Source organism: Psychrobacter sp. 2Y5, from assembly GCF_051847375.1.
Lineage (GTDB): Bacteria > Pseudomonadota > Gammaproteobacteria > Pseudomonadales > Moraxellaceae > Psychrobacter.
This window is the reverse complement of record NZ_JBPYDA010000010.1, coordinates 55,545-103,099: the sequence shown is the minus strand read 5'-3', so window position 1 is coordinate 103,099 and position 47,555 is coordinate 55,545. Positions and strand designations below refer to the sequence as shown.

General features: G+C 43.7%; 43 protein-coding genes. 14 read left to right on the top strand and 29 right to left on the bottom strand.

The genetic code is table 11. The annotated features are described in order from the left end of the window. Positions 1-351: 351 nt before the first annotated feature. A complete protein-coding gene (locus ACS8E3_RS11050) occupies positions 352-429 on the bottom strand; it encodes an ESPR domain-containing protein (RefSeq protein ID WP_439244177.1) in 78 nt (25 codons plus the stop codon). A gap of 246 nt (positions 430-675) precedes the next feature. Between ACS8E3_RS11050 and ACS8E3_RS11045 the strand changes: the two genes are divergently transcribed. Both ACS8E3_RS11045 and ACS8E3_RS11040 read left to right on the top strand, forming a co-directional pair. Beyond that, on the top strand, positions 676-1,311 hold the full coding sequence (locus ACS8E3_RS11045; RefSeq protein ID WP_439244163.1) for a response regulator: 636 nt from the start codon (positions 676-678) through the stop codon (positions 1,309-1,311). Positions 1,312-1,376: 65 nt separating this feature from the next. Next, positions 1,377-3,569, top strand: a complete 2,193-nt coding sequence (locus tag ACS8E3_RS11040) for an ATP-binding response regulator (RefSeq protein WP_439244161.1) — start codon at positions 1,377-1,379, stop codon at positions 3,567-3,569. 98 nt (positions 3,570-3,667) lie between these two features. On the opposite strand, the gene pssA is transcribed toward ACS8E3_RS11040, so the two are convergent. Both pssA and ACS8E3_RS11030 read right to left on the bottom strand, forming a co-directional pair. Next, on the bottom strand, positions 3,668-4,624 hold the full coding sequence (gene pssA, locus ACS8E3_RS11035; protein WP_439244159.1) for a CDP-diacylglycerol--serine O-phosphatidyltransferase: 957 nt from the start codon (positions 4,622-4,624) through the stop codon (positions 3,668-3,670). A 9-nt stretch (positions 4,625-4,633) separates the two neighbouring features. Beyond that, positions 4,634-5,530, bottom strand: coding sequence for a 23S rRNA (adenine(2030)-N(6))-methyltransferase RlmJ (locus ACS8E3_RS11030; protein WP_439244157.1), 897 nt, complete (start codon positions 5,528-5,530; stop codon positions 4,634-4,636). Positions 5,531-5,685: 155 nt separating this feature from the next. Here ACS8E3_RS11030 and ACS8E3_RS11025 point away from each other — a divergent pair, with 155 nt between their 5' ends. Beyond that, positions 5,686-6,441, top strand: a complete 756-nt coding sequence (locus ACS8E3_RS11025; RefSeq protein ID WP_439244156.1) for a 2OG-Fe(II) oxygenase — start codon at positions 5,686-5,688, stop codon at positions 6,439-6,441. A 71-nt stretch (positions 6,442-6,512) separates the two neighbouring features. Next, positions 6,513-7,721: a succinyl-diaminopimelate desuccinylase gene (gene dapE / locus ACS8E3_RS11020; RefSeq protein ID WP_439244155.1), complete on the top strand. Its 1,209-nt coding sequence runs from the start codon at positions 6,513-6,515 to the stop codon at positions 7,719-7,721. A 113-nt stretch (positions 7,722-7,834) separates the two neighbouring features. On the opposite strand, the gene ACS8E3_RS11015 is transcribed toward dapE, so the two are convergent. The 7 genes from ACS8E3_RS11015 to ACS8E3_RS10985 all read right to left on the bottom strand — a co-directional run bounded on the left by ACS8E3_RS11015 (position 7,835) and on the right by ACS8E3_RS10985 (position 12,956). Next, positions 7,835-8,296 carry a GNAT family N-acetyltransferase gene (locus ACS8E3_RS11015; RefSeq protein WP_439244153.1) on the bottom strand — a complete coding sequence of 154 codons (462 nt, stop codon included), beginning with the start codon at positions 8,294-8,296 and terminating at the stop codon, positions 7,835-7,837. Between the two features lie 51 nt (positions 8,297-8,347). After that, positions 8,348-8,887: a GyrI-like domain-containing protein gene (locus ACS8E3_RS11010; RefSeq protein ID WP_439244151.1), complete on the bottom strand. Its 540-nt coding sequence runs from the start codon at positions 8,885-8,887 to the stop codon at positions 8,348-8,350. Between the two features lie 63 nt (positions 8,888-8,950). Continuing rightward, entirely contained in the window at positions 8,951-9,160 is a 210-nt protein-coding gene (iscX, locus tag ACS8E3_RS11005; RefSeq protein ID WP_011279849.1) for a Fe-S cluster assembly protein IscX, read from the bottom strand. 92 nt (positions 9,161-9,252) lie between these two features. Beyond that, entirely contained in the window at positions 9,253-9,795 is a 543-nt protein-coding gene (locus ACS8E3_RS11000) for an acyl-CoA thioesterase (RefSeq protein ID WP_439244150.1), read from the bottom strand. Positions 9,796-9,897: 102 nt separating this feature from the next. Then, positions 9,898-11,298: an NAD(P)(+) transhydrogenase (Re/Si-specific) subunit beta gene (locus ACS8E3_RS10995; protein WP_439244148.1), complete on the bottom strand. Its 1,401-nt coding sequence runs from the start codon at positions 11,296-11,298 to the stop codon at positions 9,898-9,900. Next, a complete protein-coding gene (locus ACS8E3_RS10990; RefSeq protein WP_298972492.1) occupies positions 11,295-11,633 on the bottom strand; it encodes a proton-translocating transhydrogenase family protein in 339 nt (112 codons plus the stop codon). Before ACS8E3_RS10990 ends, ACS8E3_RS10995 begins: the two co-directional genes overlap by 4 nt. Before the next feature lie 162 nt (positions 11,634-11,795). After that, positions 11,796-12,956, bottom strand: a complete 1,161-nt coding sequence (locus ACS8E3_RS10985) for a Re/Si-specific NAD(P)(+) transhydrogenase subunit alpha (protein ID WP_439244146.1) — start codon at positions 12,954-12,956, stop codon at positions 11,796-11,798. A gap of 487 nt (positions 12,957-13,443) precedes the next feature. Here ACS8E3_RS10985 and yaaA point away from each other — a divergent pair, with 487 nt between their 5' ends. Then, on the top strand, positions 13,444-14,232 hold the full coding sequence (gene yaaA, locus ACS8E3_RS10980) for a peroxide stress protein YaaA (RefSeq protein ID WP_439244144.1): 789 nt from the start codon (positions 13,444-13,446) through the stop codon (positions 14,230-14,232). 132 nt (positions 14,233-14,364) lie between these two features. On the opposite strand, the gene groL is transcribed toward yaaA, so the two are convergent. Then, positions 14,365-16,017, bottom strand: coding sequence for a chaperonin GroEL (gene groL, locus ACS8E3_RS10975; RefSeq protein WP_439244142.1), 1,653 nt, complete (start codon positions 16,015-16,017; stop codon positions 14,365-14,367). 78 nt (positions 16,018-16,095) lie between these two features. Further along, positions 16,096-16,386, bottom strand: coding sequence for a co-chaperone GroES (locus ACS8E3_RS10970; RefSeq protein ID WP_201588135.1), 291 nt, complete (start codon positions 16,384-16,386; stop codon positions 16,096-16,098). Between the two features lie 604 nt (positions 16,387-16,990). Between ACS8E3_RS10970 and ACS8E3_RS10965 the strand changes: the two genes are divergently transcribed. Then, complete coding sequence (locus ACS8E3_RS10965) at positions 16,991-17,746, top strand: DUF3108 domain-containing protein (protein ID WP_439244141.1); 756 nt, start codon at positions 16,991-16,993, stop codon at positions 17,744-17,746. Positions 17,747-17,839: 93 nt separating this feature from the next. Here the strand turns inward: ACS8E3_RS10965 and ACS8E3_RS10960 are convergent, their stop codons facing one another. Then, on the bottom strand, positions 17,840-18,304 hold the full coding sequence (locus tag ACS8E3_RS10960; protein ID WP_439244140.1) for a hypothetical protein: 465 nt from the start codon (positions 18,302-18,304) through the stop codon (positions 17,840-17,842). Between the two features lie 77 nt (positions 18,305-18,381). Continuing rightward, a complete protein-coding gene (gene wrbA / locus ACS8E3_RS10955) occupies positions 18,382-18,999 on the bottom strand; it encodes an NAD(P)H:quinone oxidoreductase (protein ID WP_439244139.1) in 618 nt (205 codons plus the stop codon). A gap of 184 nt (positions 19,000-19,183) precedes the next feature. On the opposite strand from wrbA, the gene ACS8E3_RS10950 reads away from it, so the two are divergent. The 4 genes from ACS8E3_RS10950 (at position 19,184) to ACS8E3_RS10935 (ending at position 27,364) form a co-directional block, all read left to right on the top strand. Next, the gene (locus ACS8E3_RS10950) at positions 19,184-20,689 is read left to right on the top strand and encodes a YihY family inner membrane protein (protein WP_439244137.1); all 1,506 of its coding nucleotides are present in this window, start codon (positions 19,184-19,186) and stop codon (positions 20,687-20,689) included. 171 nt (positions 20,690-20,860) lie between these two features. Then, positions 20,861-24,121, top strand: a complete 3,261-nt coding sequence (locus tag ACS8E3_RS10945) for a M66 family metalloprotease (protein WP_439244135.1) — start codon at positions 20,861-20,863, stop codon at positions 24,119-24,121. A gap of 279 nt (positions 24,122-24,400) precedes the next feature. Continuing rightward, positions 24,401-26,020, top strand: coding sequence for a DUF2254 domain-containing protein (locus ACS8E3_RS10940; RefSeq protein WP_439244133.1), 1,620 nt, complete (start codon positions 24,401-24,403; stop codon positions 26,018-26,020). A gap of 63 nt (positions 26,021-26,083) precedes the next feature. Beyond that, complete coding sequence (locus ACS8E3_RS10935; RefSeq protein ID WP_439244132.1) at positions 26,084-27,364, top strand: cation:proton antiporter; 1,281 nt, start codon at positions 26,084-26,086, stop codon at positions 27,362-27,364. A gap of 40 nt (positions 27,365-27,404) precedes the next feature. Here ACS8E3_RS10935 and ACS8E3_RS10930 read toward each other — a convergent pair whose 3' ends face one another. From ACS8E3_RS10930 to ACS8E3_RS10920, 3 genes are all read right to left on the bottom strand, one after another. After that, positions 27,405-27,890, bottom strand: coding sequence for a DUF2127 domain-containing protein (locus ACS8E3_RS10930; RefSeq protein ID WP_439244130.1), 486 nt, complete (start codon positions 27,888-27,890; stop codon positions 27,405-27,407). Next, entirely contained in the window at positions 27,883-29,064 is a 1,182-nt protein-coding gene (locus ACS8E3_RS10925) for a dihydroorotase (RefSeq protein ID WP_439244175.1), read from the bottom strand. The genes ACS8E3_RS10930 and ACS8E3_RS10925 overlap by 8 nt, the downstream gene beginning before the upstream one ends. Positions 29,065-29,194: 130 nt before the next feature. Continuing rightward, positions 29,195-30,268, bottom strand: a complete 1,074-nt coding sequence (locus ACS8E3_RS10920; RefSeq protein ID WP_439244128.1) for an aspartate carbamoyltransferase catalytic subunit — start codon at positions 30,266-30,268, stop codon at positions 29,195-29,197. 480 nt (positions 30,269-30,748) lie between these two features. On the opposite strand from ACS8E3_RS10920, the gene ACS8E3_RS10915 reads away from it, so the two are divergent. Beyond that, positions 30,749-31,732, top strand: a complete 984-nt coding sequence (locus ACS8E3_RS10915) for a class 1 fructose-bisphosphatase (protein ID WP_439244127.1) — start codon at positions 30,749-30,751, stop codon at positions 31,730-31,732. An 81-nt stretch (positions 31,733-31,813) separates the two neighbouring features. Further along, positions 31,814-32,608 (top strand): TrmH family RNA methyltransferase, encoded by a 795-nt coding sequence (locus tag ACS8E3_RS10910; protein ID WP_439244126.1) that lies wholly within the window; start codon positions 31,814-31,816, stop codon positions 32,606-32,608. A gap of 32 nt (positions 32,609-32,640) precedes the next feature. Here the strand turns inward: ACS8E3_RS10910 and ACS8E3_RS10905 are convergent, their stop codons facing one another. The 9 genes from ACS8E3_RS10905 to ACS8E3_RS10865 all read right to left on the bottom strand — a co-directional run bounded on the left by ACS8E3_RS10905 (position 32,641) and on the right by ACS8E3_RS10865 (position 41,461). Beyond that, positions 32,641-33,453 carry a 2OG-Fe(II) oxygenase gene (locus ACS8E3_RS10905; protein ID WP_439244125.1) on the bottom strand — a complete coding sequence of 271 codons (813 nt, stop codon included), beginning with the start codon at positions 33,451-33,453 and terminating at the stop codon, positions 32,641-32,643. A gap of 245 nt (positions 33,454-33,698) precedes the next feature. Further along, positions 33,699-34,631 (bottom strand): electron transfer flavoprotein subunit alpha/FixB family protein, encoded by a 933-nt coding sequence (locus tag ACS8E3_RS10900; protein WP_439244123.1) that lies wholly within the window; start codon positions 34,629-34,631, stop codon positions 33,699-33,701. A gap of 168 nt (positions 34,632-34,799) precedes the next feature. Next, positions 34,800-35,549, bottom strand: a complete 750-nt coding sequence (locus ACS8E3_RS10895) for an electron transfer flavoprotein subunit beta/FixA family protein (protein ID WP_439244122.1) — start codon at positions 35,547-35,549, stop codon at positions 34,800-34,802. A gap of 332 nt (positions 35,550-35,881) precedes the next feature. Next, positions 35,882-36,475, bottom strand: a complete 594-nt coding sequence (locus ACS8E3_RS10890) for a DUF421 domain-containing protein (RefSeq protein ID WP_439244120.1) — start codon at positions 36,473-36,475, stop codon at positions 35,882-35,884. A 346-nt stretch (positions 36,476-36,821) separates the two neighbouring features. Beyond that, positions 36,822-37,034: a cold-shock protein gene (locus tag ACS8E3_RS10885; protein WP_439244118.1), complete on the bottom strand. Its 213-nt coding sequence runs from the start codon at positions 37,032-37,034 to the stop codon at positions 36,822-36,824. A 260-nt stretch (positions 37,035-37,294) separates the two neighbouring features. Further along, complete coding sequence (locus ACS8E3_RS10880) at positions 37,295-37,720, bottom strand: hypothetical protein (RefSeq protein WP_439244116.1); 426 nt, start codon at positions 37,718-37,720, stop codon at positions 37,295-37,297. Positions 37,721-38,067: 347 nt separating this feature from the next. Beyond that, complete coding sequence (gene ilvC / locus ACS8E3_RS10875; protein WP_439244114.1) at positions 38,068-39,084, bottom strand: ketol-acid reductoisomerase; 1,017 nt, start codon at positions 39,082-39,084, stop codon at positions 38,068-38,070. A 167-nt stretch (positions 39,085-39,251) separates the two neighbouring features. After that, positions 39,252-39,749 carry an acetolactate synthase small subunit gene (gene ilvN / locus ACS8E3_RS10870; protein WP_439244112.1) on the bottom strand — a complete coding sequence of 166 codons (498 nt, stop codon included), beginning with the start codon at positions 39,747-39,749 and terminating at the stop codon, positions 39,252-39,254. Then, the gene (locus ACS8E3_RS10865; protein WP_439244173.1) at positions 39,749-41,461 is read right to left on the bottom strand and encodes an acetolactate synthase 3 large subunit; all 1,713 of its coding nucleotides are present in this window, start codon (positions 41,459-41,461) and stop codon (positions 39,749-39,751) included. Before ACS8E3_RS10865 ends, ilvN begins: the two co-directional genes overlap by 1 nt. 1,045 nt (positions 41,462-42,506) lie before the next feature. On the opposite strand from ACS8E3_RS10865, the gene ACS8E3_RS10860 reads away from it, so the two are divergent. Continuing rightward, positions 42,507-42,998: a DUF4124 domain-containing protein gene (locus ACS8E3_RS10860; protein ID WP_439244110.1), complete on the top strand. Its 492-nt coding sequence runs from the start codon at positions 42,507-42,509 to the stop codon at positions 42,996-42,998. Positions 42,999-43,038: 40 nt separating this feature from the next. Here ACS8E3_RS10860 and ACS8E3_RS10855 read toward each other — a convergent pair whose 3' ends face one another. Beyond that, complete coding sequence (locus ACS8E3_RS10855) at positions 43,039-44,829, bottom strand: NAD(P)H-hydrate dehydratase (RefSeq protein ID WP_439244108.1); 1,791 nt, start codon at positions 44,827-44,829, stop codon at positions 43,039-43,041. Between the two features lie 185 nt (positions 44,830-45,014). On the opposite strand from ACS8E3_RS10855, the gene queG reads away from it, so the two are divergent. Further along, positions 45,015-46,178: a tRNA epoxyqueuosine(34) reductase QueG gene (queG, locus tag ACS8E3_RS10850; protein WP_439244107.1), complete on the top strand. Its 1,164-nt coding sequence runs from the start codon at positions 45,015-45,017 to the stop codon at positions 46,176-46,178. 122 nt (positions 46,179-46,300) lie between these two features. Here queG and lysM read toward each other — a convergent pair whose 3' ends face one another. Next, the gene (gene lysM / locus ACS8E3_RS10845; protein WP_439244106.1) at positions 46,301-46,810 is read right to left on the bottom strand and encodes a peptidoglycan-binding protein LysM; all 510 of its coding nucleotides are present in this window, start codon (positions 46,808-46,810) and stop codon (positions 46,301-46,303) included. Positions 46,811-47,046: 236 nt separating this feature from the next. Further along, complete coding sequence (gene acpP / locus ACS8E3_RS10840) at positions 47,047-47,286, bottom strand: acyl carrier protein (RefSeq protein WP_025644348.1); 240 nt, start codon at positions 47,284-47,286, stop codon at positions 47,047-47,049. Positions 47,287-47,555 lie beyond the last annotated feature (269 nt).

The following is a 47,555-nucleotide window of genomic DNA, read 5'->3' as shown; positions in this document are numbered from 1 at the left end:
GGATGGTTTGGATCAAAGTAGTAAGCTACTTGTTTCATCCGCCTTCCCTCTCGACTGGGTGGCATTATACGCGCTTTGGGTTGGGGGTCAAGGGGTTTATGAAATTAATTTTATATGTAGTAAAACATACCCTATGAGTAGCGGCATTATAACGATAACACCTCTACTCGCGTATTTATAAGCACAGTTCACTTAATTAAAAGTATAGCTGACCCCTACATTACCGCCATTTTGACTACCGCTACTCCCAAAAGCGCTACTACTAATAGAGAATTGGCCCTTTGATGTATTGAGCTCTTTAGTGACTGGTTGCACAGCACTAACCGCAGCTGAATTGCTAGACCTATCAACTTATTTAGTAATTTCGCTCACTGCTACATAACAGCCAGTAACACGGTTGAAGATGACGCGATAAACATGGTTTAACATAATAAATTCCCTTTTATTTACTCTCCTTCATAGCTAAAGCTGCTACACTATCTATTAAGTGTCAAAAAATGTTTATTTATAAAATATATTCGTTAAAATTAATACAATGGAGTAATCTTTTCAAACACTAATTAGACAAAGTATTACTTATTGTAAATAGTAGGTCTGCTATTGATAATAGTACAAATGTACTAATCAGAATGGACGGTACGGAAATGTAGACAGAGCAGCTAATGGATAAAGCACATGAAAACAAAAAAAATCGTCTTATTAGTCGATGATCACGCCCTATTTCGAGCGGGACTGCGTCTCATTCTAAAGAATAAAATAGACGCTGACATCATTGAAATTGAAAAAATCAGTGATGTGACAAGCCTTGAAGAAGAAATCGATGTGATATTATTAGATATTTGTCTACCAGGGCTCAATGGTATCGACGGTATGATTATCCTCCAACAGCGCTGGCCAGAAGCACGTATTATGCTGCTGTCTGCTCTTAACAATCATGAAGAGATCAATAGAGCATTAGAGCTAGGTGCTTGTTGTTTTTTGCATAAAAATACTGACTCCACCCTCATTTGCAATACAGTGCAATCTCTATTAATGAGCCGCTTACCGAGCCAAAGCGATCATATCCAAACCCAAACATCTCCATCCCCTGTCGTTACCCAAACGAAAACGCTGCTAAGTACTAGGCTTTTAGAAGTATTAGCACTTATGGCAGAGGGCCATAGCAATAAATATATCGCTAATGAACTTTCCTTGAGCGAAAACACAGTACGTAATCATATCGTCGCCTTGATGGAACACTTTGATGTCCATAACCGCACCAAGATCATCATTTCTGCTCAACAAGCCGGTTATCTCGCTAAGCCAGAATAAGCGCTGCACTAAACATAAGAGTTTATCCAAGCGTTTTTATATAGGACTGATATGGATTACTGACTATGTATAACGACGATATCGAAACCCTTCCTAGCATAATTCCTAGCACCTATAACCATAAAACAATCTTAGCCGCGCAGATTAGACTGTTACTTAGAAACCTACCCTTGGCACTTTTAGGTACTATTTTCACCAGCATTTGCTTTTTTGCGACTATGTTTGTCACTTATGATTTAAATGCCAATCAGCAAGCATTAAATACTATTTGGCTGGCATATCATTCGATAGTCATAGGCGTCTTATGGCTATCTGTCAGATTGATACTCAAAAGACCTGACGCTTTAACGATAACTTTCCTTAAAAAAATATTTGCGGCATTGGCTTTATTATTTTTTAGCGCTATGATCATTTTCCTGCCTATATTTATAGCCATGCTGCAGCGCGTGCCTATTATGGAGATCAATGCTGCCAAACTACTAATCATGATTTGGATGTTTTTTCATCTTATGATTCTTTATGTTTGTTGGTTTAACTGGCAAAAGATCAAAGCTTTAGCAAAAAACACTACCGAAGATTGTAAAAACCTTAATTCTAGTAATAAAGATTACTCCTCTACTAGTAGTCTTAATGATCAATCACTTGTTAAGCCTAGTCGTTCCTTTTTTACTTTGACCTATGAAGTGCCCTCACCCTCTGCTAAAAACCATGATCACTACTTAGCGCATTATGCGGTCTATAGCGTGCTGTTTATTTGTACGCTTGCAACTGCTTGCTTATGGGCATTAGCTATTGGCAAAGCCTTTACCACTAATATTCAAAACTCTACTCAAGTTATCGTACTTCTAGGGCTGCATTTAGGTCTGCTGAGCGGGGGGATCTCAAGCTTAGCCATGTTTTGGCGAGTTTATATTGCCTATGCTTTACCTAGCATATTAATGTGGGGGTTTCTCTTATTTTATATGGTCGATACTGGCTTTATTATTTTAGCGTTTGCGGTCATCACCTTGCTGTTTTTTGATATTTTCTTCGCCAAACATACGTCAACCAATACCCTCAAAGCTATTTTGATTTATCTAGAAAATAATAGCTTAGTAGCACAGCTACAAATAAAAACGCGACAAGTAGAAAAAGCCAGTTCAGCAAAAACTCAGTTTTTGGCTGCCGCTAGCCACGATTTACGTCAGCCGATACAAGCCTTAAGCTTATTTATTGAAGCTCTGAAGGATACTGATCTGGATAGTCAGCAAGCACAGATTGTAGATTATGCCAGCTCTGCTAGCCAATCTAGTCGTGAGATGCTCAACTCGGTATTGGATTACGCTCACTTAGAAAGTGGAGAGATGACTCCTCATTTCGTTGCAACTGAGCTCAATAGTATCCTGCAGAACTTGGTCGATGAGTTTGGCATACAGGCTCAGAATAAACAGCTCTCTTTACGCTTTAAACCTACCACCCTATGTGTAATGACAGACCCTATAATGCTAGCATTGATCCTAAGAAATTTAATCAGTAATGCCATACGCTATACCCATAAAGGGGGTGTCTTGATTGGCGTGCGTAAATTACCTGTAAGTCACTCCTCTCTTGCGCTAGAATACTGCCGTATCAGTATATGGGACACTGGTAGTGGCCTAACGCCGCAAGAGATTGAACAAGCGTTTAAGTCCTTTCATCAAATAGAGCGCAATAATGTGACCAATCAAGGCTTAGGACTCGGGCTTGCTATTGTTAAAGGCATGACTGATCTATTAAAAGCGGATCTAGAAGTAAAGTCTACACTGCATCAAGGGTCACAGTTCTCTATAACCCTGCCTATCTGCGAAAAAGATGATAAGACTACCTTTTATAATAATACCGCCATTAATCATTTAGCAGGAAAAACGGTATTAGTAGTCGATGATGACGATATTCTGCTCAAATCAATGCAGCTTTTATTAGAGGTTTGGGGCTGCAAGGCTGTTGCTGCTCAGACAGTAGCGGAAGCGGTCGCTGCTTTTAAGGTGCATCAACCTGATATTGTCATCTCTGATTATCGCTTAGCTGACAAAGAAACTGGCGAGGAGGTCATCATCGCTATTCAGAACGCCAGTAGTACTGCTAATTACGACTCAGCGTCCTTTATTCTGCTAACAGCCAATACCTCACCTAAGTTACTCAAAGCGACAAAAGCTATCAACCCAACTATCTTGCACAAACCTATAGACCCTCTTATCCTACGCCATCACTTGCAGCAACTCACGGCAAAGGCGCCCTAAAACCCAGTCATCACTGTCCAAGCTAAATACGAAAAAGCCGCTTACTAGGTAAGCGGCTTATGATGGCAGATAGAGGTGTTTATAATTCGATGTCGCTTTTATATCTTAGCTTTTATGGTGGTCACAATACCCGATAACGCATAGATAATGCCAATGGCTAAAATACCGACAGGAATATCATAAATAAGAATACTTAGAATTAGAACGGCAATGATCAAAGCCACAAAAGGCACTTTCTTTTTGTCAAACTCTTTAAAGCTATAATATTTGACGTTACTGACCATCAGTAGACCACAAATTACCACCCAAGCGGCGAACAAAATCATAATTATAGTATCGTATTCACCCACCCATTCATTGTGGTCAATGGCAACCATGACCGCTGCGGTGACTAAGATCGCCGCTAAGGGGCTGGCAAGACCCACGAAGTACTTTTTATCAACGATACCCACTTGCACGTTAAAACGCGCCAGACGAAACGCGCCGCAAGCGGTAAAGACAAAGGCACAGCCCAAACCAATACGCCCTAACGGCTCAAGCGCAAAGCTATAAACTAAGATAGCAGGTGCTATGCCAAAAGCCAATAAATCAGCCAAAGAATCATACTGCTCACCAAACGGACTCTGCGCATTAAGCATGCGGGCTACGCGCCCATCAGCGCCATCGAGTATAGCCGATAAAAATATCGCTAAAGCAGCTTTATAAAACTCACCACTGGTGCTAGCTAAAATCGAATAAAAACCAGACAATAGCGATAAAGTGGTGATCAAGTTAGGCGCTAGATAGACGCCGCGACTGACTACTTGCTGACCCTCGGCAACTTCCGCCTCAATAACTTCAAAGGTGAGACCTTCATAATCGTCATTATCCGCTAAGCGAATGTTAAACTCATGCTCATCGATATAAGGCGGCTGCGTCGCGGCACTATCGCTAATATGGTCTAAATTATCATTGAGCGGCAGCTCAGTAGCTTGGTCCGTCTTATCGACAGCTTTATCATCGATAACTCTATCGGTTGCGTTATTAATACTATTATTGCCATTATTGGTACTCATAGCCTGTCCTTATTCGCCGACTAGCCAGCGTACATTGGTCGCGCTATCAGGGGTCATATTGGGCGCGTCAGCGACTTTGAGCGCGGGCTGTAAAAAGCGTAATATCTCGCGCGCCTGATTGTCGAACTGCCAAGGTGGATTAATAATTAGCATGCCGGTACCATTCAGACCAACAGCGACATCGTTTGGATAGACATTGAGCTCACAGATGAGCTGGCGTCTGATATCGGTACGTTTAAGCTTTTTATAAAACAACTCAACCGCGTCAATATTTTTGATTGGGAACCATAGCGCATAAGTCCCTTGTGGCCATTTATTATAAGAGGCCACTAATAAATCAACCAGACGGGTAAAGTCTTTATGCTCTTGCTCATAAGGCGGATCTAAAAATATTAAGCCGCGACGCTCGGCAGGGGGAATGACGGCACGAATCCCCTCAAAAGCATCGCGATGATGAATGCCAATCGGTAGCTTATGCAGCTGATAGTTCAAAGCGTCATACTCACTCGCTTTAGCCTCAAAAGCCTCACCGCGTACGCCACTATCTGGCTTTTCAATTGAGTTTTTTTCGATATGATGGGCAATCCACCAAGGCGACCCCGGATAGACTTTATTGTCATAAGTAAAACGCGCTTGCTTGATACCTTCTATATAGTCTTTGATAGCGGCAGGCGCTTTTTCCATATCCAAGCCCTCAGCTGTTAGCAAAGCTTGGATACCGCCTTTGGCTTCCCCAGTTTTGCGCGCCTCTTCGCTAGCTAGCGAATAAAGTCCGCGGCCGCCGTAAGCGTCGAGGGCATAAAAAGGTTTGTTTTTTTGGCTTAATTGATTAAGCAGTTGCACAAGTAAAATGTGTTTCACCACATCGGCAAAGTTACCTGCGTGGTAGGCATGTTTATAATTCATAAGGTATAGTTCATAATCTCAAAAAGTTTAAGTGCGGAAAATTGCATCTATGGTAGCATAGGAAGCTTAAAAGATAACGTGGGTTTTGGTAATTAGACGTTGATAAAGCGCTAGTAGAATACTGATAGAGCATTGGTAAAGAGTAACGGGACGACATGACAACGATTATTAGCAACCTTAAAGTAACGCCTCTAGCGGTTGATAATCCCATAGGTATAGATAATCCGCCACAGCTTACGCCTACTGACAAAAAAGGCATGAGCGCGGATGGCCTAACCCAACAAGTCTTGCAATTGTCTGACTTTGCTGTTGATTGGGCACATAGGCTCAGCGATAGCGCGCTTGATACACTAGTTTCGGACGGCTGGCTGGTTCTTGATAATGTCTTTATAGATAAAGCCTTGCTTGCCTTGCAGGCCGAGAGTGGTTTTATTGACTATCGTGAAGCAGAGCTTACCGCTGGTATTAGGGTGAGCAACATTCGCGGTGATAACATTCGCTGGATCACCAAAGACTTCTTTGCTGGGTTTTATTATCTGCAAGCTATCAATGCGCTATCGGCTCTATTGAACCGGGCGCTATTCACGGGTATTCGTCATAGTGAAGCGCATTATGCCTGCTATCCACCCGGCTTTGGCTATCAGTGGCACAGTGACAACCCGGCAGGCCGTGATGAGCGCGTGATATCTGCGGTCTTTTATCTCAACGACGACTGGGAAGAGATAGACGGCGGCGCGGTAGAAATTGTGGATAATCACGGCGTCCATCATGAAGTCATGCCGCTTGCTAATCGCTTAATTATCTTCAATAGCGACCTGCAACATCAAGTACAAACCGCCCATCGTCAGCGCTACTCTATCGCCACTTGGATGCGCCGTGATGGTTTAGTGCCTTTTGTAGAAGAAGGTTAAAGTATCAATCTACCAGTACCAAACCAAAATTATTCATGTTAATAAAAATTATCCCTATTAAAAGGTTCTTTATGTCTAACAATAACAACAACACTTTATCGCAAACCCATCAACAAGCTACTCTAGATTTAAGTATTGAGCTGCTTGAACGACCCTCAGTCACGCCTGATGATGACGGCTGCCAAGACATCTTGTCAGCGCGATTAGAGCAAGCAGGCTTCGACTGCGAATTTATGTATTACGGTGATAAACAAGCTAAAGGCGAACACGCCGAGGTTAAAAACTTATGGGCGCGTCGCGGCACGACCGATCCGGTCATTTGCTTCGCCGGCCACACCGATGTAGTGCCAACCGGTGATGTCAATAATTGGCGCTATCCGCCCTTTACGCCAACTATCGAAGACGGCTACCTTTGGGCACGCGGTGCCGCGGATATGAAAACAGGTATCGCTGCTTTTACCATTGCAAGCGAGCGTTTTGTTGCTAATCATCCTGAGCACAAAGGCTCAATCGCTATGCTGATTACCTCTGATGAAGAAGGCCCCTCTATCAATGGTACGGTGAAAGTCATCGAAACCTTGGAAGCGCGCGATGAGAAAATAACTTACTGCCTAGTCGGCGAACCTTCGAGCACCGATACCCTTGGCGATATTATCAAAAACGGTCGCCGTGGCTCCTTAGGGGCGGAGCTGACCGTCACTGGCAAACAAGGTCACGTTGCCTACCCTCATTTGGCCAGTAATCCTATCCATGCGGCAATGGCAGCACTAAGCGAGCTCACTGCTGCTGAATGGGATAAAGGTAACGACTACTTCCCTGCGACCTCGTTGCAAATCTCTAATATCAACAGCGGTACTGGCGCAACCAATGTGATTCCTGAAACTTTGGAAGCGGTATTTAACTTTCGCTTTTCGACGGAAACGACTGAAGATGAGTTAAAGCAAAAGACACATGCTATCTTTGATAAACATTTCAAGGACAGCAAAGCCAGCTATGATATTGATTGGAAACTCTCAGGCCAGCCTTTTTTGACGCCAGAAGGCAAGCTTGTTTCGGCTTGTCAAAACGCGATCAAGTCAGTAACCGGTACAGAGACAACTCTCTCAACTTCGGGCGGAACATCCGACGGACGCTTTATCGCGCCAACAGGTGCACAAGTCGTTGAGCTTGGCGTGCGTAATGCCACTATTCATCAAGTCGATGAAAGGGTAGAAGTCGATGACTTAGGAAAACTGGCGCAGATATATGAAGGAATATTAGAGAACTTATTGCTAGATTAATTGCAATTGCTTAATTAAGCTCGTAAAAAAAGCGTTACTTATTGCATAAGTAACGCTTTTTTTACAAGTTATCTTTTAATAGATAAATATTTGATGGACAAATAATCGATTTACTACTCCACTACTTTGACCCATGCACTCTCATGTTTTTTGAAACCAACTTTTGGATAATACTCAGTCGCTTGCGGCGCAGATAACAAAATAACTTTACAACTGGGCGGCAGTTGCTGCTCAATTTTTTCGATCATCTTTTTACCAATACCATGGTTTTGATACGCTTCATCGACAGCCATATCAGATAGATAGCAACAATAACTAAAATCCGTAATGCAGCGCGCCACGCCAATCAATTGTTTGTCGTTATTCGCATCATTTGTCGCCTCTTCATGCTCTTTATTTACTGCCCTGTCTACCCATGCCGTTACTAAAAGATTGGCATTATCTAGCATGCCTTTAATCGTATAAGGATTATCTATAGGACGACGCTCGCCTAAACTACAATTCTTTAATACCTCTATGAATTGGAAAGGCGTAATCGGAGTGTTGATTTGATAAGTGACTTTGGACGTCGACATAAAGCATGCTTCTTAATATTTAGTTATTTTATCTATCTAGATTTTACAACTTTACTCAATCCCAATATAAAGATCGACTTGTCCAAATTCTAAATTACCACCGATATAATGCTCAAAATCGACATTATAAGTGCGAGTGTGTTCGCAGTCAGGATTATGGAAATACTCCCACGCCTTCTCCCAAGCATTCATCACCGTATTAGGCATTCTCCCTTCTTCGGTAAATACCAAATACTTGCCTGCAGGGATAGTCACCGTGATGACATCGCTACCATGAGCGGCGCTAAGAATATTCTCAGGACTAAGGACATTGTTATCTTCGCTATCATCCTGCCCTGCTGCCTGCTCGCTCTCTACCTTCCAACTGGCGACCACATCGAATGCTCCGACTAAATCTTCGCTCTCATAGTTATAATAAACGCCGTAGATATCTTCGCCCTCGCTAAGATGGCTGACATGGTTTTGGTAAAATTTTTGCCACAGACGGCCTAGTTTGGCCGTTTCGTATTCAGTCTCAGCAAGATTTGTGGTACGCGCGCTGATACCTTGACAGACTATCGCTGACGATAGCTCTTTGACGGATGAACTCATAATACTGCCTTAGCTTTTATATGCGATTTGTATTGGAATATTATTTATGATAACAGAATAAATTTAGTCTGCCTCATCTATCCAATTCATCTGAATCGCTTCTAAGATACCTTCATTTGAACGCTGTGGATCATCATCAAAGCCTTCTAACTCCGTTACCCAGCGATGCAGATCAGTGAAGCGGATATACTGCGGATCAGTCTCAGGGAACTTCTCGTATAGCTCGATGGCGATATCTAAGCTGTCGGTCCATTTTAGTTTTTGCGGGGTCATAGTGAGTCCTTAATTTTATTATAAATATGATAAGCTCATCCTAACAAACTTCGTTAGATGATTATAGAGGCATTTATGAGAGCATGGCGTAATCATACGCTAGGCGCTTGCATTGACTTGACAGCCACTTGATGAGTGTTCCAAGTAGTGATGACATCGGTTAACTGCTCCCCTGCCATGTCTAATATCGCGGGCGTTTGCTGACCATGTTTACTCATTAGCACAAACTTGGTCATACCAACCGCCATTAATTGGTCTTTTACAAAAAAATGATGTTCAAAATAAACATACTTTTGATCCCAACCTGCTACAGCACTTCTTAGGATCATTTTGTCCAAAAATTTGATTTGCTTGAGGTAAATGACCTCCTGCATAGCGACAATCCACTCAGGAGTTTTGATACCTTTTTGATGGCAGCAAGTCCTTAACCACTTGGTGACATTAAGCTCAATAAACGATAAAAAGCGATAATTTGGCAGATGATCACGAAACCCTAGATCGTGTGGTAATACTCGGTAGTGCCGTATAACTGGTGCTCTTAGCACCTCTTGACTGAGAGTCTCGCTAACCGATTGTTTTTTGAGCGCTTGTTTGAGCAGGCTAGTCATAATAAAAAAACGGAGCAACATGTTCATAAATCATTCTCTTTTATATTAGGGCGTGTCTAAATGCCGCCTACTTTAACGCAAAAAAAGCCACCGGAGTGACTTTCTTTGATGTGTGCTAACTTTTATAAATTAATGACCGCCGCCGTTGATGCTACGTACCATCTCTTCAACCATTTTCTTGGCATCACCAAAGATCATCATAGTCTTATCCATATAGAAGAGACTGTTATCAAGACCTGCATAACCCGTGCTCATCGAGCGTTTGATGACCATCACCGTTTGCGCTTTGGTTACCTCGAGGATAGGCATACCAAAGATAGGTGAGGTTGGGTCGTCTTTAGCAGACGGGTTCACCACGTCATTGGCCCCGATGACGAGTACCACATCAGTACTAGCAAAGTCGGAGTTAATCTCATCCATCTCCATGATGTCATCGTACGGCACATCCGCTTCTGCCAATAGTACGTTCATGTGACCTGGCATACGTCCCGCAACCGGGTGAATAGCGAAGCGTACATTGACGCCCTCTTCTTTTAATAGCTCATATAATTCTTTGACCGCATTCTGTGCACGGCCTTGCGCCATACCATAACCTGGCACGATAATTACGTCACTAGCATTGGACATAAGAAAGCCTGCGTCTTCTGCTGAGCCTGACTTATAGTTCTTTGGCGCGCCATCATCATCGCCGCCAGCGACTGCTGCACTGCCTATACCGCCGAATAAGACGTTGATCAATGAGCGGTTCATCGCCTTACACATGATGTAGGAGAGAATCGCCCCTGATGAGCCAACTAGTGAGCCGGCAATAATCAGCATCGAGTTGCCAAGAGTGAAACCAATACCTGCTGCTGCCCAACCTGAGAAGGAGTTGAGGAGTGACACGACTACTGGCATATCGCCGCCACCAATTGGTGCAATCCACATCCAACCAAAGGCAATGGCTAATACGGTCATGACGTAAAAAGCGGGCAAGGAGTCAGTAATAAAATATACTGCACCAAAACCAATCATCGCGATAAATAATAACGCTTGTACCGGCTTGACCCAGCCGCCATTGACCGTTTTTGCCCAGCTTTTTGCCGCCAGTTTACCAAAGGCAAAGACGGAAGCTGAAAAGGTAATGGCACCAATAAAGCAACCAATAAATAGCTCTAAGCGGGTGACCGTATTGTACTCTTGATCAGAGTGCAGTACCGTTGCTAAGGCGATAGCTACTGCAGCTAGGCCGACTAAGGAGTGCATTAAAGCCACGGTTTCTGGCATTTGGGTCATCGCTACGGTTCTTGATTTCCAGATACCAACAGCCGCGCCTAATACCATTGCGCCGATGATCATCCACATGATCGGACCTTCAGCTAAGAAGAAGGTCGTGATAACGGCGATAGCCATCGCGACCATACCCATGCGATTACCGCGAATTGCGGTTTTGGGACTAGATAATCCTCGCAAAGTTAAGACAAATAAAATAGCGCCAACTAAATAGAACCAGTCCGCATTAGTGGCGATGAAGTTTGTTAAATCGCTCATGCATCACCTCCATTCTCAGTCTTTACTACTGGTGCTTTTTTGGGTTTGGGTTTAAACATAGAAAGCATGCGCTCCGTCACTGAAAAGCCACCAAATATATTGATACTGGCTAAAAACACCGCAAAAGCACCGATCAAACTCGTCGCCGTAAACACTTGGTTATCGATAACGACGGTTTGCAAAATCGCACCGACAATCACAATACTAGAGAGCGCATTGGTGACCGCCATCAAAGGCGTATGCAGGGCCGGGGTCACACCCCAAACCACGTAATAACCCACAAAGATAGCGAGTACAAATACGGTAAAAATTGCGACAAATGGCGTGCTAGCCATGGCGGCGCCAGCTGGCGCTGCTGCTAAAATAGTGGCAATCATTTTATCCTCCTAAAATTTATTCGTTACTGGCAAATTCATTAGTAATATCAAAAAGACTTATAGCTTTAATAGCTCAGATAGCTTAAGCGCTTGTTAGATAGCCGCTTAGTAGTCAGCTACTTAGCGCTTAGCCAAACGCACTTGACCGTCATGGGTCACTGCGAGTGCGCCTTGAATCTCGTCTTCCATATCTAAATGAAGTGCTAGTTTGTTCGGTGCGACGTCGTTATTTGCATCCTCTTCAGCAATCAAAGTCGTGATAAAGTTCACTAAGTTATTGGCATAAAGATCTGAAGACTGCGCGGCAAGTTGGGACGGAATATTTGCCGCGCCAACGATACGCACGCCGTTATCCGTGGTGATGGTTTGCTCAGCAACTGCCCCTTCAACGTTACCACCTGTACCTGCTGCCATATCGATCAACACTGAACCTGCTTTCATCTTATCAAGCGTGGTTTTATGTACTAATCTTGGAGCGTCACGACCAGGTATCTGCGCGGTAGTAATGACGATATCAGCAGCGCTTAGCGCCTTATCTACCACCGCCGCTTGATCTTTCATATACTGCTCTGAGGGCGTCCACGCATAACCGCCAGTTGCTTTGGCCTTTTGCGCTTCCTCCTCACTCATCGGTACGTCTAACCATTTACCGCCAAGCGACTCGACCTGCTCACGCGCAGAGGGGCGCAAGTCACTCGCTTCAACGACAGCGCCTAAACGCTTAGCGGTAGCGATCGCTTGCAAGCCTGCCACGCCGACACCTAAGATAACGACTTTGGCAGGCTTGACTGTGCCCGCTGAAGTCATAAACATGGGGAACGGACGCGAGTACTCATTGGCAGCCAGTAACACCGCTTTATAACCGGCGAGGTTGGCTTGTGAGGACAATACATCCATATTTTGCGCGCGCGACAAGGTACGTGGCAATAGTTCCATTGCAAATACAGTCGCGCCTTTGTTCGCATAAGTCTCTAGCTGAGTATTACGGTAAGGATCAAGCATCCCAACGATAATTTGCTTGGGCTTTAGAGTCTCAGTGAGCTCAGCTGGCAAGTCACTGATAGTGGTAATAATCTGGGACTGCTCAATCACTTCATTACTACTACTAGCAATGTCAGCACCGGCCGTTTGATAGCTGTCGTCTGTATAATAGGCTGCAAGACCTGCGCCTGACTGAACGACGACCTCAAACCCAAGCTTACGCAGCTTTTTGACCGCATCTGGGGTGAGTGCTACGCGGCTCTCAGTTGTACTGTCTGCACTGATAACACCGATTTTCATATCGTCTCCTTACATGCAAATACTTGCCTGATCACAAGCTTTGGCTTTATGGATATATTGAATGATAAAATAGAGGGCGCAAAAAAAGCCCTGCTCAGCTAGTACTCTGTGAAGTAAAGCACTGAGCAAAGATTATCAATTCCCTGAATGATAATGCTATCTTCATCATCTTTTTTTATTATAGAGACATCGTCCCCTACCTTTCATTGTTTAATGATGACTCATAAGTAAATAAAAAGTTAGTAGTTGTGTCTCGGCTATAACTTTTATTGTTCTATCAAAAATTATTGACAATAATAGCAGTATCTAAATTCGTTAGGTGAAATATATTGAGCTTTTAAGCGTGGAGATTATCCCCCTAGTTAATGCGTATCCTCTATAGCTATAGGTTTGTGCTATGGTAGTGTCAAGACGGGTATAAAAAATAAATTAAGTTTCGCTTATTCTATGCATTGACAATCAATTGACACTTAAAAAAGGAGTCCATATGTACTTTGTCCTCTCCCCTGCCAAGTCCTTAAATGAAACGGACGCTGTGCCTTTAAACCTTGGTAACTATTATAGCCAGCCTGCCCTCATTGAAGACGCCGCGCAGCTGATAAAAAACCTCAAGGCCAAAGATCCGATTGATTTACAAGAGCTTATGAGTATTTCTGATGATTTAGCGCAGCTTAACGCGGAGCGTAATCGAGCATGGCAGATGCCGCATGACTCTGATAATGCCAAGCCTGCCGCCTATCTGTTCGATGGTGACGTCTACACTGGTCTTGCCAGCTACGAGATGGATAAAGAGACCATGCTTTATCTCAATGAACACTTAGGTATTTTGTCTGGACTTTACGGGGTATTGAAACCTTTAGACTTGATGCAGCCGTATAGACTTGAGATGGGAACTAAGCTAAAAAACAAGCGCGGTGATAACTTGTATGAGTTTTGGGATGAGCAAATCACCGATGCTATCAATACCCAAATGGCAGATAGCGATGACAAGGTGCTTGTCAATCTAGCGTCCAATGAATACTTTAAATCGGTAAAGAAAAAGGCCTTAGACGCGCAGATTATTACCCCTAGATTTGAAGATGAAAAAAATGGTACGTATAAAGTGATTAGCTTTTATGCCAAAAAAGCGCGCGGACTAATGGTGAAATATGCGGCAGACAACAAGCTGACCAAAGCGGAACAACTCAAAGAGTTTGATTTGGCAGGTTATTATTACGTTGATAGTGAATCTGATGATAAGACGTGGACTTTTAGAAGGGATGAGGCGGATCAGTAAGATTTAACACTGTATAAAATTAACGTAAAAAAACCCCGATAAGCTAAGCTCATCGGGGTTTTGTTTTTCTAAATACTAACTTATAAGTACTATAAAATCTATAATACTAAGCAGTACAGGTTAAGGGAATGATTACATCATGCCGCCCATACCACCCATGCCGCCCATACCACCAGCGCCGCCGCCCATAGCTGCCATACCGTCATCACCTTGTGGTAAATCAGTGATCATCGCTTCAGTAGTGAGCATTAGACCAGCAACAGAAGCAGCGTTCTCTAGAGCTGAACGAGCCACTTTGGCCGGATCTAAGATACCCATCTCTAGCATATCGCCGTACTCGCCAGAAGCCGCGTTGTAGCCATAGTTACCGCTACCGTTTTTGACTTCGTTGACCACTACTGAGGCTTCTTCGCCAGAGTTGGTGACGATTTGACGCAGTGGCGCTTCCATCGCGCGACGTAGGATATTGATACCGGCGTCTTGATCGTCGTTGTCGCCTTTTAGCTCAGATAAAGCATTCATCGCACGAACTAAAGCGACACCGCCGCCAGGTACGACGCCTTCTTCGACCGCAGCGCGAGTCGCATGTAGCGCATCATCAACGCGATCTTTCTTCTCTTTCATTTCCGTCTCAGTTGCCGCGCCGACCTTGATAACCGCTACGCCGCCCGCTAGTTTTGCCATGCGCTCTTGTAGCTTTTCTTTATCGTAGTCAGAGGTAGACTCTTCGACTTGACGTTTGATAGAGTCAACACGCTCATTGATCGCAGTAGTTTCTCCTGCGCCATTAACGATGACGGTGTTTTCTTTACCAACAGTGACTTTCTTCGCGGTACCCAACTGCTCAAGGGTTGCTTCTTCTAGGCTTAGGCCGATCTCTTCAGAGATAACCGTACCACCGGTCAAAATAGCGATATCTTGTAGCATCGCTTTACGACGATCACCAAAGCCAGGTGCTTTTACGGCACAAGTTTTTAGGCCACCGCGCATATTGTTCACTACCAAGGTCGCAAGCGCTTCATTCTCAACGTCTTCAGCGATGATTAGCAAAGGCTTGCTCTGCTGCATGACTTGCTCAAGTAATGGCACGATCTCACGAATATTGCCGATTTTTTTGTCAACCAATAAGATATACGGGTTTTCAAACTCAGCGGTTAAGCTATCTTGCTTGTTAGCAAAATATGGGCTGATGTAACCACGGTCAAACTGCATGCCTTCGACCACTTCTAGAGTGTCCTCAAAGCTTGAGCCTTCCTCAACAGTGATAACGCCTTGCTTACCGACTTTTTCCATCGCCTGCGCAATCAGCTCACCGATTTTGGTGTCTGAGTTAGCCGAGATAGAGCCGACTTGGGCGATAGCTTTTGAATCGTCAGCTGGGGTTGATAACTGGTGAATCTCTTTTACCGCTTCACGTACCGCTTTATCGATACCGCGCTTAAGATCCATAGGGTTCATGCCTGCAGCGACTGATTTCATGCCTTCTTGCAGAATAGACTGAGCCAATACCGTAGCAGTGGTGGTACCGTCACCGGCGACATCATTGGTGCGGCTAGCCACTTCACGCACTAACTGTGCGCCCATGTTTTCAAACTTATTTTCAAGCTCGATCTCTTTAGCAACCGAAACGCCATCTTTAGTGATAGTCGGCGCGCCAAAAGATTTATCGATCACCACGTTACGACCTTTCGGGCCTAGTGTAACTCGTACCGCGTTTGCTAGGACGTTTACGCCGTCCATCATCTGTGTGCGGGCATCAATGCCAAACTTTACGTCTTTTGCCATGTTAAATTGCTCCATTCGTTATTTTAGTTCATTAGGTATCATTCAATTCATCTTAATGAAGAGGTTAGGGTTTTATGATTACCCTTCTAACACCCCTAATACATCAGACTCTTTCATAATAAGTAGCTCTTCGCCGTCGACTTTTACGGTTTGACCAGCATACTGACCGAATAAGACTTTGTCGCCGACTTTAACGTCCAAAGTGCGGACTTCACCGTTGTCACGAATCTGACCGTTACCCGTCGCTAGTATTTCACCTTGTGACGGCTTTTCTTGCGCTGAACCTGGTAATAAGATACCACCAGCGGTTTTGGTTTCTTCTTCTATGCGGCGTACGACAATACGATCATGTAAAGGACGAATATTCATCGATAGGACTCCAAAAGTTGTTTGAATAAAAAGTTTCGTGTCAGCCCAATAATAGCAGCGTCGTCCAGCTTTTGTTGTTGACTACGCTATAGACGCGCTCTTATAGACTCGCTTTAATAATAAGCTTCGAGCTTGTCTCAAAAAGTGGGGGCATACGCGTAGAGCTTCAAGGGCGTGGCCCAAAAATTTACAAGAATAGTGCTGATAAAAATCATCTATCCTAAGCTAAGAGCAAGCTTACTGACAGGATGTTACTGAGTCTAAATAGTGACTTCTTTTGGGTAACCTCAGCTACAAGAGCCAAACGTCTGCTTAAGAGTCGAACCTTGAAAATGTAACAAGGTATGACCATTATAATAGCTGACAACATAGTAGCTGATAATGAAATCATAAGGGCTACTGATCCGCTTTATTAAATTATAAAAATCCTTGTGAATTATTATAATGAATCCTAAATAAAAAAAGGACGATTATAATAGCGTGCTACTGGTATAAATTTTCCTTGCGTGCTGCATTCTTAAAGGCTGCGCAAAATTTATCTCAGTAGCACTGTATTTATTTCATAGTGGATTGACTATAGCTGTATAATTATTAAGGACTATCCATGACTTTACTATCTCTTTTAACGCCCTTTAATACTCAAAAACGCAGCAACAACAAACGACGTACTACGCTAATCACGGGCGCTAGTATCGCTGCTATTGGAGCTTTATCTATGACCGCCCCTACTCTGGCTAGCGCCAAAACCATTCAGCCTTCAACCGCTGATTATAGCTTTACCGTTGAAGATAAATACAAAGGTAACGCGACTCGCACCTTAAAAAAATCAGGCAATACTTGGAACTATAATGTAAAGGCTCGTGTTGCCGGCGTCGCGAGTGCGTCGCAAAGCAGTACCTTTACTATCATGGGTAATAATGTCAGTCCTTCTAAGGCTAGCACCACTTATAAGCTCTTAGGTATCGGTCGCACCCATAATCTAAGTTTCGATTCGGCAGGTAAAAAAGTTACGAGTAGCTATAAAGGCAAAACCACGACGTCAAATATGGCGCAGCAAGCTTTTGATGATTTGAGTTTAGAAGTGCAAATTCGACAAGACCTATTAAACGGTAAATTCTTAGGTAACTACTACATGGCCAAAAAAGATAAAGTAGAAAAAACACCTTTCAAAAAAGTGGGCAATACGAAAGTAACCGTACCAGCGGGCACTTTTGATACCGTACGAGTCGACCGTATTCATGATGATAATAGTCGCTCAACGAGCTTTTGGCTCGCGCCAAGCTTAGATTATCTGCCAGTCAAAGTCAGTCAAATCAACGACGGTAAAAAGATGGATTTAGAATTGAAAAAGGTACGTTAGGCGATAGCACATTGAAACTCCTAGGTTCAAAACTAAAAATCGGCGCTCTACTGTCATAGGTAGAGCGCCGATTTTTTATGTCAGAGAATGCAACTATTTTTCTCCTTTATTCATCGACGGTAAGCGCTTGAGCAAGATAAACAACCAAATATTTATCGCCAGTAATAAAGCAAAATCCAGCCCATAAACTAAAATCTCTGTCCAACTACTGCCATAAATGCGAGTGAATAATACTACGCCGCTAGCTCCTAGATAAACTAAGGTCAACATACTACTAACCAGTAGCATATAAGGGGAGCGACCGCGCACTATCGAAGGAGTGATGATAAAGGCCGGTATCAGCCACAGGCCATGCCAAGCGATACCACCAACGATATCCGGATTACTTGGATTAAACAAACTAATAAATATCGGCAATACTAAGAGCCGATATGCTATCCACACTAGCCAGGTGCGCAGTAAGCGCTGCTGCATAGGCGCAATGAGCTTTTTTGGCTTGACGGCTCTAGCCGGTTTAGGACCAGGCGTTTGCTTAGAAGGCGTAGAAGTTGTGGACATTAGCGGCGGTATTTTCCTAATTTATAGCACGTTTTTATCATTCAGCTTTTTTCATTAAGCTAACAAGCTTTAAGCCCTTAGCGCTTCCAGTTCGCTTGCAACAGCGCTTGAGCAGTAATGGCAAGCCGGCGGCCTTGGGCAATGGCCAATTCGCGCTCATCGTCTGATATAGGCTGATCATGGGCGGCGCCGCTGACATGACTAGCACCATAAGGAGTGCCACCACGTTGGGTGCGATTGAGCGCAGCCTCACCATAGGGCAATCCTACGATCATCATACCGTGATGCATCAGCGGCAACATCATCGTCAGTAGCGTGGTTTCTTGACCGCCATGCATAGAGCCTGTTGCGGTAAATACTGACGCGGGTTTGTTTTGTAGATTACCTGCCAGCCACAGTGTCACGGTATTATCCCAAAAGTACTTCATAGGAGCCGCCATATTCCCAAAATGCGTTGGGCTGCCTAAGGCCAATCCAGCGCAGTTCTTAAGATCGTCCATAGTACAGTAAAGATCGCCCTCGTCAGGTATAGCCGCTTTGCTCGCAGTCGTCTCAGCCGCCACTGTCGGCACCGTACGTATACGCGCGGTCATGCCAGCATCTTCTATCCCTTGAGCAATGGCATAAGCCAAGACATTGGTGGTGCCATGACTTGAGTAATATAGCACTAATACATAGGGATCGATCTGACTCATGGGCAAGGCTTCCTTTTGGGTTATACTCATTGAAATGATTCGAGTGCAGGCTACATTATGCCCGAGTCGTTGACTGACATGCAAACCGACTGCTACTGCCTAGCATTTTGACACAAATAAGTGGCAACTGAGGCTAGGACATTTTGTTACACTATTGTCACCTCCCTCCTTCTACATGGTCAATATGGAAAAATTAACTCAAAAATTTCCTTTTTTACAGCAGCGCTGGTTTAAATTTGTAAGGTTTTTGATTAGGCATTTTTTTGAAGATAACTGCCAACAAAAAGCCGCATCTTTGACCTACACCACGATGTTGTCAATTGTACCTATATTTACGGTACTGCTGATGATTTTGTCTTCAGTGCCCGCTCTAGCTTCTGCCCGCGCGCAGATATATGAAGTCATTTATAGCAATTTATTGCCACAATCGAGCCTGCAAGTCAGTAAATACATCAATAACTTTGCCGAAAAATCGACTAATTTAACGGCTATCGGGATAATGATTTTATTTGTCACCACTATTATGACTTTGACCACTGTTGAGCGCGCTTTCAATCAGATTTGGCGCGTGGATGAACGCTCAGGTGGGCTCAAAAGCCTGCTGCGTTATTGGACAATTATTACCTTAGGGCCTTTAGTTTTGGGGACGGCTTTTATTGCCTCAAGTGCGGTACAAAGCTTGAGTTTTCTAAATCGTCAAATAGCCGGTTACGGTATTGATTGGTCTTTTTGGGTACAGGTAGTATCAATCGGCATTACCGTAGCAGGTTTTATTGGTATGTATTGGTTTATCCCAAAAGCGCGCGTACCAGCGAAAAGCGCCATTATTGCTGGGGTGATTATAGCTGTCGTATTTGAGCTGCTCAAGCATGTATTTGGTACGGTCATGACCAACTTCACCAGTTATGAGGCGATTTATGGTGCCTTTGCGGCGATTCCAATCTTTTTATTATGGATCTATTTGTCATGGAATCTGATCTTATTAGGGGTTGAGATTAGTTATACCGTTACTATTTTTGAGACTGAAGAGGTCTATCCGCGTCATCCTTTACTAAGTTTACTCGATATGCTGAACTTGGTTTATAGCCGCTATCTAAAAGGCGAAGCGGTTAGTGAACAGGAGCTGCGTAACGTCTTGGGCCGCAAGGAGCTGCCTAAATGGTATATTTATATTAATTATCTCAAAGATAGCAATCTCATCACTATGACTGAAGATGATGATTACGTGCTCAAAAAAGATTTGAGCACCATGACGCTATGGGATTTTTATCGAACTCTGCCCTATCCCTTGCCTATCAAAGACGAGCTAGATGAGATGACGCTAGAGGATCAAGAGCCGTGGCTGAGCTTACTGGTCGATCGTTTTGAGGATACAGAAGCCTTTGCTAGACAGCAGTTAAACCTGCCACTAGCCGATATATTTGCTCATAGTCATCCACGCAAAAAACATCCGACCAAGGCTAGTAAGCCTCCTAGCTTTAAGAATAAACGGACGCCACCTTTTGAACCTGAAGCTTATGATAAAGACAGTGATATGTCTGAAAATGATGACGAGCCGCAAGCGGTCATCCCTAGAGATAGTGCAAAAGCGGTAAGCAGAGACAACCATAAACAGCAGCACAAGCGGATGAATCAGCACGCAATTACAGCTGATAGAAATATCATCACTGAAGCAGATAATCCGAATTAGGGCAAAAAGAGTAGCGATTCATTTTTTAAATACCAGTATAAATTATAAAATTTAATTGACCAAACAAGCCCATTCATTACTTTTGGTTTTCTTTGGAACAATTTTTATACGCTTCGTCAACATTGCTGTTATATTGCCCTTTAAATTATAATAAATAATAAGGGCTCTGTTTTGAAAAAAACGATGGTACTTCAAACTAAAGTATTGAGTATTACTGTTATCTCTATCATGCTTTCCGCTTGCGGTGAAGATAGTGACAGTACTCCTCCCGTAGTAAAACCGCCTTTGGTTACAGCACCTGAATCCAGTACTCCTTTAACACCGATTGAACCGAGTACGCCGATTAAACCTAGCGTACCTTTAACACCGCTTGAACCTAGCATGCCAATTAAGCCTAGTCTTCCTTTAACCCCGTTAGAACCAAGTACGCCAATTAAGCCTAGTCTTCCTTTAACGCCGTTAGAACCGAGCACGCCAATCAAACCTAGCGTACCTTTAACGCCGCTTGAGCCAAGTACACCCATTAAGCCTAGTGTACCTTTAACGCCGCTTGAGCCGAGTACGCCTATCAAACCAAGTGTACCACTCACGCCGCTTGAACCAAGTACGCCTATAAAACCTAGCATACCTTTAACACCGCTTGAACCTAGTACGCCTATCAAACCTAGTGTTCCTTTAACGCCGCTTGAACCAAGTACGCCGATCAAACCTAGCGAACCATTAACGCCACTTGAGCCAAGCACGCCGATCAAATACCCAGAACCACAAAAAGACCGTGCTGATTACTATCTATTAGGTTTCTTTGACTATAACGGTGCAGGTGAGACGCGCGATATCCGTTCTGACTTACTAGGCTCTTTCCAAGCCATGATTCAATTTGGGCAGAATCATACGGTAGATCCTCACGGCAACGAAGCAAAAAACATGCCGCGCCTAACCGCAGAAAAAGAGGCGTTATTACTGGTTACGCCTACACTTGAGATGGGTGCGATCAATGAGCTGGTTGCTGAGATTTACCAAGATGGCCTGCTATTACGCAGGGTCAATTTAGACGACCCGACCCAAATCCCAAACTCTGATCAAAACAACAGCGATGATAGACCACGTGTCGCCTATAGTAAGCGGGCTTGGTCAACCAAACTCAACTGGGAAGAGGTACAAAGCGGCCTCAAAGTTCGCATCGTCGATGCGCAAAATCGTAGCGGCGAATTGTCAGAAGATAAGATAGATTTTGCTGCTCCAGGCGAATTGATATTGACCAATATTCGTCTTGGTCTTTTGAGCGCAGTGACTGTAAATAACAATGGTCATTATATGCTGCTACAACCAGAAAAGGCGGGCGCAGATTATTTCCAGACCATTCCAGCAGCACAAATGACTATCGCTAAATACGATGACGTCGTGCTTGATCGGGTGATGGTAGCGAACGGTACTATTTATGATACGGCTTCAGGTAGTAGCTCTGAGGGCGGCGTATATAGTGGCGACATGCGCGAAAATACCGCAAAATCAACTTTTGGTGTTGGTATTAACCTCGCCAATTGGGGTGTCACTAGTGCTTCTATGCAAAGCCAAGAACAGCCGCAGCTCACCCAAAACGTCAATGCGCATCACGCTCGTGGCAAATACGCGAACGGTATCTTCAACCATGGCTTAAGCGGTGGTAATGGCATGCTGACTTTGATCGATTCGGTCGGCAATGAATTTAGTCACGAAATTGGCCATCATTATGGATTGGGGCATTACCCAGGTAAAGTTGGCGATAAAAAATTCTGGTCAGAGCACCATGCCGATAGTGGTTGGGGGTTCATGCCGCTTAGAAATAGAATGCGGGGTAACTTTGAATGGTGGCGTAAAGATGTCGGTCCCGGTACTGAAGACTCACCTACTTTCTTAGGTCAATATGGCTATGGTCGTGACGCCATGTCGGGTGGCTCTAATAACAGTGACATCTCGCGCTACACCCATTACACCGGCTATAGTACGAAAACCAAAATTCAGCCAGCCTTCGATCGTTACATGTTTGCCAGTGACTCAGTGACGGGCTATAAAAAATGGAATGCTGAGCGTCAAAGAATGCAGATCGTACAACCTAAAGTGCCAAGATCTAATAATGTTTGGTACAACAGCGCCGATGGCAACTATTTAAGACCGCGTTTGCAGGGCGTGCCTGTCTATACTATTTTAGGCGGTTATGACCCTGTTGAGCAAAAGGGTATTATTTATCCGGCAGCGCGTGGTAACTGGGGTAACGTCTTTGATTTACCGGCGGCGAGTAGTTCAGCTGACGTCGCTAGCTGCTGGCTGACCGTTACTTATAGTAATAATATGGTCAATAACATTGCCCTTGCCCCTCATCGTATGAATGGCAATGCCAATAAATTTCATGTCAATTTAGCAATCTCTGAAAATCCTAGCAAAGTCGATTTGTATTGTAAAAAAACCAACGAAGCACAGGTATTATTATCTTCAACGACTATTGGTCCATATAGCGACCCCATCAAGCCAGCCGTTACCTTTGGTAAAGAGCATGGCTTTAGCGCCTTAAGAAAAATCGAATTACCACTATTAGCGCAGCAACTTATCACCCAAACGGCCAACCCGACTATCAATTTGGACGCCGAGGGTGAGCTGATATATCACTCTTATAAAGATGATCGTGATGCGCTCAGTCAAGCGCTCAGCCCGCTTGCCTTTCAGGTACTCGAGCGTTATGAGCAGCAACAACAGACCATGTATCGCTTAAATCGTTGGGTCAATGTGTATCGCACTGATTTAGTCGAGGGCGGGCCGGAGGTCATCACTGCCTTTCAGAAGTTTATTGCAGAGTTAAATCTACGGGATGACCAACCTTTAGCAGATGTCAGTTCACTGCTTAATGGCAATAACTGCCTAAAAGTTGAGACATTAGAAGATGGTAAGCTCAATGCTTTTATCAGCGGACCAAGTGCTTGCACAGGAGATGACTCTGAGCAATGGATTCAAGACAGCAAAGGTCGTATCCATAATAAAATGGCGATAGATCAGTGCCTCATGCCGCAAGGTGGCAATGTCATTAACCTAGCCCCTTGTGATGATCAAGCAAGCTCGCAAGTTTGGCAAATGGATGTATCCGCCAACGCCATCAAGCAAGGCAATCAATGCTTTGACTTAGAAAATGGCTATTTAAATAATAATCGAGCCCGCTTAATTCGTTATGGTTGTAATAATGGCGGTAATCAAAAATGGACGATGCTCACACAAAACTCAAGCGTGATATTATCTAGCGCTGGTAAAAACCTACCATTAATTGTAGATATTATGCAAAAACAAAAGATTATGGCAAGTAATAGACAAATTCAATTAGCAACTGTAGATACTGTAGAAGAGCCGTCAATGCTAGAGAAATTGAGCACGACGATAAGTACTTGGTTTTACAGTCTAATAATTTAGTAAATAATTGTACAGAAATTCTTACTTACTCATGTACTTCTGGTGTTTAGCAGAAATGAACTAGAATAAAAGAAGCACCAAGCCTCATTCTCACCTTAACCAATAAATAAGCTCTTATATCGTATAAGGGCTTGTTTATCGTCGCTTATTTTATAATATATAGTTACTCATTATATATTTTATAGTAAGGTAGTTTACTCTTAAGACTTTTCATTTAAAAAGGCTCGCTTAGTTATTTTTGATGAGTAAGACTTAACACTATTTTTGGAGTCTGCAGCAGTGAGCGAACATACTAATAATAAGAAAAATTTACCGCATCGCTTAGTAGCCATGATTTTGCGTAGCTTTGAGCAGTTCGCAGGCCTTCTATCGATGCAAACCTTAACCAACCTCCCTGACCGTCTAAAAAACTTATGGCAAGTGCTACGCAGCTCTTATTGGTTTATTCCTACTACTTGCGTGCTAGCGGGTATCTTATTAGCGCCACTGCTGATCAGCATTGATCAGCAGTTTGATCGTGCTGCAGTGAGCGAAATCAGTTTTGCGTTTACTGGCAGTGATGAGGCGGCGCGGGCGATCATGACGGCGATTGCAGGTGCAGTATTGGGCGTCGCTGGTACGACCTTTTCGATTACCATTGCCGTACTATCTATGGCCTCATCACAGTTTGGCCCGCGGCTATTACGTAACTTTTTAACCGATACGCCCAATCAGTTTGTGCTTGGCGCTTTTATTGGTACCTTTAGTTATAGCCTACTGGTACTTAAGTCTATTCATAAGCAAGACGTTGATTTTGGCGTTCCTGAGTTTGCGGTGACCTTTGCTATCGTTATGGCGATCATTTGTGCCTTGCTATTGGTGTATTTTGTGCAGCATATGGTACATGCTATTCAGGCTTCACATGTGATTCAAGGCGCTAGCTATGATGTCATTAATAGCGTCGAATACTGGTATCCTGATCATTGTGACATTGAGCATCAGCGCCATGTGGCGCGCGGCGATGTCGATGCCTATCAGACGTGGTCTGCTACGGTTATGTATGCGCCAAGCTCAGGCTATTTGCAGCAAATTTATATCGAATCGCTTATTGTGCTTGCGCAGGACTATGGCGGCGTCATCCAGCTGTGTAGCAATTTAGGCGATTTCGTCACTGATCAAAACGTGATAGGCTACTTTTATCAGCGTCCGCCTCATCATAGCAGCGATGTGCAAAAGTCTAAAACACCTGATTTAGTGGTATTACCGCGTACTCCTGATGGCGACTTTTGGCGTCGCTTTGCCGCCAACCTTCACATCGAGCGTCGTCCTTCACACTTAAACGATATCTCCTATAAATTAGGACAAATAACTGAGATTGCCATACGCGCCCTCTCCCCTGGTATCAATGACCCACGCACCGCTGTTAATTGCGTACAGTCGTTGACGGTGTGTTTGAGTACCATGATGCGCCGCCAGCAGCCAAGTCCTTATCATTTTTATATACCGCCGCTTGATGGAGATAGCGATGACGTGGCTGTCAATCAGTCCGATAAGGCGATACTGTCACTGGTCACAAAAACGCTTGAGGTATCAGACTTTCTTGACACCTCACTGGGGGAAATTCGCCGCTACGCGATCGCTGACTTAATGGTACTAAAGGCGCTGTGCCGCGCTATGACCGACCTCAACTGTGCTCGTGTCAATAACGCTCAGCGACAAATGCTGATGCATGAGCTAACTTTGATTGAGCGTGCTGGCCGTGCGAACCTAGCTCACAGCGAGCTGGTTGATGATCTGAGTGCCATGTGCGAGCAAGCGAGGCAGTTTATTCAAGGTGATGATGCACAGCGTCAGCACTTTACTTATACTAGTACCTTTGCAAGCCATATCAATAAAGCGTTAGCAAGCCAATCTAGGTAATTTAACACTATAAATTTTGCGTTTTACTCTGCCCTTATATTTACCTTTACCTGAGACAACTTTATGGCATCTACCTCCGGCCTAAGCATCCTTGAGATCAGTGCTATCTTCCTATCGATAACCGCGCTGCTAAGCTACGTCAATCACCGCTTTATCGGCTTACCAACCACTATCGGAGTGATGGTGATCTCCATTTTGCTCTCGATCTTTGCTATATTTTTGGGATTTTTGGGCTTCGATCAGCTGATCGATTACGAGATCAGCTTATTAGATCAGCTTGATTTTACTGAAGTCTTGCTAGATGGCATGCTCTCTATGTTGCTGTTTGCTGGTGCTCTGCATGTCAACATCAGTGATTTGCGCCGCTATAAGCTTCCTATCGGTATATTGGCCTGTATTGGCACTATCATCTCAGCGGTTCTTATTGCTACCGCGATTTATTTGATGCTACCGCTGCTAGGTTTTGGCCTACCTTTTATTTGGTGCTTGTTGTTCGGCGCTTTAATCTCACCGACAGATCCTATCGCAGTGATGGGTATCTTGGCCTCTGCGGGCGCGCCCAAAAGCTTAGAAACCGTTATCGCAGGCGAGTCGTTATTCAATGATGGTATCGGCGTTGTTATCTTTGTCATTTTGCTCGGGATTCTGACTAGTGGTGATATCCCAACCGCTAATTATGTGGCGCATACTTTAGCAGTTGAAGCTGGCGGCGGTATTGTTTTTGGCTTAGTGTTAGGCGCGATTTTGTATTATATGCTCAAAAGCATTGATAGCTATCAAGAAGAGGTGCTCTTGACTTTGGCAGGTGTCATTGGCGGTTATGCGCTCGCTAGCTATTGGCACTTGTCAGGGCCACTAGCGATGGTGATGATGGGCTTAATGGTCGGGAATCGCGGACGCGCCTTGGCGATGAGTGATAAGACGCGTCACTATATTGACCTGTTTTGGGAGCTCATCGATGAGATTCTAAACGCTATTTTATTTGTCTTAATCGGTCTTGAGATTGTGATAATTGCTTACTCTAGCAACCTATTTATCGCTGGTGGCCTGACCATTATTATCGCTTTACTAGCGCGCTTTATTGTCGTGGGTATGACTACAAAAACTTTTAGTCGACAGCTTGACTTGCCCGATGGTGCTTGGAAAGTATTAACTTGGGGTGGTTTGCGCGGTGGTATATCCGTCGCCTTGGTATTACAGTTACCCATAGGCGCTGAGCGCGATATTTTATTGGCCTTGACTTATGCCGTGGTTATATTTTCAATCTTAGTACAAGGCTTGAGTGTCGGCAGGGTCGCAAAGAGCATTCGTCATGATGAGCCTCCAGCAAAAGCGATTCTATAAGCTTTAGTAGTTCTTATCTAAAACCTAGCCGGCAGCACTGTTATATCAAACCTTTACGTTTCATATTGCGATAAACCACAATGACAATGATAACGTTCAATATGAGGATGAATAATTTAAACCAGTCAAAAGGGCTAGCAAACAGATAATACAATTCAACCGGAATAAATATACCGTAGCCAAGCACGCTGAACCAATAAGCCCAAGTCCTATCTTGCCATAAGCCATAAGCCTCGATAAAACGAATACTCGCGTAAATACAGATAAAGAGTAAAAATAACGGCCAATTCTCACTGGCTCGCTGCGCAATCGCGACGCTGCTCTCAACCTGCGGAGCTAATAGCTGTCCAAAGTACTGCTGCCAAGACACCGTCGCTGTCATCAGCCATTGCTGAAGGTCGCTGTGCCATAGCCATAGTGCTCCTGCCCCTAACAGCGCGCCCACGCCTTTGACAATCTCGTAAAGGGCAACCGCTTTTATCGATTCGCTAGCCGCGCTTTTATTTGGCCTAGCCGTGTTAGACAAAGAAAGTCTCCACAACTCGGCCCTGCAGCTGCTGCGCAAAGAACGGCGTATTTTTGCCATTAGAAAGCATCGTCTCGCTCGTCACTTGCCATTCCACATTCGGATCTACCAAGATTGCGCCACCTGTGTTTTCATACTGAGCGCTGATACCGGCAATTTTTGCTGGATTAAGGCATATCTTATCGACCAACTGATTTAAGGTTAAAATCTTATCACGTACCAGCTGACAAGCAAGCGCCATAAAAGTATCGAAGTTAGAAATGCCTGGGGTGCTCTCAGCAAAAGGCGCTTTTTTGGCGGTCGCATTAAGAGGTTCGTGATGACTACAGATCGCATCTATCGTGCCGTCCTGTAGACCACGGCGCAGCGCTTGCTGATCAGTGTTACTACGTAGCGGCGGCAACACATAAGCTTGGGCATTAAACCCTTCCAAATTGTCATCGGTGAGATACAATTGATGCATAGCCACGTCACAAGTCACCGGCAAGCCTTTATCTTTCGCCCAGCGCATCAGCTCAACTGAGGATTTGCAAGACAACTGACTAAAGTGCGCGGCAATACCAGTCTCCTCCACCATCAATAACTGCGTAGATAAGGCCACGGTCTCAGCGATCCAAGGAATACCTTGGAGACCATGATATGAGGCAATGTAGCCTTCATGCGCGACCCCTTCACCAGAGAGACTTGGCTCATCAGGATAAAAAAAGACTTTTAAACCAAAAGTGGCCGCATATTCTAAAGTGCGCAATAACACTAGATCATTAGCGAAAGGCTGACGTGCATTTGAAACAGCGATACAGCCGCCTTTTTTTAGGCCGGCAATGTTAGAGGGATTATCGCCTTTTAAGCCTTCGGTCAAGGCACCAAGGATATGCAAATAAATACCGCCATCTTCAAGCGCGCGCTCACGCAGGCCCTTGAGCAGCGAGCCATTTTCTAAAATGGGGTTGGTATCCGGCGGAATCACCACATGCAAAAAGCCATTAGCCCGAGCAGCACGTCCTTCTGAGATTAGCGTACCATGCTGCTGTTGCCCCGGTTCGCGCAGACGCGCGCATAGATCAACTAGTGGCGGTAATACCCACATCTCGCGATCAGTTGCTGATGTTGCTAACTGTGCCGTCGCCGTGTCTGGCAGTGATTTTTTGAAGGCTTCTGGGAGTAAGTTGTGCATCTGAATATCAGAATTTGTGTAAGTTGTCATGAGCGTTATTACCGTGTCAATAAGGAGTATAAATAAGAGTAAAATAGCGTAGCGGGATATTAGGGTCTGTTTGACCTTGCCTCTCTGTCACTGACAAATCTTAGCTACGGGCCGCTTGATGCGCGCGCTGTCCTTCCATCGCCAAAGCCAACACCGCCATACGAATAGCCACCCCATTACTGACCTGCTTTAAGATTACCGACTGTACGCCATCTGCCACACTAGATGCAATCTCAATGCCGCGGTTCATCGGCCCTGGATGCATAATGAGTGCATCAGGCTTGGCTAGTGCGACACGCTCAGGGGTGATGCCGTAATGTTTGTAGTACTCACTCGATGAGGCAAGCAGCGGCGAGCCAATCCGTTCGTTCTGTATTCTAAGCCCCATAATGACATCGCAGTCGGTGACACATTCATTCATATCTTCATAGACATTTACACCAAAGCGCTCGATACCTTTAGGTAAAAGCGTTCGCGGCGCAATCACTCGGATATCTTTAACCCCTAACGTTTGTAGCGCACTAATATCTGAGCGTGCTACGCGTGAATGCTTAATGTCGCCAATAATCGCCACCGATAGCTCCTCAAACGGTCGCCGCGCTTCACGGTGGATCGTGAGCATATCGAGCATGCCTTGGGTTGGATGCGCGTGCCAGCCATCACCGCCGTTGATGATAGCAATATCTGGGGTGACCTCTGTGGCCATGAAGTGCGCCGCTCCTGAAGCCGAGTGACGCACCACAAAAATATCCGCGGTCATCGCTTGCAAGTTCCATAGCGTGTCGCGTAAACTCTCCCCTTTTTTGGTACTTGAGCGCGCAATATCGATATTGAGCACATTAGCGCCCAGACGCTTTTCTGCTACTTCAAAGGTCGTGCGTGTCCGCGTTGAGGGCTCAAAGAACAAATTCATTACCGTACAACCCTCAAGCTCAGGCCGGTTCAGTAACTGCCCTTTTTCATCAATAAAAGTCTCGGCCTTGGCGATGATGCTTTGAAGTTGCGCCTTATTAAGTCCTTCTACCCCTAAAAAATGGCGGATTCTGCCATCGTCGTTGAGCTGCGGGCGACTAAGAGAGATATCGAGCTGCTTGTGGATAGCTCTAGGATCGACCTTAGCGTAGTCCGTGGGCGAGGTATTAGCGGTTGAACGGGTATCATTAGAAGTTGTCATAGTCGCGAATCTTTATTATTAATTTAGAAGAAAGATTTTATAAAATGGGTTTTATATAGATCTAGAGGCTCTAAGCTGTAAAATTATGAGCTAACAGCAAGCCTATAATCACAGACAAAAAGACTTTATAGCACTTATTTGCTACACTTTACGTGACTGCACTGCTGTCGTCGATAAGATAATAACAAATCAGTAGCAAAGTCAGTAATAAGGATAGTGTAGCTGATTTTAGTAGTCGCACAAAGGCACCGTGTTGTCTATTTATCGCGCTTATTTATCACGCTAAGGCATTATTGCCTGTTTAATAATTTTTGCAAGCACAGATAGCACTAGAATAGCCCTAGATAAGCGATGAGAATAAAATAGTAATCACTCATATTGTATCGAATATTATCGGATAACTATTGAACAACTAGAGCGCTTTGAACTTCCGTTGCCCAATACTTTTAACCTCTACCTTTATACCTCTTAGGAAACTCTATGATTACCTTGGCACAATATTTAAATGAACACTCCACAAACCCCGCGGTCACTGAGCTTATTACGACGGTTACTGAGGTGGGTAAAACCATCTCAAAGTTATTACAAAAAGGCGCTTTAGCGGACATCTTAGGAGAAGCGGGTAATCAAAACGTCCAAGGCGAAGAGCAAAAGAAGCTCGATGTGTTAGCCAATGACTTATTGTTAGAGGCTTTAGCGAACAATAAACATTGTGCAGGGGTGGCCTCAGAAGAGCTCGATCATGCGACGCCTGCTAATAAGAACGGTAGTCTACTTATATTGTTTGACCCCCTTGATGGCTCATCGAATATCGATATCAATATGGCAGTGGGTACTATTTTTTCTATCTTGCCGTATCAGAGTCAAGGGCAAGTCAGTGCAGATAAGGACTTTTTGCAAGCCGGCAATAAACAATTAGCCGCTGGTTATTTGCTATATGGTACGTCTACCGTATTAGCACTCACCATTGTCGATAGCGTTGTTATGTTCAGTCTAGACCCAGACACTGGTGATTATCTACTGATAGCAGACCAGGTGCAAATCGATGCGGATACTAGCGAGTATGCTATCAACGCCTCTAACTATCGCTACTGGCAGCCGCCTATGCAGCAGTATATTGACGAGCTGATCGCTGGCAAGACTGGCGAACGCGGCCGCGATTTTAATACTCGCTGGGTGGCAGCAATGGTCGGCGATGTGCACCGGATCTTATGCCGCGGTGGTCTGTTTACCTATCCATTCGATAGTAAAGATCCTAACAAGGCCGGTAAATTGCGCTTAATGTATGAAGCCAATCCGATGAGCTTACTCATAGAGCGAGCGGGCGGTATGGCAACAGATGCCGTTACACGTATCTTAGATATTGAACCCACCGATATTCATCAGCGCGTACCGGTGGTGCTCGGTAGCAAAAACGAAGTGGATTACGTAAAACAGCTACACTCAGCGCAAGATAATCAATAAGGTCAGCTAGCTTAGTTGCAGCTTTTGCTTTGCCGTCTTTCGTCTTTATTTAAATTGTTCCCTTAACTTAAGTTATTGATTATGACCCTCAGACCTATCGAGCGCATTACCTCGGATAAGAACCAAGCGGTAAAGCTAGCAAAGGCGCTACTTACTCAAGCTCGCCAGCGCAAAAAACAGCGTCAGACTGTCATCGAAGGCGTACATTTGCTAGATGCGGTATTACGTAGTGATTATCCGCTAGTACAAGTGTTATTAGCAGAGTCCATGCAACAGCACCCAGAAGTTCAGCAAGTGCTCAGACGTTTGCCCACTTATACCAGCATTGCCGTTTTATCCGACTCTTTATACGCCAGCATCCGTAGTTTAGGCGCGGGTATCGATATTATGGCCATTATTGATATACCTAGCCCTGAGCTGTCGTCTGTTACTGAGGATTGTTTGATACTAAACGATGTACAAGATAGCGGCAATGTCGGGACTTTGCTACGTACCGCAGCGGCTGTGGGTATTAATACTGTGCTCTGCACTACCGCTACTGCCCAAGCTTGGTCCCCTAAGACCTTACGAGCTGGCATGGGGGCTCAGTTCGCACTTGATATTTTTGAGGGTTTGAGTATTGAGAATATTCTAGAAAAAGTCAAAGTGCCGCTGTTAGCCACTAGCTCCCATACCAATACTCTTATCTATCAGCATGATTTGCGCAAGCCTCTTGCTTGGATTATGGGTCACGAAGGTCAAGGGGTTAGCGATGAGCTGATGCAGTGCGCGACCCCTATCGCGCTACCGCAGCCCAACGGTCAAGAGAGCTTGAATGTGGCTATCGCAGGGTCGCTATGCCTATACGAGACTTTGCGGCAAAGACAGTATAGCTAAAATCCCTAACCTCTTATGGTTTCAAGCGATAACTAGCTGACATATGGGTTCGCTCGTAGCCATTTAGTGGCTAAAAACTTCGTGCCTTTACTCACCGGCATGCCAGCGTGTAGGCTCAAAGGTTCAATACTACCGTCAAACTTGGTATTAGCAAAATATAATGCCATGCCTTTTTTGGGTCTGACTTCTAAATTTATCTTAGGAAAGTTAGTACCGCCGCCAGCCTCTACATCCGATAGATACATCAGCAAAGTACCTACGCGTTGGCCGCCTTTACCGATATTTTTTTGATAATTTTCATTTTTAGGATCAAAAAAATCATAATGTGGGCGATACTCTTGGCCCTTACTATATTGTAAAACCTGTAACCCTTCACCATGAACCACTGGCCAATGTAATAAGGCTTCTATCCTATTTTCTATCGTCGTTATCAATGGCGTAGCGCCGCGTTGAAAGCCGTAGCTTTTACTGGTTCTAGCATCGTGCTCTGCAAAAGTACCATCGACAGGGCTTACAACTCGAGAGTCTCGCATTTTCCCTTCAGTACTGCTTATCAGTTGATCACATTCTTTATGACTTAAGAAGCTCTCAATAACAGCGACAAAGGGAGGGTAAAAAGTCGATGCCAGTCTAACAGTCTTATCCGGCAGAACTATCGAGTTATGACTCATATCCATATAAGGGAGATTGATAGTACCTGATTGCTGCGACATCAGCTCATAAGCTGCGCCATAAAAACCTCTTTCAAAAAGCGTGTTAATGATTTTATGATAGGCAACGCCGCGATCTATATTCTTTGCGATCCACTGCTGCCAAGTGGGTTCTAATTGTAAAATTGCATTCATACTTACTCTTTCTCCTCTCGTCCATGAAAATTATCTTAATAGCATTATAGGGTCATATATTAGACTAAACAAAGCCTGTATCCAATAACCCTGCCCTAACCAATAACACTTAGGTTTAGGGCGTGTTTTTATAAACTATCAACTTATCTCACAATAAAAACTCAGCCTAATAAAAAGCCCCGCTATATCATAGCAGGGCTCGTGTAATGTAAATTAAGTATATTGATAGTATGAGGATTTAAGCCTTATACTTTGCTAGTCAATTCAGGTAAAGCTTCGAATAGATCCGCTTCTAAGAAGTAATCAGCAACGCTAGCAATAGGCGCTTCTGGATCATTATTGATCGCCACGATAACTTTAGAGTCTTTCATACCTGCTAAATGCTGAATTGCACCAGAGATACCAGCGGCGATATACAGTTGCGGCGCAACGATCTTACCTGTTTGACCGACCTGCATATCGTTTGGAACATAGCCTGCGTCTACAGCGGCACGTGATGCACCGATAGCAGCGCCTAGTTTATCCGCTAGAGGCTCAATGTATTTAGTGAAGTTTTCACCATTTGCCAAGGCACGACCACCAGATATGACGATACCTGCTGAAGTGAGCTCTGGACGATCTGAGGCGGCCATTTCTTCATTGACAAAGCTTGACTTACCTGCATCTTGTACATTATCGATAGTTTCAACGGTAGCTGAACCACCTTCACTTGCTACTGGATCAAAAGCAGTCGTACGTACAGTTAAGACTACTTTTTCTTCAGAGGTTTTCACCGTTGCAGTCGCGTTACCGGCATAGATAGGACGCTCAAAGGTTTGTGCATCTACTACTGCTGAGATCTCAGACAGCATGCTAACGTCAAGTAGCGCTGCAACGCGAGGCATGAAGTTCTTACCGGTTGTGGTAGCAGCAGCGACAATATGGCTGTAATCGCCAGCGATATCCGCTACCAATAGCGCAACGTTTGCTGCTAGTTGATGCTCGTAAGCGGCATTATCCGCTAATAAGACTTTGCTGACGCCTTCAGCTTTTGCCGCTTCATCAGCAGCTGCTTGTGCGCTACTGCCAGCAACTAGTACATGAACGTCATCACCTATCTGTTTCGCAGCGGCAATAGTATTTAAGGTTGCCTTTTTTAGACTGGCATTGTCATGTTCTGCATATACCAAAATGGCCATTGTTCTTATCCTTTATATATTCGCGTAATCGTTTATGTGCTTTAATATCTATGATGGCAGCTTCTGTGATATATCTTATTCTCTAGTCTCTATCTTATAAAAGAACTTAGAAGAAGCTATATTTTGAGAGAATTCATGTTTATCACTCTGCCAAATCTATAGTTTAAATTAGATTACTTTAGCTTCATTTTTTAGCTTATCAACCAACTCATCTACAGACTTCACAGTGATACCGGCTTTGCGTTCTGCTGGCGGCTCAACTTTAGTGATCTGCTGCTTAGAGGCCATGTCTACGCCAAAATCAGCTGGCGTTTTTTCGTCAAGTGGCTTCTTCTTCGCTTTCATAATGTTTGGTAGCTTAGCGTAGCGTGGCTCGTTTAGACGCAAGTCAGTAGTAATAATAGCAGGTAGATCTAAAGCAACCGTTTGCAGACCGCCATCAATCTCACGAGTGACGTTTACTTTGTCGCCTTCTACTTTGACTTCTGAAGCAAAAGTACCTTGACCCACGCCCATTAGCGCCGCTAACATCTGGCCCGTTTGGTTGTTGTCGTCATCAATTGCTTGCTTACCTAACAAGATGATATCTGTACTCTCGCTTTCAGCGATATTCTTTAGGATTTTGGCCACTTGTAATGGGTATGGCTTCTCGTCAGTTTGAACAAGTACACCACGATCAGCACCTAGTGCTAGAGCTGCACGGATCTGCTCTTGTGACTCTTTTGGTCCGATTGAAGCGACGATGATCTCATCGATGACGCCTGCTTCTTTTAGGCGTACCGCCTCTTCTACAGCGATTTCATCAAATGGGTTGATAGACATTTTAGTGTTTGATAAGTCTACACCTGAATTATCGGCTTTGACACGAACTTTTACGTTATAATCAATGACACGCTTGACCGCGACTAATGCTTTCATACGTTCCTCGTTTATGAATATTATGAATTAAAGCCATTCATTGATGGCTATTATGAATCTTACTTTTATTAATCTTACCTTTGACACAAAGTTCACTATAGTAAGTAAGCTGAACTGTGATGAATGTTTACACTTAGCTTATAAGACCCGACTATCTTGCGTGAGCAAGGCTTTTAGGTCAAGATGACGCCGTGAATAATGGGTCATAAATTTATAAGCATTTGGATAAATACTATAATTGAAATTATAATGGACTTACTAATTTTTCTAAAGCCTTGTTATTAGTACCCTTTATAGCATCAGTCACCAACGAATTGCTTAACTTTTTGTTATTATTTCGAAAATATCTCAACCCTACCTTTCTGCTCAATGCCGTTATCGTAGGCTGTTACCAAGATTTTATTATCCCGAATATCATCAAATAGTGACCAGTCAGGACTTGTATCACTGGTTTTTATGACGCTTATATCAGCTGTTGTTTCCATAATTACTGCAAAAACTTCCGTTTTAGATTTTATACCATTTTTACGAAGAATTTGCTTGATATCATTCTCGCTTAATTTTGCTTGTTTTAAATTATTATAAAGATACTCTCCATTCGCCATCAAAATAATAGGCTGATTATCTATAAGCGCTTTAAAGGATTTGAACTTTCGTCTAACAATAGAAAGTAGCGCTTGCAACGTGAACAGCATACCAATGGCGAACACGCCTTGAAGTAGCGAAGTCGATTTTGACAATACGGTAGAAGCCAAAATACTACCAATACCAATAGTCATAGCTAGATCATAGCTCGATAACTTTGAGAAACTCCGTAAGCCGACAATGCGAGTAAATAATATCAGAAAGAAATAAAACCCCATGACTGACAGCGCTATGCCGACAACTTGTTGCCAATCAATCGAAAACCAAGTTTGCCAGTCCATATTCTTATCCAAGTAGTTTTGACTTTATAGATGACACTCATTGTAAGATATCAATCGAGTTTTCCTTGTTACTTTCTTTTTATTATGTCTCTTAAGCTGTTGAACATTGGTAAGTAACGATGTTTCTTAAAGACGATGTTTCTTCAAAAAAGCGTTTAGCTATTTATCAACAATCGCTTATAGAACTCATCCAAAAATTTAGACAAAAAAAAGCAACCTTATCAGAGGTTGCTTTTGCTATACAGTCTAAACAATAGGGTTGTTGTTATCACAACATAGTAATCTGTGCGTGTAAATTTACAAGTAAGATTGACTGAGTCTCAGTCATTACTTACAGGAAATACACTTAAAGTGCTTCGATTTGCTCAGCTTGGGGACCTTTTTGGCCTTCACCTAAAACAAATGATACTTTTTGGCCTTCAGCTAGAGTTTTGAAACCACTACCTTGGATAGCGCTGTAATGAGCGAATACATCTTGTCCACCATTATCTTGTGCGATGAAACCAAAGCCTTTAGCTTCATTAAACCACTTTACGGTGCCTTCAACTTTATCAGACATAATTTTTCCTAACTCTTAAACGATTGGTGAGACATAGGTCATCACCGATTAATTGATAAATACTCATCTACCTTCGGAGGAAAACCTTTAACCAAACACCGTAATTTATCTTAGCGATTGCTTACAGTTATTGGCTTACAGCCTACGAGTATTCTTTGATTATAGCAGCTTTTATTAGTAGTAACAGGTTAAATTAGAAATTTTTGTAAACTTTTACTTGCCAATGAGTCAGTCTTATGTCCATAAATAATAAAGGAGATTTAATTTGCTATAGGTAGCCAAGGAGAAGCTAATACCAGTAAGCACAAAGCAAAGAATATCAGCGCAAAAGATTGGCTATAGGCTATATATTTAACCGGTACGACCAAATCTGAGGGTGAGTCTGGAATGCCTTTACGCTTAAGCAGTCGGGTGCCATATATCCAGCCAAAGACGGTATAGATGCCATAAGCGGCTGGCACAGCCACAGCAAGTGGCGCTAAATCTATGGCGTATAAGGCGATTGTTGAGACAAAAAACCAGGCGGTATCTGCAAATGAGCTGAACTTAAAGAGCGCTGATTTAGGGAGCTTACCGTCACTACGCTTGAGCATTGAGCACTCGATCCAAATCAGAACAGCGACTACGGCGCTAAGAGTAATATATGCGAACTGCGGCGTTAGCCAGTCTAGATTTGATAATTGCACAACACAACCTATAATTTGGGAATGAGATTTAATTTTGGCTTATTTTACGCTTAGTCTAGAGAGACGCGCTTAGGTCAACAGTTACGAGGTATACAGTAACCCTTTATATAATATATCGTGCTTTATAAAAAACAGGTTCAAAGACTAAGGTGAGTGTTTATATGAGGCAATCCCAATTAGTTTTCAAGCTCATTGCTAGATTAGACACCTCTTTTGCTCGCCTATAAACCTTCTATTTATAAAAAACCCATGCTATCAAGCTGATAACATGGGTTAATGTTTTTAATAAAACTAAAATCTCAAAAATCAGACTTTAAAACTACAGAGATAACTCATTGAATTGAGTTTTAGTTTTTATCTTTGTCGATAATTTTATTACCACCGATCCAAGGCATCATACCGCGCAGTTTAGCGCCAGTAATCTCGATTTGATGCTCAGCGTTGTTACGACGACGGGCAGTCATTGACGGATAGTTCGTCGCGCCCTCAGAGATAAACATTTTCGCATACTCGCCTGACTGGATGCGTTTTAGCGCATTACGCATCGCTTCGCGTGATTGCTCATTGATGACTTCGGTGCCCGTTACATACTCGCCGTACTCAGCGTTGTTACTGATAGAGTAGTTCATATCAGCGATACCGCCTTCATACATCAGATCAACGATAAGCTTGAGCTCATGTAAGCACTCAAAATAAGCCATCTCTGGCGCATAACCGGCTTCAGTAAGCGTCTCAAAGCCCATTTTTACTAGCTCTACTGCGCCACCGCAAAGGACTGCTTGCTCGCCGAATAGATCCGTTTCAGTTTCATCTTTGAATGTGGTCTCGATGATGCCTGAACGACCACCACCTACGCCTGCAGCGTAAGATAGGGCCAACTGCTTGGCTTGACCTGAAGCATCTTGATAGATAGCGATGAGATCAGGAATACCGCCGCCTTTAGTGAACTCGTTACGCACCGTATGACCAGGCGCTTTTGGCGCGACCATAATGACATCAAGATCACTGCGTGGCTCCACTTGATTATAGTGAATCGCAAAACCGTGAGCGAACGCTAACGTTGCGCCTTCTTTGATATTCGGCTCGATCTCATTATTATAGAGCTCTTTTTGGAACTCATCAGGCGTCAGAATCATTACTACATCAGCGGCCTTTACCGCTTCAGCTACTTCTGCAACTTTTAGCCCAGCGTTTTCAGCTTTTTTTCTGGAGCTAGAGTTGGCACGTAGACCAACTGTGACGTCTACGCCTGAATCTTGCAAGTTTAACGCGTGAGCATGGCCTTGTGAGCCGTAACCGATAATAGCGACTTTTTTACCTTGGATGATAGATAAATCACAGTCTTTATCATAAAAAACGTTCATACAGAGTCCTTTTCCTTAATCATGGAGAGCCATGGCTAGTAAATGCTTATAGCATCGCCAATCTTTTTAATAATTGTACGCTATAAGCTTATTGTGAATATTGAGTTATCACCTTTTAAATAGTAATAACTGACAGTGTTAGTTTAGACAGCAAAACTTAATAGTTTTTATACACTTAGCGTTTTTTCGCCGCGGGCAATGCCTATTACGCCAGAGCGGACGACTTCAAGCACGCGCTCACGACCAATAGTGTCGATGAAACCGTCAAGCTTGGCTTTATCACCAACGATTTGAATAGTGTATAAGCTAGCATTGACATCAACGATCTGCGCGCGAAAGATATCGGCGCTACGCTTAATCTCTTCACGGACATTGCCGGTCGCGCGTACTTTAATTAGCATCAGCTCACGCTCAACGTGAACCGTTTCTGATAGGTTAAGCACTTTAACGACTTCAATGAGCTTATGCAACTGCTTAGTAATTTGCTCTATTTTTTCTGGAGAAGTAATCGTCGTTAGCGTCAAACGCGAGATAGTGGAATCATCGGTTGGGGCGACGTTCAAGGTTTCGATATTATAGCCGCGCTGCGAAAATAAGCCGACCAATCGCGACAACGACCCTGCTTCGTTTTCCATTAATACCGAGATCAGATGTGGTTGTTGCATTAAGTACGCTCTCCTTTGGTTAGCCACATATCACGCATTGTCTGTCCGGCAACTTGCATCGGATAGACGTGTTCATTACGATCAACATAGACGTCGATAAATACTAGCTTATCAGTCATCGCCATAGCTTCTGCTATTTGTGCTTCCATGGTTTCAGGATCGGTAATCTTTATACCGACATGCCCGTAGCTCTCAGCGAGTTTTATAAAATCGGGTAAAGAATTCATATAAGACTGAGCATGACGACCTTCATATAGCATGTCCTGCCACTGCTTAACCATGCCAAGCTGCGCATTATTGATATTCAAGATTTTGACGGGCAGATTGTACTGTAAGCAAGTCGATAGCTCTTGGATATTCATCTGAATAGAGCCTTCGCCGGTGATACACACCACGTCGCGATCTGGACAAGCCAGCTTAGCTGCCATAGCATAAGGCAGACCCACACCCATTGTGCCAAGGCCACCTGAGTTTAGCCATTGACGCGGCTCTCTATAGGTATAATAAAGGGCAGCAAACATCTGATGCTGACCGACATCGCTTGTGATAATAGCGTTGCTATTGGTTACTTTATCTAAAGCTTGTACCACGCTTTGCGGCTTAATACCGTTTTCAGTGCTCGTGTCATAACGTAGGCCATGACGCTTACGCCACTCATTTATCTGTGACCACCAATCAGTTAATGCAGGCTGATCAAGCTCCTTATCATTCCCTACGCTCTCAAGCATATCAGTCAAGACGGATTTGACATCACCAACGATAGGAATATGAGCGAAGATAGTTTTTGAGATAGAAGCCGGATCGATATCGATATGAATAATCGTCGCATTCGGGCAGAATTTTTTGACATTGTTGGTAACACGATCGTCGAAACGTGCGCCTACTGCGAGGATAACGTCAGCGTGATGCATACTCATATTGGCTTCATAAGTACCATGCATACCGAGCATCCCTAGAAACTGCTCGTCAGTACCATCAAAAGCACCCAAGCCCATCAGTGTATTGGTTACGGGTAGATTCAGACGATGCGCAAGATCGCGAAGCTCCTCATAGGCGTTACTCCAAATTACGCCACCCCCTGAGTAGACTACTGGGCGCTTCGCAGCTAATAAAGTCTCAACCGCTCGTTTGATCTGACCGCCATGACCTTTTTGTGAAGGCTGATAAGAGCGCATTGATACCGATTCTGGGTACTCATAAACGTATTTTTCGCTTGGCGCTGTCATGTCTTTTGGCACATCGATAACGACAGGACCCGGACGACCTGAGCTTGCGATATGGAAGGCTTTTTTGACGATGGTTGGGATTTCGCTAGCATGACGCACTTGGAAGCTATGTTTGACGATTGGACGCGAGACGCCAACCATGTCAGTCTCTTGGAATGCGTCTTCACCGATTAGGCTACTAGGTACCTGCCCTGAGATCACTACCATCGGCACTGAGTCCATAAAGGCCGTAGCAATAGCCGTTACTGTATTGGTCGCGCCTGGGCCTGAAGTTGCAAGTACAACACCCGTATTACCCGTCACTCGCGAGTAGGCATCGGCCATATGGCCGGCCGCTTGCTCATGACGCACTAAGATGTGCTCAATAGCTTCCTGTTGGAACAGGGCATCATAGATATGTAGGACCGCGCCACCGGGATAACCGAAGATATACTTGACGCCTTCATCAGTTAGCGCTTGTATCAGCATCTCAGCACCAGAGAGCATGACAGGCTCATGCTCAGCAAGCTGCTGCTGCTTTTCTTCAAAATGTTTGGCGGCGTTAGCCGTTTGCGTGTGTCCGGTCATATTCGGACTTTGCGTAGTTTGCGTCACTATCATCACCTTTATTTACAGCGCAGATGCAGCTTTTATGAGTATAGATCAGGGCATAAGAACTTATATGCTTTAATCTACTACCCAAGATTGTGCTTATCTTTGTCCATAGAAGAGTATCTACTCACTATGCAAAAACAGCTTGGCTTTATAAAAAGCATAAAGCAGCTTGCTACTTGAACACAGCCATTTTAAGGTCAGTTTTGTGAGGAGGTATATCGATATATGATGACTAGATGCGAGTGCATCTATAAAAGAGGCTTTCTATTATTCAAGTACTAACCAAATACCAATAAAGCGTTACTACAATAAAGGCTAATAGGTCACTTAATCACCAAAGATAAAAGAGTTTAAACTCACTAATAATCATTATTACGATTGCGTCTTAGTGTCTTTGCGTAAGCTATCTAGCTTTAAATTTTGTAGCATCAAAATCAGTTTGTAACATTCATACGCCATTATTTATGGCAACAAACCGATGCGTCGGTAAAGGTGTAAAAATAATAAAGTTATCTTAGTCATTGTAGACCGATAAGTCCGGAGACAAATAGCATAAACAACAATAGGCCAATAGATGACCGCTATCCTTGCTTTGCTATTGTCACAAAGAAAACAAAACTATTAAGCCGCCGATAAGCATCCTAATAGACTTTATTTTCAAGTGCTACGGCAAAATTATAAATGCCGCTCACTGACCAACTGTTATTATAGTCACTGTTTTAGTTATTATTGTCAAGAGAAACTTATGAAGCCCGAGCCCAACTATAAGTTTTAAAATAGCCTTTGAAACAAAATCTTTGGTATTATGTTTTGAAGGTTTTTATTAAATTGAGCTAAGTTTTTTTAATTATGTATAATGTGGCTAGGCTTTGATACTCATATAGATATCGATAGATAAACACTCCCTGTTTTTTCATTGGCAAAAAGGATTCTGATAATGGCTTACGTCCCCTTGACAACTATCGCTTCTAAGCTTGTTTTTGGCTTGCTGACTTGCAGTATTTTATTATTATCTATGAATGCCAGTCATGCGATTCAGGTTTATAAGTCGATTGGAGCGCATGGGGAGATCAAATATAGCCAACATCCTCCGCAAAATGGCAAAAATATCGAGATGATTGAGTTTCGCAGTGATGGTCGCCAAACCGATGCTGGTCAAATGGCTAATAGAACAAGTGACAGTCCAGATACTATTCCTAAAGACGCTGAAGCACAGCGAGTTGAGCAGCTTGAGGCTCGTATTAAAGCTCAAGAAGCCAATGCCAATGCTCAGCGCTGCCAATCGCTACGTAATAACCTAACCAATCTCAATGTGGGTGGACGCATCTATGAGATGGACGCTAGTGGTAAGCGCGAATACTTAGATAGCCGTGAGATTGAGCTTAAGCGCGAGCGAGTACAACAAGCGATTAACCAGTATTGTGGCTAAATCGTTTTATACGCTCACAATTAGGCCACGCTGCCGCAGTCTAAACGGCTAAGCCCTCGATCACATGACGAACGGCGGCTGGCATATCTTGTGCTTGCATGCCGCGCTGCCCTATCAACAGTGATGAGCGACAATTATCATGCATACCTAGTTTCAATAAGGTATCTCCTGCTAAGCCATGAATGACCACTGCCTGTCTGAGACTTCGCGCTTCATCAGCTAAATCCAACTGTGCTATCAGTCCTGCACATACTCCTGATAGCACATCACCCATACCCGCCGTTGCCATTCCGGCATTGCCAGTAGCGCAAACATAAACTTTCGATTTAGCTTTACTATGTTTATCGTTTAGATTCTGCTCTAATATCAGCGTCCCTGCCCCTTTTAGTACCCAATCACCGCCATACTTGTCAGCGCCGTGCTTAATGGCGGTTAAGCGATCTTCTTCTATTTCGCTAATCTTTTTATCTAACAGTCTCGCCGCCTCACCACTATGCGGTGTTAAGTACACTTTATGCCGATTGCTGTGCGCCTTTAACTTTTTAATTAAGTTATGCTTCTCCCTCTGCAAAGTCGCCAAATGGTATAAGCCATCCGCATCGATGACCATAGCTTTATCTGCTTCAATGCTAGCGGTAACATAAACGACAAATAAGTCTTTGGCTTTATCATCACGGCCAAGTCCCATGCCTATAGCGATAACGCTAGCATCTTTAATCAAGGTTTTGACACCCTTAACATCGTGCAGATCGATAGTCATTGCATCAGGTAATGACGTCAGTAACGCCCCATGAAAAGCGTCATGGCAGGCTACTGTTATTTTGCCAGCTCCAGTTGCCATCGCACTAGAAGCGGATAAAATTGCCGCACCGCCCATGCCTTGCGAGCCGTCTATACGGTTGCCACCTATCACTAGAACGTGACCATAACTGCCTTTATAGCTGTTTTGCTGGCGCGGCGCTAAGGCGTAAGCGGTCTTCAATAAAGTAGCTACAGGCGTTATGGAGCTGATAGGTATGAGCGGGATATCCAAAACTTCACCAGTATAATCTTTACCATCTTTGGTATGTAAGCCTAGCTTGCGCGCGACAAGGCATAAAGTAATATCAGCGCGTATTGCCAAATGATCAAATACTTGCCCTGTTGAGGCCACAAGACCACTAGGAATATCTACCGCCACCACCAAAGCACGGTCACACTCAGTCAGTTGATTAAAAGTGGTAATCGCTTGCTGATAAATACCTGTTGGTGCGCGATCCAGACCGATACCGAAGATAGCATCGATATAGACATCAGCTCTGGATAAGTTACCTTCACCAAACTCCTGATCTTCAAACCCCTGGTCTTCAAAACATAGATAAGAGCAACCACTGGTTAATGCCAAGCGTTGGGCTTTAAGGGCATCACTGATCTGCTCTGTCTCCTTCTCGCTATTTTTAGCGTTATAATTATCGCCCTTGTCGATAGCTGTCATGCCAACAGTCATGACTTTGACTTGCCAGCCCGCTTGCTGCAAATATAAAGCAATCAGCCAACCATCACCGCCATTATTACCTCGTCCCACCCAAATAATGGCGCGTTTACCTCTATTGTACTGCTGAGTAGCGAGGTGAACATTATCATAACTCAGCCAGCGGTTTTTTTTACTTTGCATGCTATCTTCGATGTTTATAATACGCTGCGTCATCTGCCAAGCCGCCTGCTGCATCAGAGCAAAACTGCTATAGCCTTTGGCAAACCATTCTTGCTCCATAGCATAGACTTGCTGGCTGTTATACAAAGCGATGGGCATCGTTGCGGAACTCGAAAGCAACTCTTTAGTGGTAGACATAAATAATCCTTATATGGTTTAGAGTACAAAGAGATGCTAATAAGGGTAGCAAATGCCGGCGGCGGCTTCTGTATGGATATCATCAGTATTGTGCTATCTTTTTTGGGTTAGCTCGCTTGTCATGGCATAATAGCTTTCTAGAACTCGTTCACTCATCCCTCTATCTCAGCCAATTATCTTAGCCTATGAAATCATCTCCCACCCTGATACCTAGCACTGACCAACCTACCTTTACCTCACCTAAAGAGATAAAGCAGTGGATTAAAGCGCAAGCGCAGGATTTAGGGTTCGCAGATTGCGGATTTATATCCGTACAGCATCCTTTGTTTGCGCAGCAGCTTGAACAGTTGCAGCTTTGGCTCGCCAAAGGTTATGAAGGGCAGTTGCAGTTTATGCATGGCAACCATCATCTACGCGCTCATCCTGAACAGTTAGTAGAAGGCGCTAAGACTATTATTAGCGTGCGTATGAACTACTTGACTGATGCCCCTAAACCGCGCACCGTTGAAGATGAGGATCGCCCAAATCAGGGTATTATCGCGCGCTATGCTCGCGGGCGCGACTATCACAAGACTATGCGTAGTCGCCTCAAACAGTTGGCTCTGAGAATAGAAGCGATGCTGCCGGAATGGAGGCATTTAGCGATTGGAGCTGATATCGGTGCAGATAACGACTTCGTCTTTCGGCCTTTTAGTGATTCTGCGCCTATTTTTGAGAGACCCATCGCCGATGCAGCTGGACTGGGCTGGACCGGTAAGCATACGTTACTGCTCAATAAACAAGCCGGTTCTTTTTTTGTATTAGGCGAGCTGTTCATTAGTCTAGAGCTACCTGCTGATCAGCCGATTACAGCGCATTGCGGTAGCTGCCAGGCTTGTATTGATATCTGCCCTACTAGGGCTATCGTAGCTCCGCATGAGCTTAATGCAGCAGCTTGTATCTCTTATTTGACCATTGAGCATGACGGTGTTATCGATGTTAAATATCGCCGTGCTATTGGTAACCGCGTGTTTGGCTGCGATGATTGTCAGCTAATATGCCCGTGGAATCGTTACGCCAAGATTACGACCGTTGAGGACTTTGCTCCAAGGCACAAACTCGATAGCAGTAGTCTGCTTGAGCTGTGGCAGTGGAGCGAAGCCGATTTTTTACAATACACGCAAGGCAGTCCGCTTAGGCGTACAGGCTATGTGAACTTCCTACGTAATATCGCTATCGGCCTAGGCAATGCTAACGCTAGAAAAAATAATATCGAGCAATTAAAATCCAAGCTTGGTGTGCACAATGACATATTGGACGAGCATATACACTGGGCTATAGAAGAGCAAGTTATTAGATTAGCAAACTAGCCGATAGTAACCGTTCTACTTCAAAACAAACGCAAGAAAAAACGCCTCTTACTATGTAAAAGGCGTCTTTGTATTATCTATCGTTAGCTATTATATTAGCTAAATTCTAACTAAAAACATTATTATGGCTTAGGAATGCGTAGTACTTGACCGGGATATATTTTATCTGGATCAGATAACATAGGCTTATTGGCTTCAAATATTTTCATATAATCACTCGATGAGCCATAAACGTCTTGTGCGATTTTAGATAAGCTGTCCCCTGATTTAACCGTATACATCGTCGATTCTGGTGCATCTTCTTCGATATCGATATTGTCAATAACTTTGGCCACGTTTTGTACGTTACCGATAGCGATAATGGCTTTTTCGCGATCCGCTTGAGTCTTTGCATTACCACTGATCTCAGCGGTATCAGTAGAACCATTATATTTGACTTTCAGATTGCTGATTTGCAAGTTCTGCTGCTGAATACGGCGCAGTAAAATATTGGCCACCGATTGAGCCGATGGTTCGCTATCTTTTACTGGGGTATTGGCATCTGCTTTTGTTTCTTTTTTTGCATCGTGCTTGTCATCATCACGATTAAAAATTTTATCACCAATATCTTTTGCGAAACTGAACATTCCCATCTAATTACTCCTTAAATATTATTGTTTGTTGTGTACTTAATGAGTATAACAAAGACAATAGCTTTGGGTAGTAGCGGTATGTTGAGTAATGTTAAGCTTATGAAAACTTATGTCATTTAGAAGATAAGCTAAACATGCTACCAGTTTACGATAGCAAGCATAAAACAAAAAAAAACCGCTTATCTATTAAGATAAACGGCGTAACAATTAGCTAATGACAGGTTAAAAAAACCTAATTATAGCTGAGCTTGTACATAATCAATGGCTTTTTGCACTGTAGTCAACTCTGCTGAGTCTTCATCAGGGATAGTGATACCAAAATCACTTTCAAAAGACATGACTAGCTCAACTAAATCTAAAGAATCAGCGCCTAAGTCTTCCATGAAAGAAGCTTCATTTTTGATATCTTCAACATTCATACCTAACTGCTCTGCTACGGCAGATTTTATTCTTAGCTCAATATCATTATTGCTCATGTAGAGTACTCCTTGGTGTCTATCAATTTGAGAATTATAGCAATTATCTAAAGTGTTAAGGACTCGGTTGGACTATGATAGTGAGGGCTGGTACAGATAACCCAATATCGTTGTCAGTCTTAGCCCGAGTAACCAATTGCTATAATACAGGGGTTTGGCCTAAAAGTGTCCGTTATTATAACAGCATTTATTAGAGTTTACACTCGTTCACACAATTTTTTATAGTGCTAATGTAATCTTTTAGTATTTAGCTTTTTTTGTGCTGTTTA

Excerpts from the sequence above, each read along its gene's own strand:
- ACS8E3_RS11050 (WP_439244177.1), bottom strand. The coding sequence starts at position 429 with ATGTTAAACCATGTTTATCGCGTCATCTTCAACCGTGTTACTGGCTGT.
- ACS8E3_RS11045 (WP_439244163.1), top strand. The coding sequence starts at position 676 with ATGAAAACAAAAAAAATCGTCTTATTAGTCGATGATCACGCCCTATTT.
- ACS8E3_RS11040 (WP_439244161.1), top strand. The coding sequence starts at position 1,377 with ATGTATAACGACGATATCGAAACCCTTCCTAGCATAATTCCTAGCACC.
- pssA (WP_439244159.1), bottom strand. The coding sequence starts at position 4,624 with ATGAGTACCAATAATGGCAATAATAGTATTAATAACGCAACCGATAGA.
- ACS8E3_RS11030 (WP_439244157.1), bottom strand. The coding sequence starts at position 5,530 with ATGAATTATAAACATGCCTACCACGCAGGTAACTTTGCCGATGTGGTG.
- ACS8E3_RS11025 (WP_439244156.1), top strand. The coding sequence starts at position 5,686 with ATGACAACGATTATTAGCAACCTTAAAGTAACGCCTCTAGCGGTTGAT.
- dapE (WP_439244155.1), top strand. The coding sequence starts at position 6,513 with ATGTCTAACAATAACAACAACACTTTATCGCAAACCCATCAACAAGCT.
- ACS8E3_RS11015 (WP_439244153.1), bottom strand. The coding sequence starts at position 8,296 with ATGTCGACGTCCAAAGTCACTTATCAAATCAACACTCCGATTACGCCT.
- ACS8E3_RS11010 (WP_439244151.1), bottom strand. The coding sequence starts at position 8,887 with ATGAGTTCATCCGTCAAAGAGCTATCGTCAGCGATAGTCTGTCAAGGT.
- iscX (WP_011279849.1), bottom strand. The coding sequence starts at position 9,160 with ATGACCCCGCAAAAACTAAAATGGACCGACAGCTTAGATATCGCCATC.
- ACS8E3_RS11000 (WP_439244150.1), bottom strand. The coding sequence starts at position 9,795 with ATGAACATGTTGCTCCGTTTTTTTATTATGACTAGCCTGCTCAAACAA.
- ACS8E3_RS10995 (WP_439244148.1), bottom strand. The coding sequence starts at position 11,298 with ATGAGCGATTTAACAAACTTCATCGCCACTAATGCGGACTGGTTCTAT.
- ACS8E3_RS10990 (WP_298972492.1), bottom strand. The coding sequence starts at position 11,633 with ATGGCTAGCACGCCATTTGTCGCAATTTTTACCGTATTTGTACTCGCT.
- ACS8E3_RS10985 (WP_439244146.1), bottom strand. The coding sequence starts at position 12,956 with ATGAAAATCGGTGTTATCAGTGCAGACAGTACAACTGAGAGCCGCGTA.
- yaaA (WP_439244144.1), top strand. The coding sequence starts at position 13,444 with ATGTACTTTGTCCTCTCCCCTGCCAAGTCCTTAAATGAAACGGACGCT.
- groL (WP_439244142.1), bottom strand. The coding sequence starts at position 16,017 with ATGGCAAAAGACGTAAAGTTTGGCATTGATGCCCGCACACAGATGATG.
- ACS8E3_RS10970 (WP_201588135.1), bottom strand. The coding sequence starts at position 16,386 with ATGAATATTCGTCCTTTACATGATCGTATTGTCGTACGCCGCATAGAA.
- ACS8E3_RS10965 (WP_439244141.1), top strand. The coding sequence starts at position 16,991 with ATGACTTTACTATCTCTTTTAACGCCCTTTAATACTCAAAAACGCAGC.
- ACS8E3_RS10960 (WP_439244140.1), bottom strand. The coding sequence starts at position 18,304 with ATGTCCACAACTTCTACGCCTTCTAAGCAAACGCCTGGTCCTAAACCG.
- wrbA (WP_439244139.1), bottom strand. The coding sequence starts at position 18,999 with ATGAGTCAGATCGATCCCTATGTATTAGTGCTATATTACTCAAGTCAT.
- ACS8E3_RS10950 (WP_439244137.1), top strand. The coding sequence starts at position 19,184 with ATGGAAAAATTAACTCAAAAATTTCCTTTTTTACAGCAGCGCTGGTTT.
- ACS8E3_RS10935 (WP_439244132.1), top strand. The coding sequence starts at position 26,084 with ATGGCATCTACCTCCGGCCTAAGCATCCTTGAGATCAGTGCTATCTTC.
- ACS8E3_RS10925 (WP_439244175.1), bottom strand. The coding sequence starts at position 29,064 with ATGCACAACTTACTCCCAGAAGCCTTCAAAAAATCACTGCCAGACACG.
- ACS8E3_RS10920 (WP_439244128.1), bottom strand. The coding sequence starts at position 30,268 with ATGACAACTTCTAATGATACCCGTTCAACCGCTAATACCTCGCCCACG.
- ACS8E3_RS10915 (WP_439244127.1), top strand. The coding sequence starts at position 30,749 with ATGATTACCTTGGCACAATATTTAAATGAACACTCCACAAACCCCGCG.
- ACS8E3_RS10910 (WP_439244126.1), top strand. The coding sequence starts at position 31,814 with ATGACCCTCAGACCTATCGAGCGCATTACCTCGGATAAGAACCAAGCG.
- ACS8E3_RS10905 (WP_439244125.1), bottom strand. The coding sequence starts at position 33,453 with ATGAATGCAATTTTACAATTAGAACCCACTTGGCAGCAGTGGATCGCA.
- ACS8E3_RS10900 (WP_439244123.1), bottom strand. The coding sequence starts at position 34,631 with ATGGCCATTTTGGTATATGCAGAACATGACAATGCCAGTCTAAAAAAG.
- ACS8E3_RS10895 (WP_439244122.1), bottom strand. The coding sequence starts at position 35,549 with ATGAAAGCATTAGTCGCGGTCAAGCGTGTCATTGATTATAACGTAAAA.
- ACS8E3_RS10890 (WP_439244120.1), bottom strand. The coding sequence starts at position 36,475 with ATGGACTGGCAAACTTGGTTTTCGATTGATTGGCAACAAGTTGTCGGC.
- ACS8E3_RS10885 (WP_439244118.1), bottom strand. The coding sequence starts at position 37,034 with ATGTCTGATAAAGTTGAAGGCACCGTAAAGTGGTTTAATGAAGCTAAA.
- ilvC (WP_439244114.1), bottom strand. The coding sequence starts at position 39,084 with ATGAACGTTTTTTATGATAAAGACTGTGATTTATCTATCATCCAAGGT.
- ilvN (WP_439244112.1), bottom strand. The coding sequence starts at position 39,749 with ATGCAACAACCACATCTGATCTCGGTATTAATGGAAAACGAAGCAGGG.
- ACS8E3_RS10865 (WP_439244173.1), bottom strand. The coding sequence starts at position 41,461 with ATGCTCTCTGGTGCTGAGATGCTGATACAAGCGCTAACTGATGAAGGC.
- ACS8E3_RS10860 (WP_439244110.1), top strand. The coding sequence starts at position 42,507 with ATGGCTTACGTCCCCTTGACAACTATCGCTTCTAAGCTTGTTTTTGGC.
- ACS8E3_RS10855 (WP_439244108.1), bottom strand. The coding sequence starts at position 44,829 with ATGTCTACCACTAAAGAGTTGCTTTCGAGTTCCGCAACGATGCCCATC.
- queG (WP_439244107.1), top strand. The coding sequence starts at position 45,015 with ATGAAATCATCTCCCACCCTGATACCTAGCACTGACCAACCTACCTTT.
- lysM (WP_439244106.1), bottom strand. The coding sequence starts at position 46,810 with ATGGGAATGTTCAGTTTCGCAAAAGATATTGGTGATAAAATTTTTAAT.
- acpP (WP_025644348.1), bottom strand. The coding sequence starts at position 47,286 with ATGAGCAATAATGATATTGAGCTAAGAATAAAATCTGCCGTAGCAGAG.